Below are 57,369 nucleotides of genomic sequence, written 5' to 3'. Positions count from 1 at the left end.
CGCCACGGCGTCCACTTCGGGCCCTGACGGCAATCCGGGGCAGACAGTAGTATCGTTCCGGAGTCTTCCGAACCCCGGAAGGAATGCTGTCATCGCCTACCCACCGGGCTACAGGTATCCGTCGTTTCGCCGCGACGGCGGCTCGGTCATGTCCGGCAACGTGGAGACACGCGCGATCAGAGTGCTGATCGCTGAGGATCTGCACATGATCCGCGGCGCCTTGGTGGCATTGCTGTCGTCAGAGCCCGACATGGAGGTCGTGGCGGAGCTGGAACGGGTCGACCAGGTAGCGGGCGCCGCCCTGGAGACCCAACCCGACGTCGCCGTGCTCGACATCGATCTGCCCGGCCTGGAGGGCCTGGAAGCGACCGAATCCCTTGCGCACACGGTTCCGGCGTGCCGAGTTCTGATCCTCACTGGCCTCGGGCAACCGAACTACCTGCTCCGGGCGCTCCAGGCCGGGGCGCGAGGCTTCCTGCTCAAGGATGCGCCCGCCGATTCCCTCGCCGACGCCATCCGCCGTCTCAGTAGAGGCGAACACGTCCTCGCACCGAGCCTCATGACCGCTACCCTGGCAGCCGGCTCGAACCCGCTGACCTCTCGCGAGAGCGACGTGTTCAGACTCGCGAACCTGGGGTTGACCACGGAGGAGATCGGGTCGAAGCTCGTCTTGTCCCCGGCCACGGTGCGCAACTACATGTCGAGCGGTATCAGCAAGGTCGGGGGACGCAACCGTATCGACGCGATCCGAATCGCAAGCGAGGCCGGCTGGCTGTAGCCGCCCGACCCTCACGGCGATTTTCGTCACGTGACGGTAGTAGGCGGCTGTACCGGGACCTCAAGCACCGTGGGGTGATCCGCTCCCACGTGGACGACGCACCGTCCCGGTCTGCTCTTCTCGAAATACGAGGGAAACTGCCCGGTGAACGGGTTACGAGCGTAGAACCATCGGCCCTGGATCTGTAGCTGGAGCTCGTCACCGGCGCGGAACAGCGTCGCCGATGGCAGCAACTCGATGCGGACCGATACCACCTGCCCGGGGCTGAGCAGTTCCGTGACATCCTCCGGGTGCCGTCCCGATTCGTCGACGCGGCGATGCGATGCCCGTCGGATGCCATCGGTGATCAAGGAGCCGCGGAACCCGAACGCGTTCTCGAAGGCGACGGGCTTGCCGCGTCGCAGCTTGCGGACCCCCGCGAACACGCACACGTCATCGGTCCCCTCCACCTCGAGCGAGAGTCGCAGCGTCATCGGGCCGACGATCTCGGTGTCCTCCTGGAACCGATGCGTGAATCGCACACTGCCACGGCGGGTGTGGAAGGAAACCGTTGCCGGGGACATGGGAGCGTCGCCGAAGCCTCCGTCCGGTTGCAGATACCAGGCTTGCCACTGGGTGCGGGCCGGCGGCCACTGCTGTTCGCGGCGCACCGACGTGACGGTGTCCGCATCCTCGCGCACCTCGAGCCGGACCGGCGGCACGTCGCCCTGCCCGTTGTCCTGGCCCTTGAGGAAGTGGTCGAAGAACCGGGTCTGCTCCGCGAGCGCCTCGTCGCCGTAATAGACGGCCCACTTCGGGCCGCGGTGTGTGTACAGCCACTTCTGCCGGGAGGCGATCCGCCGGAAACCCTCGAAGGATCCACGCGTGTGCAGGTTGTGGTCGGAGAAGCTGGCACAGATCAGCGCCGGAACGTCGATCTTCTCGATCTCCCGGTCACGTGCGGCCCACCACTCGTCGTATACCGGCCGGGTGATCTGCTGCCGGCGCAGGTCGACGTCGCTGTCCTTACGGGTATGTGCGGTGCCTTTCGTCCACACGATGAGCAGCCCGTCCTCCCGAACGCCGCCTGGCATGGCCACGTCCCGGTAGAAGTCGGTGAAGCCCTCCCATGGACTGATCGCCGCCAGATGCGGCGGGTGGGTCGCCGCTGCCGCCCATTGAGACAGCGCCAGATAGGACACCCCGCTCAGGCCGACCATTCCCGTGGACCACGGCTGGACACCCGCCCATTCGATCAAGTCGTGATAGTCCTCGCCCTCCTGCGGTCCGAGCAGCACACCGGTGCCTTCGGACGTTCCCCACCCGCGCAGATCGGCGTTGACCACGACGTAACCACGCGGCACCCAGTAGGCCGGGTCCGGGGCTTCCCACCCGGTCCAGGCGGAGAACGAGAACGGCTGCGATTGCGGCAGGATCCGCAGGTTCGGAAAGGGGCGGTATCCCTTGCGGGTCGGCTTCGGCAGATAGTCCTTGCCGTACGGGTGAGCCGACATGATCACCGGATACGCGCCGTCGTCGGCAGGTCGGTACACGTTGGCACGTAGGACGGCCCCATCGCGGACCGTGACCGCGACGTCGCGATCGACCATGACGCCTTCGGGAGGCGGTGTGACGGTCACGTTCGGGCGGACGATGTTCTTCAGCCGGGTCTTCGCCCTGCCGAGCGGGCCCTTCGCCAACGCGGTCTGTCTGCTCATGGAGGCACGCTACCGACGCAGGTGCCCGCATCGACTCTGTCACGTGACTGGTCTTCCGCGGGTTCCCACACGTCTTGGATCCGTGAGCGACGCGGGCGCCGGGGGTGCACACGCCGGCGCCCGCGCCATTTGGGGGGCTAGAGCTGGACCTCGGTATCGGGGCCCAGCTCTCAGTGCGGCGTCGCCTTCTCGGCGCCCGCACCAGTCAGGGAACGCACCTCCATCTCGGCGTACTTGGGTGCGTTGAACTCCTTGGACAACCTGGTCCCCAGGTAACCGAAGAGGAAGCCGGCCGGAATGGAGACCAGCCCGGGGTTGTCCAGCGGGAACCAGTGGAAGTCCACGTTCTGCAGCATCGACGCGCTGGTGCCCGTCGCCGGATCCACCGGCTTACCGGAGACCACCGGTGAGAAGACGATCAACGTCACCGCGGTGGCGAGCCCGCCGTAGATACTCCACACGGCGCCGCTGGTGTTGAACCGCTTCCAGAACAGCGAGTACAGAATCACCGGCAGGTTCGCGCTCGCGGCCACCGCGAAGGCGAGCGCGACCAGGAAGGCGACGTTCTGGCCGTTGGCGAGGATGCCGCCGCCGATCGCCACGGCGCCGATCACCACCGCCGTGATCCGCGCGACGCGCACCTCGTCGTTCGCCTTCAACTCGCCCTTCTTGATCACGTTGGCGTAGATGTCATGCGCGAAGGACGCGGACGCCGTGATGGTCAAGCCGGCGACCACCGCCAGGATCGTCGCGAACGCGACCGCCGAGATGATGCCCAGCAGCAATGTGCCGCCGAGTTCGTAGGCGAGCAGCGGCGCCGCCGAATTCACGCCTCCGGGGGCGGCGGCGATCTCCTCGGGCCCGACCAGCGCACCGGCACCGTACCCCAGCACCAGCGTGAACAGGTAGAACAGCCCGATCAGGGCGATCGCCCAGGTGACGCTCTGCCGCGCGGCCTTGGCCGTCGGCACCGTGTAGAACCGCATGAGCACGTGCGGCAGCCCGGCCGTGCCGAGCACCAGAGCCAGCGCCAGCGAGATGAAGTCCAGCTTGGTCATCCCGCTCGCACCGTACCGGTTCATCGGTTCCAGCAGCCCGTCCGCGCCGCCGGCCCGCTCGACGGCCGATCCCAGCAGCGTGGAGAGGTTGAAGTTGTGCTTGGCCATCACCCATACGGTCATCACGCCGGCGCCCGCGATCAGCAGGATCGCCTTGATGATCTGCACCCACGTGGTGCCCTTCATCCCTCCGACCAGGACGTAGAAGACCATGATGGCGCCGACCACCGCGATGACGATGCCTTGGCCGCCCTCATCCTCCACCCCGAGCAGCAGCGCGACCAGTCCACCGGCCCCGGCCATCTGAGCCAGCAGGTAGAAGAACGAGACGGCGAGCGTGGACGCCGACGCGGCGGTGCGCACGGGGCGTTGGCGCATCCGGAACGACACCACGTCGGCCATGGTGAACCGGCCGGTATTGCGCAGCAGTTCGGCGACGAGTAGCAGGGCGACCAGCCAGGCCACCAGGAACCCGATCGAGTAGAGGAACCCGTCGTAGCCGTAGATCGCGATCGCACCGGCGATCCCGAGGAAGGACGCCGCGGACAGGTAATCCCCGGCGATCGCGGTCCCGTTCTGTTGCCCGGTGAACGAGCGCCCGCCCGCGTAATAGTCGGCCGCCGTCTGGTTCGTGCGGGCCACCCGCAAGACGATGAACAGCGTCGCGACGACGAAGATCGTGAAGATGGTGATGTTGACCGCGGGGCTGCCGATGTCCATCAGGCGTCGCCCCCTTCGAGCTCATCCCGGATCCGATCCGCGACCGGGTCGAGGTTGCGATTGGCGTGCCGGATGTACAGCCACGTGATGAGAAAGGTGGAGGCGAACTGCCCGAGTCCGAGGACGACGCCGATGTTGACGTTGCCGGCCACCTCGGTGGACATGAATTCGACGGCGTAGGTCGACAGCAGGACGTAGGTGAAATACTAGGCGATGAAGGCGACCGTCATCGGAAACGCGAACGCCCGGAAGCGGCGGCGCAGTTCGGCGAACTCCGGGCTCGCCTGCATCCGCTCGTACTCCGCTGCTGTCGGCGGCGCCTGTTGTTGCGGCGCCGGGCTGTCGAGACTAGTCACGCGACCTCCTCGTCCTGATGTGTGCCGGATCACACCACCGGCTGTGGTCCGCCACGCTAGAGGGCCGGGAACGTCACGCGGGAGTGTCTCGCCGGTGACGTGCGACGGACGGTCGGGTCGGTCGGCACACGGCAGGCCGCCGCGCGACGAGCGGTCGCCCCGCTGCGCCGAGCGGACCTGACAACAGCGTGTTCGAGGGCTACCCTCACCGGCATGCTCAGCGTTCTGGCGGTCGACGACGAACCCCCGGCGCTGGCCGAGCTCGCCTACCTGCTCGGCCAGGATCAGCGGGTCGGCCGGGTGCTGACCGCATCCGACGCCGCCGGTGCGCTGCGCACCCTGGAACGGGAGCAGATCGACACCGTCTTCCTCGACATCCGGATGCCCGGGCTGTCCGGACTGGACCTGGCCCGGGTGCTCGCCCAGTTCCGCACGCCGCCCGCCGTCGTCTTCGTCACCGCCTACGACGACCACGCCGTCGACGCCTTCGACCTGCACGCCGTCGACTATGTGATGAAGCCCATGCGGCCGGAGCGGCTGGCGGAGGCGGTGCGCCGGGCGGCCGACACCGTCGAAGGCCGGCATTCCGCCTCGCACGATCCGGACGACGAGACCATCCCGGTCGAGTTGGGCGGCGTCACCCGGTTCGTCCGACGCAGCGACGTCGGTTACGTGACGGCGCACGGCGACTACGCTCGGCTGCACACCAGGAACGGCAGCCATCTGCTGCGCATCCCGCTGTCCACGCTGGAGGAGCGGTGGGCGGAGGCCGGCTTCGTCCGCATCCACCGCAGTCACCTGGTGGCGTTGTCGCACGTCAGCGAGATTCGGATGGACGCCGGCCGGTACACCGTCGTCGTCGGAGACACCGTGCTGCCGGTCAGCCGGCGGCACACGCGGGACTTCCGCGACCTGCTCGTGCGTGAAGCAGGCGATCGGCGATGAACGAACGGGTCACCGTGACGGGTCCGCGGCGGCGACGGCCGCGCGTCCGGCGGCAAGCCGTCACGGCGGAGATCGACGCACAGACCCGCCTCGGTGAGATCTATATGCGTGCGCTGCTGCGAGCCCAACTACGGCTCGGGCTGACCGTGGCCGGTGTCGTCTTCGTGATGGTGGCCATGGTGCCGCTGGTGTTCGCCATCGCGCCGGGGCTGAAGAGCGTCGATCTGATGGGCATACCGCTGCCCTGGGTGTTGCTCGGCGGTGCCGTCTATCCGGTGCTGATCGTGGCCGCCTGGTTCTATCTCCGGCACGCCGAACGGATCGAGCGCGACTTCGCCGAGATGGTGAACCGGAGGTGACCGGCAGCCCCACCGCCGGGATCGCCGCGGTCGTCTTCACCGCCGTCGTCACGGTGCTGATCGGCATGTACGGGGTGCGAGCGGTACGTACCACCAGCGACTTTTACGTTGCGTCGCGGTCGGTGACGCCGTGGTGGAATGCGTCGGCCATCGGCGGCGAGTATCTCTCCGCGGCATCCTTCCTCGGGATCGCCGGGTTGGTGCTCGCGTACGGCACGGACATGCTCTGGTTTCCGGTCGGCTACACGGCCGGCTATCTCATGCTGCTGGTGCTGGTCGCTGCGCCGCTGCGCAGGTCCGGAGCGTACACCCTGCCCGACTTCGCCGAGGCACGCCTCGAGTCGACGGCGGTACGGCTCACCTCCAGCGTCTTGGTGGTGGCGATCGGATGGTTGTACCTGCTGCCGCAGTTCCAGGCGGCCGGGCTGACGCTGCGCACCGTCACCGGCGCGCCGGCCTGGGTGGGACCGGCCGCGGTCGCCGTGGTGGTCCTGGTCAGCGTCCTCGGCGGGGGCATGCGCAGCATCACGTTCGTGCAGGCGTTCCAGTACTGGCTCAAGCTCACCGCGCTGGCCGTTCCGGTGATCTTCGCGCTGCTGGTGTGGCAGTCCGAGGGCCGTCCCGAGCTGGCGCCGCCGGACGAGCCGACCTTCGCCGAGCGGACCACCGTCGAGATCGGCACCGACGTCACCATCGAGGTCCCTGACCCGGTCACCGTGCGGGCGGACGGGACGGTCGACGGCGAACCGATCGACCGGGATCTGACCCTCACCGCCGGGGAGCATCACGTCGAGGCAGGCTCGGTGCTGACGTTCCCGGCCGACGCTCGCATCCCGCATGCCGCACACCTGACCCCGATGAGCGGCGAACACTGGGCGCTGCCGCTGCGTTCGGGGGGCGACCACCCGCTGTACTCCACCTACTCGCTGATCCTGGCGCTGTTCTTCGGCACCATGGGGCTACCGCACGTGCTGGTGCGGTTCTACACCAACCCGGACGGCCGCGCGGCACGCCGGACGACCCTGGCCGTTCTCAGCCTGCTCAGCATCTTCTACCTGCTGCCACCGTTGTACGGAGCACTCGGCCGCCTGTACACGCCTGAGCTGTTGCTCACCGGGCGGACAGATGCCGTGGTGCTGATCCTGCCCGGCCGGTTGGTCGACGGCGTCGCCGGCGAGGCGTTGACCGCGCTGGTGGCCGCCGGGGCGTTCGCCGCGTTCCTGTCGACATCGTCGGGTTTGACCGTCTCCGTCGCCGGGGTGCTGTCGCAGGACCTGCTGGGCCGCCGGGCGCGGAACCCGGTCGCCGGATTCCGGCTCGGGGCCATCCTCGCGCTGATGATCCCGGTGGCGCTGGCGCTGTCCGGCCCCACACTCGCCATCGCCGACGTGGTGGGGCTGGCGTTCGCGGTGGCGGCGTCGTCGTTCTGCCCGTTGCTGGTACTGGGGATCTGGTGGCGGCGGCTGACCTGGCCGGGCGCCGTCGCCGGGTTGATCGTCGGCGGCGGGGCGGCGACCGCTGCCGTCGCCACCATCATCGTGATCGGGCCGCAGGACGGCTGGCTCGGTGCGCTGCTGGCGCAGCCGGCGGCCTGGTCGATGCCGATGACGTTCACCGTGATGATCATGGTCTCCCTGTTGACGCAACGGCACGTCGCACCGGGCGTCGACCGCACCATGGTCCGCCTGCACACCCCCGAGAACCTCGACCTCGACCGCGGTTCCTGGGACCCCGAAGCCCGCTGGCACCGCCCCTAAATGATCATGTGAAGTGGGTTTTCTCCAGCACTACCATGTCTGCAGACCTGGTACGGCACGAGAAAACCCACTTCACATGATCATTTAGGCGTGGGGGGTGCCGCGTGGACGCCGGGGCGGTACTTGGGGACGCGCATGCGGGCGCGAGTGCCGGCGCCGATGTTGGTCTCGATCACCAGCCCGTAGTCGTCGCCGAACACCGCGCGGAGCCGCTCGTCCACGTTGCCGATACCGACGCCGACGCGCTCACCGTCGGCGTCCCCGGCCAAGATCCTGTGGACCAGCTCCGGGTCCATCCCCACGCCGTCGTCGTCGATGCTGATCAGTGCCTCATTGCCGGCGTCTTCGGCGGTGATCGTGATGTGCCCGGCGCCGGAGCGGCCCTCCAGCCCGTGCCGGACGGCGTTCTCCACCAGCGGCTGCAGACACAGGAACGGCACCGCCACGGGCAACACCTCCGGCGCCACCCGGAGCGTGACGGAGAGCCGATCCCCGAATCGGGCCCGCTCCAGCATCAGGTAACGCTCGACGGAGCGTAGCTCCTCCGCCAGCGTGGTGAAGTCACCGTGCCGACGGAACGAGTAGCGGGTGAAATCGGCGAACTCGAGCAGCAGTTCCCGTGCGTGCTCCGGATCGGAACGCACGTATGACGCGATCGCCCCCAGCGCGTTGTAGACAAAATGCGGTGAGATCTGCGCTCGCAACGCCCGGATCTCCGCCTCGGCAAGCTTCGCCCGTTCCCGGTCGAACTCGGCCAGCTCGAGCTGGCCCGAGACGAACCTAGCCACTTCCTCTACAGCGCGAACCAGCCCCGCAGACGGACGCGTGGTGGTGTACGCCACGAGTGCTCCGACCACCCGGTTGTCCGTGGTCAGCGCCGTCGCCACCGCATGCCGCACGAGGCAGTCGACGCGCTCGCATTCGACGGTATCCGGGCCGAGCACCTCCGTCTTGCCCGAGTCGAGCGCCGTGACGGCATGCCGGTCCACGTCGGCAGCGTGCGTCCCACCGGCGCCGTCCCAGGCCAAGACGCCTTCCCCGTCGGTGAGTGCGAGTGCCGGCGTGGCGAGCAGGTCCCGCAGATGTTTCACCGCACGTTCGGCTCCGGCGCCCAAGCCTGCCCGCAGCTCGGGCGAAGCGAGACTCGTGGTGTGCAGAACTCGGTACGTGGTCTGGTCCTCCGTAGTGCCGAGCACCAGACGTGACCGCACCATCCGCACCAGCAACACGGCCGCCAGCGTGACCAGCACCGTGATCACGGCGATGACGACGACCGACGAACTCATGGCTGGACTTTACGCCGCGCACCGCACGCGCGTCGCGAGCGTGCGGCGGCACGCGACGGAAAAGCGACGGGAGCGGCCACCGTCCACCGGTGTGGAACGGCGGCCACCCGCCACGACACAAGCGGTCAGTCGTCGTCGGAGGAACTCGACGAAAGACCTTGGCTGATCAGGTTCATCACGGTTGGGTCCGCCAGCGTCTGCACGTCGCCGAGTTCCCGGTTCTCCGCCACGTCGCGCAGCAGGCGGCGCATGATCTTGCCGGACCGGGTCTTCGGCAGCTCGGCCACGACGAGAATCTGGCGCGGCTTGGCGATCGGGCCGATCTCCTTGGCGACGTGATCGCGCAGCTCCTTCACCACGTCGGCTCCGCCGTCGCCTGCCGCCGCACGCAGAATGACGAACGCGACGATCCCCTGTCCGGTGGTCGGGTCGGACGCACCCACAACGGCGGCCTCGGCCACCTTCTCGTGCGACACCAGGGCCGATTCGACCTCGGTGGTGGAGATGCGGTGCCCCGAGACGTTCATGACGTCGTCCACCCGGCCGAGCAGCCAGATGTCACCGTCCTCGTCCTTCTTCGCTCCGTCACCGGCGAAGTAACGGTTCTCGAACCTCGACCAATAGGTGTCGATGAATCGCTGGTCGTCGCCCCAGATGGTACGGAGCATCGACGGCCACGGCTCAGTCAACACCAGGTATCCGCCGTGCCCGTCCGGCACCACGTTGCCGCCGTCGTCGACCACGTCAGCGACGATCCCCGGCAGCGCCACCTGCGCCGATCCCGGCTTCGCCGACGTCACGCCGGGCAGCGGACTGATCATGATGGCGCCGGTCTCGGTCTGCCACCAGGTGTCCACCACGGGCGTCCGGTCACCGCCGATGACGCGCCGGTACCAGATCCACGCCTCCGGGTTGATCGGCTCGCCGACGCTTCCCAGCACCCGGAGCGACGACAGGTCCCGGCGTCCGGGGATCTCTTCGCCCTGCTTCATGAAGGTACGGATCGCCGTCGGCGCCGTGTACAGGATCGTCACGCCGTACTTCTCGACGACGTCCCACCACCGGCCGGGCTCCGGGTAGTCGGGCGTGCCCTCGTAGATCACCTGGGTGGCACCGTTGGCCAGCGGCCCGTACACGATATAGCTGTGACCTGTCACCCAGCCGACGTCAGCCGTGCACCAGTAGACATCGGTCTCCGGCTTGAGGTCGAAGACGTTGCGGTGGGTGTACGCGGTCTGTAGCAGGTATCCGCCGGAGGTGTGCTTGATTCCCTTGGGCTTACCGGTGGTGCCGGACGTATAGAGGATGTAGAGGGTGTCCTCGGAGTCATGCGGCTCCGGCGTGTGATGGGCGGGCTGCGCGCCGACGATGTCGTGCCACCACACGTCGCGCGTGTCGTCCCAATCGACGTCCTGCTCGGTCCGCCGGACCACCAGGACCTTGTCCACCGATGGACACTTCGCCACGGCTTCGTCCACGGCCGGCTTGAGCGACGACGGCTTGCCCCGCCGGTAGCCGCCGTCAGCCGTGATGACCAGCTTGGCTTCCGCGTCGTTGATCCGGCTGCGCAGGGCCTCCGCGGAGAATCCACCGAAGACCACCGAGTGGATGGCACCGATCCGTGCGCATGCCAGCATCGCGACGACGGTCTCCGGGATCATCGGCAGGTAGATGGCCACCCTGTCGCCGTGACCCACACCGAGCGCGGTGAGCGCGTTGGCCGCCTGGCTGACCTCGCGCTGCAGGTCGGCATAGGTCAGCGTGCGCGAATCGCCCGGCTCACCCTCCCAGTGGATGGCGACCCGATCACCGTTCCCGGCCTCGACATGCCGATCGACACAATTGTAGGCCACGTTGAGCCGCCCACCGACGAACCACTTGGCGAATGGCGGGTTGCTCCAATCGAGTACCTGATCCCACTCCCTTTCCCAGGACAGCAGCTCACGCGCCTGCCGGTCCCAGAAAGCGAGCCGGTCGGCACGAGCCTCGTCATAGAGTGCGGCGGTGGCGTTGGCCTGGGCTGCGAACTCGGGGGATGGCGGAAAGCGGCGGTCTTCGTGTAGCAGATTGGAGAGCGCGTCGCTGGTCACCTTGTCTGCTCCTCACGTCTCTTGCTCGGCTGGTCCCGTGGTTTCCTACCTCACCACGTGCCTTTCCTCCACGGCAATACCGCCCAGCGCACAGGCGCACGACGAGCGGTACGGATCCACCGAGTGTTGCTGTTCCCTCTGATCGTCTCAGACTCCGCCGACACCGCGTGACCCGGCTCACGTCTGCGCACGTCATCTCTCCCGTTCCGCCCTCGCCGACGCCTGACCCGGACGACGGTGTCCGCAGGGCTACCCAGAACGGCCTCCGAGGTGGACACTGAGAAGATGGGGGGCCGGAAGCGAGCCCACGACGCCGCCGCCCCCGGCAATGACGTATCCGGCAGCGGCGACGACGGCCTGCCTCGCTTACCGGCGCTGCAGCTCGGCATCATCGGCGATCATCCTCCCGATCCACCCCGACCGCACCGGCCGGTGCCCGGCGACGGCTCGTGGCGCCGATGGCTGGTGGTCGGTATGGCCCTCGCCGTCGGTGTCGCCGCCGGCGTGGTGGGGACGAACGCGCGCCACGACGCCACCGAGAGCGCGACCGTGGATCTCATCGGCGGCCAGACGGCGCTCTCCCGACCGGCGATTCCGGGCAGCCCGGCCGAGGGCTGGCAGGGTGAGTTCCTCATCTTCAACCCTGGCGAAACCGCTGTGGAACTCGTCGACGTCAGCGTCCCCGGATGGGGGCGCATCGGACCTACGGAACCCGTCACCGCCGATGCGGAGAGGTGGACGCTGTTCCGCACTACTCTGCTGCCGGACTGTGACGCCGAACTCTCCACCGCGGACACGGATGGGAGCACGTCACTGGCCGCCGAGATCGTGGTCCGCAGCCGCGGTACGGAAAGGACGCTCCCGGTGACGTTCGCGCCCGGCCAGTCGTGGCTCCGTTCAGCCTGGGCGTCCGTATGCCGGCCGGCTGACATCGGACCACCCGAACTCACCGTCGCAACGATCCAGATGCTCTCTCGGCGCGACGGCATCACCTCCGTCCGTGCCCGGCTGCGTTTGGCCACGACCGGCGGTCAGGGAACAGCGGCGATCAGCGGAATGTGGTCACACGTACCCGGATTCCGATTCGCCGTGACAGGACTGCCGGCGACGGTCGATGAGTCGGACGTCACCGAGATCGAGTTGGAGTGGGAAGTGGCGAACTGCGCCATCGTCGAGCGGCTGAACGAGGCCAGGTTGAGCTTCCACGTGGCAGACCAGGAAGACCCTACGGCGGCGCGCCTGCAGACCATGCCGGTTCCAGCCGCGATCCTGGTGGCGCTGGGCCGTCTATCTGCACAGATGTGTGGTCTGTAAAGATTTGACCGAGTGGCTTTGCGCGTCGGCGCCGGATGGACTATGAAAGAGGTAGAGGACCAGAAAGGTCCACCGCACGGCAGGTGGGTACCCACGCGGCGATCAGCCCATGTACGGGTAGTCGTCCCGGGCCAGCCGAGGCGACAGACGTGATGCACGCTCTGGTAGCCCACCCGCCCGTGTCAGCGGCGGCGCTCCGGATGGGGCGCCGCTCGCATGTGTCCGGGTGACCACGGATAGGAGTCCTCCGGCGGCTCCGGGAAGTCGAGCTGATCGATCATCTTACGTGCCGCCTGACTTCGACGGTTCTCCGGCGGCAACGCCACGCAGACCGACCAGGTCGCGTCCGTGCCGGCCAGTTCGACGACCGACAGGGTGGAAGCCTTCTGCTTGCGGGTGATGTGCGCCGGGACGACGGCGAGCCCCAACCCGTGATTGACCACGTCGAGCAGGCTGTGCACGTCGTTGACCTCAAGCATCACCCGACGGTCGAGGCCGGCGGCGGAGAACATCCGATCGGTGACCGTGCGGGCACCCCAATCCGGGCCGAAATCGACGAATGTCGCCTCCAGCAGCTCGACCGGTTCGACCTTGGCGAGCTCCGCCCACGGACTATCCGGGTGGCAGACGACCACCATCGGTTCGTCCATGATGTGGATGAGGTCGATGCCGTCGATCGCCCGGCTCTCGGTGGCCACGAACGCGAGATCGAGCTGGGCGCTCCGCACACCGTCCAGCAAGCGGCTGGAGCCGGCCTGGTTGAGCACGATCTCGATCCCCGGATAACTTGCACGGAACTCCGCGAGCAGGGCGGCCACGTCGACAGCCCCCAGACACTGCTCCGCGCCGATGGCGAGTGTGCCCCGGAACAGTCCCTGAACCGACGCCACGGCCTCGCGGGCGGCCGCCACACTGGCCACGGTTCGGTGCGACTCGACCAGTAGCGCTTTGCCGGCATCGGTCAGGCTGACATGACGAGTGTTGCGGTGAAACAGCGACGCTCCGAGCTCGCGCTCCAAGGAACGGATCGAGGCAGAGAGACCGGACTGGCTGATCATCAACCGTTCGGCGGCCCGCGTGAAGTGGCCTTCCTCTGCCACCGCGATGAAATGCTCCAGCTGTCTGATCTCCATCGTCCCAGGATAGGCACGCTCATCGATGAGCCTTCTCAATCGATGCGATTCTTCCTGTTGGACATGTCACCCGGGTAAGGCAAGGCTGGTACCCGTCTCACCTGTTCCTGCTGCGGAGGTTGACACACATGCACTACCGGAGGATCGGAGACGTCGAGGTCAGCGCCATCGGGCTCGGCGCGATGCCGATGTCGATCGAGGGCCGGCCCGACGAATCCCGCTCGCTGGCCGCGATCCATGCCGCCCTCGACGCCGGGATCACACTGATCGACACCGCCGACGCCTACCATGCGCACGCCGATGAGGTCGGCCACAACGAAACGCTCATCGCCAAGGCGCTCGCCGGCTACGGTGGCAACACCGACGACGTCCTGGTGGCCACCAAGGGCGGGCACCTCCGTCCCGGCGACGGCACATGGACCAAGAACGGCGCCCCCGCCTACCTGAAGCAGGCCTGCGAAGCATCGCTGCAGCGACTTGGCGTCGACGCCATCGGCCTCTACCAGTTCCACCGCCCAGATCCGAACGTCGAGTACGCCGATTCCATCGGTGCCCTACGAGAACTGCTCGACGAGGGCACGATCCGGATGGCGGGAATCTCGAATGCCAACCCGGACCAGATCCGTCAGGCCAAGGACATCCTGGGCGCAGGGCTGGTGTCGGTACAGAACCAGTTCTCGCCGGCGTTCCGCAGCAGCGAGCCCGAACTCGACCTCTGCGCGGATCTGGGCCTCGCTTTCTTGCCGTGGAGCCCGCTGGGCGGCATCTCCCGGGCGCCCGAACTGGGTTCGCTGTTCGCCGCCTTCACGCAGGTGGCGGATGCTCATGGCAGCAGCCCGCAGCGAGTCTGCCTGGCATGGATGCTGGCCAAGGGCGAACACGTCATCCCGATTCCCGGCGCCAGCCGACCGGAGAGCATACAGGACTCCGCAACCGCCGCCGACCTGACCCTGTCCAGGGAGGAGTTCGAGCAGTTGGACGCCGCGTAGTCCGAGCCGGCTCATCGCCTCGGCCGCTCCACCCCACCGGTCACGCTCGGCTCATCACTCACTCCGCGGCCCTCGCTCGTCCCTCACGAGACCACTCCGCTCGCTCATCGCCTCGGCCGCTCCACCCCACCGGTCACGCTCGGCTCATCACTCACTCCGCGGCCCTCGCTCGTCCCTCACGAGACCACTCCGCTCGCTCATCGCCTCGGCCGCTCCGTGGGCATAGGCTTCGGCGCAGTGTCGCACCCACGCGCCCACGCCCTCTGGGCCGCCGTCGGCGTACGCGTTCAGCAGTGGCTCGTAGGCGCGGACGAGCGCGAGGTGACCTGCCTCAGGAATGCTGACCGCCTTTGTGTCCACACCGCGGGCGACCAGGACGATCCGTTCGGCGGCCCGAGCCACCAGGCCATCACCTGTCCCGAACGGCCGGATCGAGAGCAGCTCGGCGTGAACGACGGCGGCCACAACGACACCCGGCGCGCCGGTCGGCGCGGTAGCCACCCGGAGTATCTGGTCAAGACGGGAACTGTCCGCACCCGCACGCGGGCGGCCCAGCGCCTCCGCATCATCGACCAAGTCACGAGCCGCCAGCACATGTAACCGGGCAAGCACCTGGCGCGGTGAGCGTTCCCAGAGCCTGGCCAGCTCCGGAACCTCGGCCACCGCTCGAAGTGCACCTTGGACGGAAGGGTCATTCACGTCGTCCGCGTCACCGCCGGCCATCGTCGCCGACGCCCGAGCTCCACGCACAGCAGACTCCGCGGCAATCGACGCCGCAGCGGTGCGCATGGCCGGCTGCCGCAGGAGCGCATCGATCGAGTCTCGGGCATAGGCAGCCGCCGCACCGACGCCGTTGAGCGCGGCGACATCCGCCAGCGGATCGTCCATCCAATGGAGCCTAGACGCTCCGGCCCCGATCACGCGTGGCGGTGCTGGTGCCGATGGCGGTGGTGCCGGTGCCGACGGGTATGGCCGAATCCGCCGCACATGAAGAACCACAGCGCGACGAACAAGAGCCACGGTGCTCCTCGCAGCACCGCGAACAACACCGCGCCGAACAACACGAGCATCAATGGCGCCGCGAGGAACATGGGCGCGCCCTGCATGAACCGCCGCCGGAACGAGTCCGAACCGCCCGGCGTAGCCACGCGTTCGGGGTCTTGACGCACCTCGACCGCGCCATGCGGACCAGGTAGATCGGAGAAGACCTCCCCGACATCCGCTTCATACTTGGCAGCCCACACCGCCTCTAGACGCTCGTCGTACTCCGCCTTGGTCAACCGACCCGACGCGTAGTGCTCGCTCAGCGCCGCCGCGGCCGAGTCACGTTCCGCGTCACCGATGCGCAGCGGTCCCGAGGTGGTCATGGCGCTCACCTCCGTTCACTCCTCGTCGAGATCATCGCCGTCGGCCAAGATGCCGTAGAGCCTGCGCCGCATCTCGATCAGCACCTCGCGAGCCCTGGCCTGTTGATCCGGGCTACCGGTCGCGATGATCTGCCAAAGCGCGGCCGCCGCCTGAGCGATCATCGGTTCGAGGCCCTTGTCGTCGTCCTCGTCGGCGCCGGCGAAGGCCTCCCACGGCGCGGCGATCTCCTCTGCGTGAGCGTCGACGTAGGAGCGTCCCTCATCCGTGAGTTCGAAGGCACGGCGTCCACCCTGTTCGGACGCACGCACGAGGCCCTCATCCTCGAGCTGTTGAAGGGTCGGGTAGATCGAACCCGGGCTGGGTTTCCACGCGCCACGGCTACGCTCGGCGATCTCCTGGATGATCTGGTAGCCGTTCATGGGCTGCTCGGCGAGCACGCTGAGGATGGCGGCTCTGATGTCCCCGCGTCGGGCCTTCGGTGCGCGTCGCGGGCCGGGAGGCCCACCGCGCCACGGCCCACCCCAGGGCCCACCGTGCCCGAACATCGCCCACGGGCCGAAGTTGCCGAATCCTGCGTGCCGCTTGCTTGCCATCGCAGCAAACCATCCCTCTGCCGGACCGCACTTCCCGAACTTGGCGCCGGCCCACGGCATCTGTGTCGAATGTCCTGTACCCGTCATGTCGCCTCCCTCAACAACCGCGAACGGTCGCGATAGGTTTACGATATATCGCGACCGTTCGCAGGGCAAGGGTCAGCCATCCGCGGATGTTCAAGGCCGCCACCCGTGCACGCCGCTCTCGTCGGCTTCGGTATCGACAGGGCACGCCGCCGGTGCGCCCTCGCAGGCACCAGAGGCGGCCGTCCGTGCGTTAGCGGCCGCGCCGGCGCACGGCGTACCAGGCGAGGCCCGCCGCGGCGGCGCCGGCCCCGAGCGCGGCAGCGGCGATGGCCGGCTTGGGGGCTTCCCGCAACGACGACGCACGCTGCCTCAGCGCGACGGGCTTCGAGAAGACCAGGACCGGCCAACCGCGATCCGCTGCTGTCTTGCGCAACGTCCGGTCCGGGTTCACCGCGTAAGGGTGCCCCACCACCTCGAGCATCGGCAGGTCCGTCGCCGAGTCGGAGTAGGCGTAGCTGCGCGTCAGGTCGTACCCTTCGTCGGCGGCGAGCTTCCTGATCGCCTCGGCTTTGTTGTCTCCGTACGCGTAGAACTCGATCTCGCCGTTGTACTTGCCGTCGTCGACCACCATCCGGGTCGCGATGATCTTGTCCGCGCCGAGCATCTCACCGATCGGCTCGACGACCTCCGCGCCACTCGAGGACACGACGACGACGTCCCGGCCGGCCAGGTGATGCTCCTCGATCAGCGTGATGGCCTCGTCGTAAACGATCGGATCGACGATGGTGTGCAGTGCTTCCGCAACGATGTCCTTGACCGACTGGACTTCCCATCCGGTGACCAGGCCGGAGAGGTACTCTCGCATCCGCTCCATCTGGTCGTGGTCGGCACCCCCGACCAGGTAGACGAACTGGGCGTACGCGCTGCGCAGCACCGCGCGGCGGTTGATCAGGCCGCCCTGGTAGAAACTGCGCGAGAACGCCAGCGTGCTCGACTTGGCGATCACCGTCTTGTCCAGGTCGAAGAACGCGGCGGTGCGCCGAGCTGGTTGGTCAGTACCGGTGTCATTCATATGCGTCATCTCTGTTGGCCGATCGGCTGGGTCGTCCCTACCCGAGAATATGAGGTCATCCGAGGATTCACGATCCCCGGATCGCCCCCAGGGTTCGAACCGATTTTGCGAAACATCAAGAATCTGGGCGGTCCTGTGTTTCGACCGATGCCATATGGGGCAGGATGGGGCCGGCGGCACCCCCTCGCCGCCATGACTCGGTCCACCCCCCTGACCGAGTCCGCGCGGTCCCCGTCCTCCCACCCGGCGGGGACCGCGCCCTCTCTCGCCTGCATTTACTCTCCACCACTGGCCGGGCCTCCGGGCACTCCGACGGCGCTCATCCACAGGCAGCACAGCAACACCAGCCGAATGTGCTTAGTTATCCACAAACTCACTCAGCCGGATGCGAACGTAGCCGTGCAGCCGCCATCGTGGGAACGGACGTCTTCCGTTCACGTTCCTTCCGGAGGTAATCGTGTTGCGCTCGCCGACAACCCGTTCGCACACCACCGATGCGTCCCCGTTCTCCCCTCCGCCGCCGCGGCCGCTGATCGTGACCGCTGACGACGCGCTGCTCGATGATCTGCTCCGCATCGCCGCCGCCGCAGGCGCGGACATCGACGTCGCCTCCGATGCCGATTCGGCACGGGCGGCTTGGGCTCCGGTTCCGATGGTCATCGTCGGCGAGGATCAGGCCGCTGGGCTAGCGCATCTCGCCCCACCTCGGCGCCGTGACGTTCACTTGGTGACACGGTCGCGCGACGATCCGGCTGTCTGGCGGCACGCCGTCGACCTGGGAGCGGAGCGGGTCGCCGTCCTGCCGGAGGACGAATCATGGCTTGCCGATCGCATCGCCGACGCCACCGAAGGGGACGGAAGCAGCGCTCTGGTGGTCGGCGTCATCGGCGGACGAGGCGGCGCGGGCTCGTCCGTACTGGCGACGGCGCTCGCCCTCACCGCATGTCGGCGCAGTCTCAGCACGATGCTCGTCGACTTCGATCCACTCGGCGGAGGGCTCGATCTTGCCCTCGGCGCGGAGGAAGCCGTCGGCTTGCGCTGGCCGGACCTGGCCGGCAGCCGTGGGCGGCTGAGCGCACGGGCGCTACGCGGAGAACTCCCCGGCAAACACGGCCTGACCGTGCTGTCCTGGGATCGGGGCGATCTGCTGGCCGTCACGCCCGAATCTGCACAGGCCGTCCTGGGCGCCGCTCAGCGCGCATGCGATCTGGTGGTCCTCGACCTGCCACGCAAGCTTGACCCGGCGGCGGAACAGGCCGCGGCCGTCTGTGCCACGGTTCTGCTGGTCGTGCCCGCGGAACTCCGAGCCGTGGCTGCCGCATCCCGGGTCGCCGCAGCACTCATCCCGCTCGTCAGAGACGTCCGAGTGGTATGCCGAGGCCCAGCGCGCGCGAGGATCGGGGGCCCGGAAGTCGCCGCGGCGCTCGAGCTGCCGCTGGCGGCACACATGGCGGCGGAGCGCCGCCTCACCGACCACCTCGACCGCGGAGACCCTCCCGGGCTGCACGACCGAGGTCCGCTGGCGAGTACGTCCGGCCGGCTGCTGGACGACCTGCTGTTCGAGCACCAGTTGAGCGCGCCATGACGGGCTCGGTACTCACGCGAAGTCCGATAGACGAGGAGCTGCTGGAGCGCGTCCGGAACACGCTCGCGTCCGCCGCACAGGACGTGACCCCAGCGCGGGTCGCGGCTGCGCTGCGGGGTGCCGGCGCCACGCTCGGGGACGCCGCCGTACTCGACATCACCGACGTGCTGCGCGCGGAGATCTCCGGCACCGGACCGCTGGACCCGCTCCTGCGCGAGCCCGGTGTCACTGATGTACTGGTCAACGGGCCCGGACATGTCTGGGTGGACAGAGGCACCGGGCTGGAGCAGACGGCCGTCCGATTCCGGGACGAGCATGCGGTGCGCCGGCTTGCGCAGCGACTGGCCGCCGCGGCCGGGCGACGCCTGGACGACGCCATGCCGTACGCAGACGTGCGGATGCCGGACGGCACCCGCATGCACGCGGTGCTCCCGCCGATCGCCCCGGACGGCCCGCTGATCTCCTTCCGGGTGGCCGCCGGCCGCCGGTTCGGCCTGGCCGAGCTCGTGGAATGCGCAAGCGTCCCGGAGGAGGCCGCGCCATGGCTGACCGCACTCGTGCGGGCGAGACTGGCGTTCCTGGTCAGCGGTGGCGCCGGCTCCGGGAAGACGACCGTGCTCGGCGCGTTGCTCGGACAGGCCGATCCGCGGGAACGCATCGTCTTGATCGAGGACTCCGGTGAGCTCAGGCCCGCACACCCGCACGTCGTCCGGCTGGAGAGCCGTGCGCCGAATGTGGAAGGAGCCGGCCGGGTCGGCCTCGACGAGTTGGTGCGCCAAGCGTTGCGGATGCGGCCGGATCGCGTCGTCGTCGGTGAGGTCCGCGGCGCGGAAGTGGTGGACCTCCTCGCCGCACTCAACACCGGACACGACGGCGGATGCGGAACGCTCCATGCCAACTCGGCCGATGACGTGCCCGCCCGACTCGAGGCACTAGGCGTCGCGGCCGGCATGGCACGTGATGCCGTACATGCGCAGGCCGCGGCGGCGCTGGACCTCATCATCCATCTGGTCCGCGAGGGTTCCGGTCGCCGGCGCCTCTCCGCCGTCGACATGGTGCGCCGGTCGAGCGCCGGGTGGATCGACACCGCTCGCGCGTTCGCGGTCCGTGATGGACGGCTATATCACGGACCCGGGCTGCCCATCCTGGCCGATCGGCTCGAGCAGCGGGGTTGGAGTCCCGCATGACGGCGCTCGCCATGGCCCTGGCAGCGGCCGCAGCAGCCCTGTCGGTCGGCGGCCGGCCGAACCCACTCGTTGCGCGGTTGGGTAGGTCGCCACGCGTCGCTCAGCGCCCAACCCGATTCCCGGCCGTCGGGCGCAGCCGGCCCTACTCGGTACTCGTCCAGAGCATCGCCGGGGCGATCCTCGGCTGTGTAGCTGGGGCCGTGCTGGCTCCACCCGGCGGCGCCGTCGTGGGTGCCCTGGTCGTACCACTGATCGCCGGGTATCGGGCTCGCAGCCGCGTGGGCGAACAGCGACGGTCCCGGGAGTCGGCCGTGGCCGAGGGATGCCTGACCCTCGCTACCGATCTACGCGCCGGACTTCCTGCCGAACGGGCGCTGGCTGCCGCCGCACTGGACTGGCCGGAGCTTTTCGGTCCGGCCGCCGGACGCCTCGCCGTCGGCGGAGACCCAGCCACGGCGCTACGTGCCACCGCGGCACAACCAGGCGCGGCGCCTCTGACGGCCGTGGCGGCGGCATGGGAGGTCTCCGCGCGGACGGGCGCCAGCCTCGCCACGACGCTCACCGCCGTCACTGATGCGTTGCGAGCGGAGGCCGCGGTGCGTCACGAGGCGGAGGCACAGCTAGCCGCAGTGCGTTCGACGGCACGACTGCTGGCCTTGCTGCCGCTCGGTACCTTGTTGCTGTTCTCTTCCGGCGACGCCGCTCCGGTGAACTTCTTGCTCCGCACCTCGACCGGCATGGCATGCCTGCTCGGTGCCGCGAGCTTCGTGGCCGTGGGCCTGTGGTGGGTGGAAAGGACGTCGCGGCTCGCCCTTCGAACACCATGGTCCCGATAACCGCGACCGGCGCTGAGGTCCTCGCCGTAGCCGCGGCCGCGGTAACGGCAGCGGTCTTCACCGGCCGCGGGCCGGCCAAGACCCGTCTGGCCCGGATGACGCGGATGACACGCCCCGGCGCCGGGACCGGTCTGGACTCGGGTCCGCGGCGTGACACCGGCCGCGGAGCGGATACCGCCTCCGACCCGATTGCCGGTCACGGCGCCGCGCTGGGTTCGCCACGTGGTCGTCTGGCCGCGGCACTGCTCGTCGCGCTCGCCTGTGCGCTGACGGCCGGGGGCATGGTCGGCCTACTACTCGGTCCCGGCGCGGGATGGGGTACGTGGCGCGCTCTCGGCCGGCTGGAGCCTGCACATCATCGCCGCGTACGCGAACATGTGCAGGCGCAGCTGCCCCTCGCCGCAGACCTGCTGGCCGCCGTCGTGGCCGCGGGATGCCCGCCCGATCGGGCCGTCGAACACGTCGGCCGCGCGCTCGGCGGCCCCATCGGCAGCATCTTCGTCACGGCCGCCGCCTCCGCACGCGTCGCATCAGATGCCACGCACGGTTGGGCCGTGTTCACCGAACATCCGGTACTCGCGCCACTGGGCCGGGCGTTGGGAGCGGCGGCCTCTCGGGGCACGTCACCGGTACCGGCCCTGGAGCGCAGCGCGCAGGACGCCAGGCACAGCGCACGATGGGCCGCCGAGTCGCGGAGCCGGGCGTTAGGCGCTCGGGCCGCCGCACCACTGGGTCTGTGTTTCCTGCCCGCGTTCGTCCTCGTCGGCATCGTGCCCATCGTCGCCGGTTCCGGTTTCCTGGCAGGTTGACGCTGCCTTCGCATGCTACCCGCCGGACATCGTCACAAGCTTATCCACACGGCATTACGCTAACAGGGTTAGTTATCCACAAACAATGTTGAACGCTTGGATATAGAAGCAAACGAGCCGATCATGGAGTCGGCGACGCAACAGCGGCGCTCCGCAACCGGCCGGCTGCCGGTGTACGGGAGGTAAGCACAATGCGCAATGTCATCGCTCGCATTCGCCGCAAGGGCGAGAACGGTATGACAACGGCCGAATACGCGGTCGGGACCGTCGCGGCCTGTGGCTTCGGTGGTGTCCTCTATCAGATCCTGAAGAGCGACACGGTTCGCGGCATGGTCGAGAAGGTCCTCGAGCAGGCGTTCTCGGTCTTCGGCGGATGACAGGCGGCGTTCGGCGCCGGCGGGCACAGTCCCGCCGGCGCCCGGCGGGAGCGCATCGGGACGGACGCACGGAACACGGCATGGTCACCGCTGAACTCGCGGCGGCGCTGCCCGCGCTGGCGCTGGTCATGATGGCGGCGATCTGGGTGATCGGCTTGACCTCCATCCAGCTGCAGTGCAGCGACGCGGCGCGCGAAGCCGCTCGTGCCGCGGCGCGCGGGGAGAGCATCCAGACCGTGCGGGACATCGCACGCACCGTCGCGCCCCGTCAGGCCGAGGTCGAGATCGAGTGGGGCGACAATATGGTGAAGATCGAGATACGAGCGTCGCTGCGGGCACCCGCCCCGCTCGGTGCCGCGCTCAGTCCCACGGTCAGTGGGCACGCGATCGCCCTGGAGGAACGGCCGTGAGACGCCTGCGCCCGGTTGACCACCCCACGCGGCACAGGCCGCGGCGCACAGAGCGGGGCGCCGGTTCTGTGCTCATCCTGACCGTCATCGGGGCCCTGTTGATGGCCACGACGGTCACCGCGATCATCGCGGGTGGCCAGGCGGCTCGTCGGCAGGCGGCCACCGCGGCCGATCTGGCCGCGATCGCGGGCGCGACACGGGCCGGCCAGGATCCGTCCGCCGCCTGCGCCGCCGCCGCGGCGATCGCTGAGGCCAACGGTGCCGAGCTGAGCAGCTGCACGCTCCACGGCCTCGAAGTCGAGGTGCAGGTCCGTGTACCGGTCCGGGGCGTTGCGTCGTCGTGGTTACCTCCGCAGGCCCGCCGTGCACGCGCGGGCCCGCGCTGAACCGGCTACGCCTCCGGCGCCTGTGAGCCGGTGCGCGTGGCGCCGACGCATGCGGCGACGACACAGCCTATGGCGATCCATTCGCGAGGGTGCAGCACCTCGTGCAGCAGAACCAACCCGACCAGAGCCGCCGCGACCGGCTCGACGCTCATCAGGATGCCGAAGACCTTGGGTGGCATCCGGCGCAGTGCTTCCAGCTCCAGCGTGTATGGAACGACCGAGGAGAGCAGCCCGATCACCACCGCGATCAGCACCAGGTCCGGTTCCAACAGCTGCTCACCACCGGAGCCGATCCCGATCGGAGCCATCACCACCGTGCCGACGACACTGGCCACGGCGAGCCCGGAGGACCCCTCGAAGCGGCGACCGGTCTCTACGCTGAGCAGGATGTACGCGGCCCAGCCGGCAGCGGCGACCAGGGCGAAACCGACACCCGCGGCGTCGAGATCGTCGGTGTCGCCGCGCGTGAGCAACAGCACTCCGAGCGCCGCGAACGCCACCCAGAGCAGGTCGAGCCTGCGACGTGAGAACGCCACCGAGACACCGAGTGGCCCCAAGAACTCGATCGTGACCGCGATACCCAAGGGAATCCGGGCGAACGATTGGTAGATGGCGAAGTTCATCGTCGCCAGCGCAAGCCCGAACCCCACCAGCACCAGCAGATCTGTCCGCGTGGACCTACGCAGCGATCTGGAGAGCAGTCTCCAGCCCAAAGCGGTCACCACCACCGCGGACGTCAGTAGCCGCATGAACACGACCGCACTGGGCGGAAGGCTGTCGAAGATACCCTTGGCAATCCCGGCACCGAGCTGGACCGAGACGATGCCGCCCAGGACCAGGCCCGGCGCCGGCACCGAGCGCAGCAGGTGCGTCATCCGAGCACCACGTCCAGCAGCCGGATCGCGCCCGCCTTGTCGAGCGGCTCGTTCCCGTTGCCACACTTCGGAGATTGCACGCACGACGGACATCCGCGTTCACATGGACACTCGGCGACGGTCCGTCGGGTCATGCGCAGCCATTCGGCGGCCGCGTGATAACCACGCTCCGCGAACCCTGCCCCGCCTGGGTGACCGTCGTGGACGAACACGGTCAGCATGCCCGTCTCGGGATGCCGAACCGTGGACAGTCCGCCCACGTCCCAGCGGTCGCAACTGGCGATCAGGGGCAGCATGCCGATCGACGCGTGTTCCGCCGCGTGTGCGGCACCGGGAGCGTCCGCCTCGGCGACACCCGCGGCCGCGACCGCCTCATCCGGGAGGGTCCACCACACCGCGCGGGTGCGCAGGTGGCGCTCCGGGAGATCGAGCGGCTCGCTGCCGATGATCTCACCGGTGCCCAGCAACCGCTTGGTGTAGCCGACCACCTGGCTGGTGACCTCGACGTCGCCCAATGTCAGCCGCGCGTGCCGCCAGCTGGTCCGATCCGACTCGGCCACGATCCGCAGCGCGCTGATCTCCTGCGCGGACGTGGTGTAGTCCGGCGCGCCGCGCTCCACCAGGGCGATCCCGGCGTCTAGATCCAGCGACTGCACGATGTAGGTCTCGCCCTGATGCACGTAGACCGCGCCGGGGTGGGCACCGAAGTGTGCTCGTACCTCGTCCACCGTCCCCAGCACCCGACCTGTCTCCGGCTCGACCAGCGTGACCAGTCCGCCGGAACCGCGCAGATCCGCAAGGTCGGCCGGCCGGTCACGACTGGTCCAGTGCCAGCGTGGATGCCGTTCTCCCCGGCGGCGCAGCAATCCGTCGGCCTCCAGGGTGGCCAACACCTGCGACGTCGCCGGCCCGAATAGCTCCAGGTCACTGTCCGCCAGCGACCTCTCCGCGGCGGCGGCACAGAGATGCGGTGCCAGTACGTACGGATTGTCGGGATCCAGGACCGTGGCTTCGATCGGCCGGCCGAATACCGCCTCCGGGTGATGGACGACATAGGAGTCGAGCGGGTCGTCACTGGCGATCAGCACCGCAAGGGCGTCCCGCCCGGCACGGCCCGCGCGACCCGCCTGTTGCCACAAGGACGCCAGCGTCCCCGGCCATCCGGCGATCAGCACCGCATCCAGCCCGCTGACGTCGACCCCCAGCTCCAGCGCGGTGGTCGCCGCTACTCCGACCAGCCGCCCCTCCTGCAGCGCGGCCTCCAGCGCCCGTCGCTCGTGCGCGAGGTATCCGGCACGGTAAGAGGCGACACGGTCGGCGAGGGCGGGTTCCACCGTGCGTAACGCCGAGCGGGCAAGCCCGGCTACCGTCTCCGCAGCTCGGCGAGACCGTACGAAGGCCACCGTCCTCGCATCGGCGACGACCAGATCCGCCAATAGGTCCGCGGTCTCGGCGAAGACACTCCGACGGCTGCCCTGTTCACCGTCCTGGTCCGTACCGCCGCCGCCCGGACCGCCGGCGCCGCCCGGTTGGAACGGGGGCTCCCACAGCAGGAAGGACGTGGCGCCGCGTGGCGAGGCGTCCTCGGTCACCGCCTCGGCGGTGGCACCGGTGAGGCGCTCCGCCGTCGCCGCGGGGTCTGCCGTCGTCGCCGAGGCGAGGACGAACGTCGGCGTCGATCCGTAGCCCGCACAGATCCTGCGCAACCGCCGTAGCACCTGGGCGACGTGCGAGCCGAAGACACCGCGGTACTCGTGGCACTCGTCGACGACCACGAACCGCAGCGCACGCAGAAAGCCGGCCCATCGGTGGTGGCCCGGAAGCATCGAACGGTGCAACATATCCGGGTTCGTCAGCAGGTAGGTCGCGTAGTTGCGGGCCATCGTCCGCAGCTCGGTGGGCGTGTCGCCGTCGTATGTCGTAGCCACCACGTCCGGCACGGCGAGCTCGTCGATCGCGCGGAGCTGGTCGGCGGCCAAGGCCTTCGTGGGTGAGATGTACAACGTGGTCCCGCCTCGCCGACGGCCTGCCCGTGCCGCCGTCAACGACGGCAGCAGATACGCGAGTGACTTGCCGGACGCGGTGCCGGTGGCGATCACCACTGATCGACCGTTCCAGGCCAGCGTCGCCGCCTCCGCCTGGTGCCGCCAAGGGGCGGTGATACCACGCGCCTCGTACCGCTCGCGGACCACCGGGTCCACCCATCCGGGCCATTCGGCCGGCGTGCCGGGCCGGGCTGCGATCGACTCGACATGGGTGATTCGCCGGGCGCGCCGCGGGTCGGCGAGCAGCATGTCGATCAGATCGGTGGAACAACGCACGTTCGAGAGTGTCGCATTCCGGTGCTGGCCACGGCACGAGCACATCCCGATGTGATGCGGCAAACGCCGGTGCCGGCACGGGCGACACGTGGTTCAATTGCTATGGAGGCCGGAACAGCTCGACATCAGTGGAACCGGACGGGGGCCTCGGACGTCCAAAGGGTCACGTGAGTGTTTGTACGCATGATCGTGAGGGGGATCACCCGTCGTGATCGATCTGGAGGCTCTTGGTGGACCTGTCGTTGTCGTCTCGTGTTGACAGTGGCCCGCTGGGCGACCGCACCGTAATCGAGGTTGCCGGCGAGATCGATGTCTACACCGCGCCCAAATTGCGGGAGCAGTTGGTCGAAATCGTGGACGCCGGTCAGTACCACATCGTCGTTGACATGCAGCGCGTCGAATTTCTAGACTCAACCGGTTTGGGCGTACTTGTCGGCGGACTGAAGCGAGTTCGCCAATACGAGGGGTCGCTACGGCTGGTGTGCACGCAGGAACGGATCCTGAAGATCTTCCGGATCACCGGCCTGACCAAGGTATTTCCGATTCATGGCTCGGTTGAGGAGGCGTTGCGCGAGGGGTGAGCACACCCCGTCGGCGCCCATGCCCCGCACCGCCCGGGACACCGCGCATGACGCCGCCCCATCGCCCGACAAACCGGGTGTAAACGGTCACACAGATCTTTCTCGCCGTCACCCGATGTGAAAGTTGACGTGGCGGGGATCTAGACTCCCGGACCAGATGGGGCCGGGAGTCGCACCGATGCGCTGCCCGGCCTGTAATGGTTGTCCATGATCTCGCGGCTGATACGTGGGATCTTCCCGATCACAGCCTTGGCGCACTCCGCCGGGGCTCCGTCAAGGAGGACGAATGACCGGGCCTGTATACGCCGTTGACGGGCAGGCAATCTCATTGTCCGGAGGGAACCTGTCATATGTCATCGTCGTCGCGCTGATCGCTATCGCGGCGCTGGTGATGGCAGCACTGTTCCGACGAGAGGTGCTCGCCGCCGGCGAAGGCACCGAGAACATGCAGAGGATCGCGCACGCCGTGCAGGAAGGCGCATCCGCCTACCTGAACCGGCAGTTCAAGACTCTCAGCGTCTTCGCTGCGCTGGCGTTCGCGCTGCTGTTCCTGCTCCCAGGAGACGCTGGGGTGCGGATCGGCCGTTCGATCTTCTTTCTGGTAGGTGCCGCATTCTCAGCAGCCGTCGGCTATCTCGGTATGTGGCTGGCCACCCGTGCGAACGTGCGGGTCGCCGCGGCTTCCCGTGACAACGGCCGCGAACCGGCGATGCGGATCGCCTTCCGCACCGGCGGCGTGGTGGGTATGGCCACCGTCGGCCTAGGCCTGCTCGGCGCGGCCAGCGTGGTGCTCCTCTATGAGGGTGATGCGCCATCAGTCTTGGAAGGCTTCGGCTTCGGTGCGGCGCTGCTGGCGATGTTCATGCGTGTCGGCGGTGGCATCTTCACCAAGGCCGCCGACGTGGGCGCGGACCTGGTGGGCAAGGTCGAGCAGGGCATCCCCGAGGATGATCCGCGCAACGCCGCCACCATCGCGGACAACGTCGGCGACAACGTGGGCGACTGCGCCGGCATGGCCGCCGACCTCTTCGAGTCGTACGCCGTCACGCTGGTGGCGGCGCTCATTCTGGGTTCCGCCGCGTTCGGCGCCGAGGGGTTGGTCTTCCCGCTGATCGTCCCCGCGATCGGCGCCCTCACCGCGGTGCTCGGCATCTTCCTCACCCGGGCTCGGGAAGGGGAGAGCGGCCTGAAGACGATCAACCGGGCGTTCTTCCTCTCCGCCGCCATCGCGGCGGTACTCTCCACCATCGCGGCGTTCGCTTACCTACCCGGCACGTTCGAGGAGCTCGAAGGCGGAATCGGGAGCGAGCACGACGGCGACCCGCGCTTGCTCGCCACCGGCGCCGTGATCATCGGCATCGTTCTGGCCAGCGTCATCCTCTGGCTCACCGGCTACTTCACCGGCACTGACAAGAAACCGACCCAGGATGTGGGGCGCACCTCGCTCACCGGCCCGGCCACGGTGATCCTGTCCGGGTTCGCGCTGGGGCTGGAGTCCGCGGTCTACACGGCACTCGTCGTCGGTGCAGCCGTCTACGGCGCGTTCCTGCTGGGCGGCGGCTCGCTTCTGGTCTCGCTGTTCCTCATCGCCCTGGCCGGTACCGGGCTGCTGACGACGGTCGGCGTGATCGTCGCCATGGACACCTTCGGGCCGGTCGCGGACAACGCCCAGGGCATCGCCGAGATGTCCGGTGACGTCGAGGGCGAAGGAGCCCAGCTGCTGACCGAGCTCGACGCCGTCGGCAACACCACCAAGGCGGTCACCAAGGGCATCGCCATCGCCACCGCCGTGCTGGCGGCCACCGCACTGTTCGGGTCCTATATGGACGTCATCGGTCGCGAGCTGACCGCTGTCGGAGAGACCCTGGACTCGTTGCGCGACGACACGTCGTTCGCACTGACCATCGTCACGCCGAGCGTCCTGGTCGGCGTGATCATCGGCGCCAGCGTCGTCTTCCTGTTCTCCGGGCTGGCGATCAGCGCCGTGGGCCGCGCGGCCGGGGCCGTGGTGTTCGAGGTTCGCCGGCAGTTCCGCGAGGACCCGGGGATCATGGCCGGGACCTCCCGGCCCGAGTACGGTCGCGTCGTCGACATCGTCACCAAGGACTCGCTGCGTGAGCTCGCCACGCCGGGCCTGATGGCGGTGATGGCGCCGATCGCGGTCGGGTTCGGCCTGGGCGTCGGCGCACTCGCCGGCTACCTCGGCGGAGCGATCGCGTCCGGCGTGCTGATGGCGGTCTTCCTGGCCAACTCCGGCGGAGCGTGGGACAACTCGAAGAAGATCGTCGAGGACGGCCACCACGGCGGCAAGGGCTCCGAGGCACACGATGCGACCGTGATCGGCGACACCGTCGGTGACCCGTTCAAGGACACCGCCGGTCCGGCCATCAACCCGCTGTTGAAGGTGATGAACCTGGTCTCCGTGCTGATCGCACCGGCGATCGTCACGATGACCATCGGCCCGGACGCCAACGATGGCCTCCGGTACACGATCGCCGCGGTCGCCGCGCTGATCGTCGTCGCCGCCATCTGGATCTCCAAGCGTCGCTCTGCGGTGATCGGCGACCAGGAACTCGCCAGGGAGAGCGCCTCCGTCTAACACCCACCCCACCTAAATGATCATGTGAAGTAGGTTTTCTCGCGCCGTACCATGTCTGCAGACCTGTTGCGGCACGAGAAAACCTACCAAACATGATCATTTAGGCGTGGGCGGGTGGTGAGTGAAGGCGGCGACGGAGATCAGGGCTCCTGGATGGCGGTCGTCGTCGACGGCGACCGCGGGCACGCCGATTCTCGCCATCTCCGAGACGAGGATTTCCGGCTCGGGGGTTCGCACGAACGCATGGACGCCGCCCGGACCCGGGGTGAGCCGGCCGTGCGCCCGCACATGCTCGGCCAGCCGCTCCAGCCGTCGAGCGTATTCGGCCCGCGCCCGACGAAGATGCCGATCCAGCCCTCCCGACTCGATCAGTTCCGCGACAGCCAATTGAACGACGACGGACACGCCGAGGTCAGAGCGCTCACGCAGTTCACGCAGCCGCTCCACAACGGGCGGCGGCGCCACGATCCAGCCCAGCCGCAAACCCGGGGCCAGCGACTTGGACAAGGATCCCATCAGCACCACCGTGTCCGGCGCCAACGCCTGCATGGCCGCCGGGATACCTGCCGAGGCCAGATGTGAGTCCCAATCGTCCTCGATGACCCAACGGCCGGCCGCCCCGCTCGCGTCCACCAGAGCACGGCGCCGATCGGCGGGCATCAGGACCCCGGTCGGGTATTGGTGCGTCGGTGTCACCAGCACCGCCCCGGCTTCGGCTGGGATGGCCGCAGGCACCATGCCGTGGTTGTCGATCGGCACCTGGATGACGTTCACCAACTGCTGCATCATGTGCGTCGTCCCTGGCGAACCCGGGCGCTCTAATGTCCAGGTGCCGGCACCGAGCACGTCGGCGAGCAACGCCATCGCATGGGCGATCCCCGCGGTGACGTGAATGTCGTCGGGTCTCGTCGATACCCCGCGGGTCCGGCGCAGCCAGTCGGACAGCACGGTGCGCAGCCGAGGATGGCCGGCCGGGTCCGGATATCCGAGATCCTCCCCGGCCATCTTCGCCAGCGACGCCCGGGTGGCCGCCGCCCAGGCCCGATGCGGAAACAGCGACGGGTCCGGCACGCCCGGCGACGGCGGTGGCGCGGCCGACGTCAGCCTCTCCGGGACCGATGGCCCGGAACCCGGCACGCGCGCCACCACCGGTCTGCGCCGTGGCTCCTGGCGTACGAATCCCTCCGCCACGAGCTGGGTGTACACGGCATCCATGGTTCCGCGCGACACACCCAGGGCGGCAGCCAGGTCACGCGCCCCGGGGAGCACATCGCCGGTCTTCAACCAACCGTCGTGGATCGCGTCGATCAGTTGCGACCGCAACCAGTCGGCTTTGCCCCTCGCCGGCGCAGCGCCGCACCGGGCGGCGAGACGGTCGGCGCTCTCCGATGGCACTGGCCCAGTGAAGCACTCCAATACTGGCCCTGTCTATAGGCCAGATAACCCGGCAGAGTTCAAGCCGTGAAGTCTGCACAGGTATCCGGCCAGCACCGGACAGCCACCGCCGTGGGGGCCACCACCTGCGCGATCGGCATGACCATCGTCGGCACATCGATCGCCATCGCCCCCACCCTGGAGGATTACCCCGTCCTCGCCGGCCAGGCATGGCGTTACCTTCTCGCCGGACTGATCCTGCTGGCGATTCTCATCATCCGGTCGCCCGCCGCGGTGGTCGGCGTGCTTCGGGTGACACCGGCCAATGCCTTACGTCTGATCGCGATCGCGGCCACCGGCCTGGCCGCGTTCAACTGGCTGCTCATCGAGGGGACCCGGCACGCGGACCCGGCGTTCATGGCCGCGGTGGTGGGCGCCGCGCCACTCATCCTCGCCTTGCTCGGCCCGGCCACCAGGGGTGACTCGATCCGCCGGCACACCGTGGCGGGCAGCGCCTGCGTGGTGACCGGTATCGTGCTGGTTCACGGCGCCACCGGTGCTCCTCTGTTCGCCTGGCCGTACGCGCTGGCGTTCTTGGCCTGCGAGGTCGGGTTCACGCTGCTAGCCGTGCCGGTACTGAAGGAACTCACGCCGCTGCAGTTGTCCACCGGGACCTGCCTGATCGCCGCCCCGATGCTCGCAGCGGTGAGCCTGGTCACCGGCGAGCGGATCGTCCAGGCGCCCACCTCCAGCGAGACCCTGGCTCTGCTGTACATGGCGGTCGGCACCACGGCGATCGCGTTTCTGCTCTGGTACAGCGGGGTCGCGCGGCTCGGCGCCGACCGGGCCGGCTTGTTCATCGGCATCATGCCGATCTCCGGTTACCTTGCCGGCTTGATGCTCGGCAATTCGGCCTGGGCGATACCGGCGATGACAGGGGTACTCCTGTGCGGCGCCGGCATCGCCCTCGGCCTCGGGCGATCCAGGTCAGCGGCTGAGCCGCTGGAAGCGCCGGACGGCGAGCGGCAGGAAGACCGCCGTGATGACGATCGGCCAGACGATCGCCATCAGCAAGGCGTTCTGCTCGACCCAGGTGTCGCCGAGAGCGACCGGGTTACCGAACAGATCCCGGGCGGCGGTCACGGTTGACGAGACCGGGTTCCACAACGCGATCGCGGCCAGCCAGTCCGGCATCTGGGCCGGAGCCACGAACACGCTGGAGATCATCGCGAACGGAAACGCGACCGCGAACAGACTGCCGGCCGCCTCCTCATTCGGCACTAACATACCCAGCCAGATGCCGACCCAGATCAACGCGAACCTGAGCAGCAGGAACAGCGCGAAGGCGGCCAGCGTCGCCGGCAGACCACCGTCCGAGCGCCAGCCGACCACCAACGCCGTCATCGCCAGCACCAGCAGGTCCATGGCGGCCCCGATCAGATCGCTGCCTCCGCGGCCGGTCACCACCGCCGACGGCGCCATCGGCATGGAACGGAAGCGATCCGTGACGCCGCGCGCAGTGTCGTAGACGACGACGTAGGCGGTGTTCATGAACCCCATCGCCATGGTCATGCCGAACATGCCGGGCATCAGGAACTCCCGGTAGTCCCCACCGCCCGGGACGGACATCGCACTGCCGAAGACGTACCCGAACAACAGCACGGACACGATCGGGAACCCCAGCTGCCAGGCGATGTTGCTCGGCTGCCGGACGTAGTGGGTCAAGCCGCGGCGGACGATCGTCCACGAATCGGCGACGGCCCAGTGCAGCCGCTGCCCCAGTCCGTCGACGTCCATCTCAGGCCGGCCGCCGGCGTCGGCGCCCGGCCGAACGATACTCGGCGTACTCATGCCACAACCCCTTCCTCTTCCTCCGCGTGGTGGCCGGTCAGGGTCAGGAACACCTCGTCCAGAGTCGGCCGCCGCAGGCCGATGTCCTCGATCGCCAGCCCTTGGTCCTGCAGGCTGCGAGCCACCTCCGTCAGCGCGGCCACCCGGTCTCGCACCTCGGCGTGCACCTTACGGCCCTCGTCGTCGATCTCCGGCTCCGCCGACGCCGCGCGGCTCACCGCCTTGGCCACGGCCGGAAGGTCCGCCGTCTGATAGGCGACCACCTCGATCCGATCGCCTCCGATCCGGTTCTTCAACCCAGCCGGGCTGTCGTCGGCGATCACACGACCGCGGTCGATCACCGCGATCCGCTCGGCGAGTTGGTCCGCCTCATCCAGGTACTGAGTGGTCAACAGCACCGTCGTCCCCTGCGAGACCAGGGATCGGATCGATTCCCACACCTCGTTCCGGCTGCGCGGGTCCAGCCCGGTGGTCGGCTCATCCAGGAACAGCACCTGCGGCGCCAGGATCATGCTGGCCGCGAGATCAAGCCGGCGACGCATGCCGCCGCTGTACTCCTTGACGCCCTTGTTCGCCGCGTCTATCAGGTCGAACTGCTCCAGCAACTCATCGGCACGGCGAACCGCGTCCTTCGCACCAAGATGGAACAGCCGCCCGAACATGCGCAGGTTCTGCCGGCCCGTCAGCACCTCGTCCACGGCGGCGAATTGACCGGTGAAGCCGATCCGCCGACGGACCTGCCGGGGCTTGGCGGCGACGTCGAAGCCGGCCACCTCCGCCCGCCCGCCGTCCAGCTTGACGAGCGTGGCCAAGATTCGAACGGCGGTGGTCTTGCCCGCTCCATTCGGGCCGAGCAGGCCGTAAACCATGCCTGGCGGGACGGTGAGGTCGAACCCGTCCAGGGCCCGCTTCTCTTTGTACTGCTTACGGAGCCCTTCGGCCACGATCGCGGGTTCGGTGAGTGTCACTGCGCCTCCTTTCCTCTCGCGCACAGCACACAACTGCGTACACTATACCCGTCAACGCGTACAGTGCACGCATTTATTTCGCCGTCCCGGGCGGCGTGCAGCGTGCCGCACCCACCGTGGCTAAGCTGTGGGAACCATGACGACCGAGTACAGCGGCAGCGGCGACGTCAACCGCAGCCTGGAGCTGCTCTGGAACCTGCGTGAGCGTCCCACCCGCGGCCCCAAGCCGGGGCTGACGCTGGACCGGATCGTCACCGCCGCGATCGAGATCGCCGACGCCGAGGGCCTGGAAGCCCTCTCCATGCGCAAGGTGGCCACCAAGCTGGATGTCGGCACCATGTCGCTGTACCGCTACATCCCGGGCAAGAACGAGCTTCTCGACCTCATGCTCGACCGGGTCTCCGAAGCACCGCCCGAGATCGCGGAATCACCTTCGCTCGGCTGGCGCGAGCTGCTCGAGATGGCAGCACGCGAGCACTGGCAGCTCTGCCTGGAGCATCCGTGGTATCCGTTCGTCGACCAGAGCCGACCGCTACTCGGCCCGAACGGCCTGGCGGGACTGGAGTACGTCCTCACCCATCTGCGGTCAGGTACCCGGCTGAGCGATCCGGAGATGCTCATGGTGCTCAGCCTGGTGTTCAACTTCGTGGAGAGCGCCGCCCGTGCGCATCTCGGCGAGAAGCGGGCGGAGGAACACTCCGGCGTCAGCACCGAGGAGTTCTGGGCCACCCAGGAGCCGATACTGACCAAAGCCATGGAGAGCGGCCGGTACCCGACGATGGCCGGCCTATCCGAGGACACGTTCTCCTGGACTCACGAGCAGTACTTCGAGTTCGGTCTGGCCCGCCTCCTGGACGGCCTACAGGCGTATATCGAGGGCCTCGATGAAGGGGCCTCGCCGTCATAACGTTGACGTGGGGGCGGCGGGAAAAGGCGCTGGTAGATGCGCATTCCTGCGAGCGAAGGCCATCGTCTCCGCCGCGGACTCAGGCATGCGACCCGTGTTTCAACGGCGTGGCAGGATGATCGGCGTCGACGCCCGCGGGTGATCGAGCACCTCCACCTCGTGCATGTACACCTCACTCAGCAACCCGCTGGTGAACACCTGTTGCGGAGAGCCGACCGCGGCAACCGAACCATCGGATAAGACCACGATCCGATCCGCGTACCCGGCCGCCACATTCAGGTCGTGCAGCACCACGACGACGGCGTCCCCCGCCGCCGCACGACGCCTCGCCACGCCGAGCACCATCTCCTGATGGTGCAGATCGAGCGCGGCGGTAGGTTCGTCGAGCAGGACCAGCTGCGCACGCTGGGCGAGCACTCGGGCCAGCGCCACCCGTGCTCGTTCACCTCCGGATAACGTGTTGAAACGGCGCTCGGCGAAGGCGGCCACATCCGCCGTGGCCATCGCCTCGGCGACGGCCTGCTCGTCCTCGTCCTCCCGCTCGGTACCCGCCCACGGCGATCGGCCCATGCGCACGACCTCAGCAACGGTGAACGGGAACGACAGACTGACCTGCTGAAGCAGGACGGCTCGGCGCATCGCCGCCTCGGCCGCGGACCACCGTCGCGGCGGCCGTCCGATCAGTTCGGCATACCCGGACACGGGGGCGAGGTCGCCGGCCAGCACCGACAACAGGGTCGACTTCCCGGCCCCGTTCGGCCCGACCAACGCCAAAACCTCTCCGGTGCGGACATCGACCGTGACGTCGTCGAGCACGCGGGCACCGCCGAGGACCACCCCGGCACCGTGCGCCGCCGCGATCACCTCACCCGGATCCAGCCGCACCGGTATCCGCCGACGTCGCGACACGGACCGCCCGATCACGCCCAACCACCTGCCCGGCTACGGGTGCGGCGCAACAGCCAGAAGAAGAACGGCCCTCCCACCAGCGCGGTGAGCATGCCGAGCGGAAGATCCGCGTAGGCGATCGCGGTCCGCGCCACCAGGTCGGCGCCCACCAGCAACACGGCACCCCCGAGCGCGCTGGCCGGCAAGAGCACCCGATGGCCGGGACCGGCCACCATCCTGATCAGATGTGGAACAACCAGTCCCACAAAGCCGATCACCCCGGCAAAAGCGACGCCCGAGCCGACGAGCATCGCCACGACGACGATGGCCACGATCCGCAACCGCTCCACATTGACCCCGAGGTGTCGCGCCGCCCGGTCCCCGAGGGCGAGCAGGTCGAGGGATCGAGCCAGCAGCACCGCGGCGACCAGCCCGACGACGACGAACGGCAGCACCGCGGTCACCGCCGGCCATCGTGCGCCGTTGAGGCTGCCGAGCTGCCAGAACACGATCTGCTCGCGCGCCTCCGGGTTCGCCACGAACGTGTTGAAGGCGACCAGCGCGGACGCGACCGCGGTGACAGCCACGCCGGTCAGGATCAGGGTGACCACCTCGGTCCGGCCGCCGGAACGAGACAGCAGGTAGACCAGCAGCGTCGCACACAGACCGGTACTGAACGCCGCCACCGGAACGGTCCACTCATCGAGGAAGCTGGCCCCGGTGACGAACACCAGGCTCGCGCCGACCGCCGCTCCCGGTGAGACGCCGACCAGCGCGGGTTCGGCCAGGGGATTGCCGAAGATGCCCTGCATCAGCGCGCCTGCGGTCGCCAGCGCGGCGCCCACCAGCATCGCGAGCACCACACGCGGGAACCGCACCAGCCACAGCGTGTTCTCCCCCTGCGCGTGCGACGGCAACGGCCCCACGTCCAGCGGCAGATCAGCGACGACGCCGAACCGCGCCAGCAACGACTCCAGCCCGCCGTCCACCCGGTGAAGCACCGAACCGGCGACCTCACCGGGCGGGATCGCCAGCTGGCCACTCCCGGCTGACACCACCGCCACCATCGCCAGCGCAGCGGCCAGCCCGCCGATCAGCACCGCTGCCCGCACACGCCTGGACGGCGCGCGCCGACCACCGTGCGGAGGCCGGTCCCGCCGCACCTCCGCATCTGCGGGCGGCGTCTGGCTGTCCGTCCTGGAGACGTCGGTGCTCACGGCACGTAGACGGCTTCAGCCAGCGCGGCGATGGTCTGGCCGGTCCGCGGCCCGAAGCTGAGCAGCTGGGTGTCATCCATGTCGACGACGCGCTGGTTCTGACCCGCCGGTGTCTGACCGACTCCGGGCACCTTCTCCAACCCGTCGACACCACCGATGGAGTTCAGACCTTCCGTCATCATGATGATGACGTCCGGGGCCGCCTCGATCAGCGCCTCCGACGTGATCTGCGTGAAGGAACGTTCGAGCCCGATGTCCGTGCCCACGTCGACCGCCCCGATCGCGCAGATCATCGCGTCCGCCCCCGAACCGGGACCGGCCAGCAGCTGCACCATCCCTCCGCGCATGTAGAGGAACGCGATCCGGAGCGGGGCGCCGTCGTCCGGTGCCATCGCCATCGCCGCGGAGATCTCGGCCTGGGTTCGCTCGATGAGCGCTTCGCCGGCCTCGGGCACGCCGAGCGCACCCGCCACTGCCCGGATCTGTCCGGGAACACCGTCGATGGTGCGCGCGTCGTCGAAGAAGATGACAGGTATGCCGGCGTCACGAAGCTGCTGCTGAACCTCCGGCGGCCCGATGCTGGCATCGGTGAGCACCACCGTCGGATCGATTGCCAGGATGGCCTCAGCGTTCAGGTCGTGCGCGCTGGGCGTGACCAGCGGCAGGTGCTCGGCCTGCGGGAACCCCGTAGAGGTATCCCGCCCGACCACACGGTCGCCGAGGCCGATGCTGAACACCATCTCGGCAAGCGTGCCGTACAGGTCCACGGCGAGAATCCGGCTCGCGTCGGCGACCTGGACGGTCTCGCCGTCGCACGACTCGACGACGACGGGCAGCTCCGGCCGCGGGTCGTCGACGACCGGGTGGATGTCCTCGTCGGCGATCTGGGCCGTCGACGGGCCGGTGAGCGTGTGCGGGTCCGGCAGGTCACCGCCACGCTTGACACCGGCGTCGCTGTCCGCGGTCTCGATCGGTTCGCCGTCGGCGTCAACCGAGACGGCGAATCCCTCGACCGGCTCTGGACACGCATCGACCATCGCCGGATCGCCCCCGCCGCTCGCCCCGCCGCTCCCTGCGCCTTCCCCCGCGCCGCCCGTGGCCGCAGCGCGGTGGACGCCCTCGCCCCTGTTCCCGTCGTCGGAGGTGTCCATGCAGCCGCCGGCCAGCAGCCCGAGGGCAACCGGAAGAGTGAGCAGCGTCAGCACTCGGCGCGGACGTCGCAACCGGTTCTGGCCGACGGCGCCACGGCCGGTTGTCTGGTTCGCCGCCATCAGCGCGGAGCGCCCATACCGAGCTCCCGCGCCAGATCGGCGAACACCTCGGTGTTGAGCCGGTAGGCGTTGAGCACCTCGTCGATGATGCGCTCCTGCTCATCCGGCTCCCAGGCCGTGCTGTCCAGCCGGTGCCGGTACTCGTCCTTGAAGACCTTCGGCTTGTCGATCCGATCGAACCGATAGAAGCTGACCCCGGGGCCGTCGAGGCCGTAAACCCGGGCCACTACCCGGCCGATGGCCAGCCCGCCGGACAGGTCGCCCAGATACCGCGTGTAGTGATGTGCCACGAAACCCCCTGGCCAGGCGGCCATCTCCCGGATCCGGGCCGCGTAGGTCCGGGTGGCCGGCAGCGGTTCCGCCCGCTCGGCCCAGTCCGTGCCCAGCAGAGCGTCCAGGTCGGCGCGGAGGCTGGGGACCCGATGCAGCCGTTCGGTGATGAACGGACCGGCGACCTCATTGTCGCGAAGATCACACTCCGTGGTCTCCAGCGCGTCGTAGATGAACAGGTGCTGGCTGACCATCAGGGCGTATCCAGCGCGCTCGATCTCCCCGTTCATCAGCGCTTTCATGAAACCGGCACCCTCGGCTCGCTGATGCAGCGTCCAGCTGCGCTCCCGTAGCCGCTGAGAGAACGACGGTCGGTCCACCGTGGTCATCGTAGTCACGGGCCCCTCCTCAGTCGGATCAATTAAGGCTAGCCTATCCGAATACAGGCAAGGCTAACCTTTGCCATCCTTGCCGACATCCATACCGAAACCAACCCGAGGTGGAGGATGCCCACACCAACGATGCGGACACCGCGTGCCCTCGCTCTGCGCCGGCACATGCATCGCCGCCCATCACGCCGAACCGTGCTGACCTCGACGGCCGCGATCTCACTGGCCGCCGCCGGCGCGTTGTCACTACCGGCCGTGGCGACAGCGACGACGACGGCCACCGGCCCGGACGGGCAGACCGTCACCGTCTCCAAGTCCGACGGCCTCGATCCGGACGGGGAGACCATCACCGTCAACGGATCGGGATTCGACCTGAACAAGGGCGTATACGTCGTGCTCTGCGTTGACAACGGCGCGGGCCAGCAGCCCACGCCATGCCTGGGTGGAGCGGATATGGAGGGCGGAGGCGGCACGTCGGCCTGGATCTCGTCGAACCCGCCGTCCTACGGCGAAGGCCTGGCGCAGCCGTTCGAGGAGGTGAACGGCACCGGCTCGTTCAGCGTCGAGCTCCATGTGGCCGCGCGGGACGAGTTCACCGACTGCCTCGATCCATCGGCCGCGCCCGACGGCTGCGTCGTCGGGACACGGGCCGACCACACCCGCACAGCCGACCGCAGCGCCGATGTGCTCGTCCCGGTGACCTTCGCCGGATCCGGTGCGAGCGACGACGAGTCCGGCGGGACCGACACAGGTGACGACGGTTCCGACGCCCAGGGTGCGCAGGGTGCGGGCGGCGGAGCAGGCGACAACGCCGGATCCGACGACGGCCCGGCCTCGGCGAACGGTACCGGCACCACCGGTGACGACGGCGCCACCGGTGACAACGCCACCACGGAGAAGGCCGCCGACGCGGCCGACGATCTCGCCGCCACCGGGAAGCCGGTCACCACCGGTGTAGCGCTCGCGACGGTGCTGCTCGCCGCCGGTACCGGGGCGTTCGTCGCCGGTCGGCACCGCACGGCACCTTCCGCACCTACCAGGGAGAACTGACGTGAGTACACACGAGAGGGGGCGCCGGGCGCTACGACGCTCGGCAGTAGCCGGCTTGGCCGCCGTGTTGAGTTTCGGAGGCATGAGCGCGACGATCGGCGCAGGCGCGCTGACGGCCGGCGAGGACGGCACTGACAGCGCTGCCCGCCCGGTGTCGGGCGGTAGCCTCGAATGGGGCTTACGGACGTCATATCGCAACTACATCGCCGGGCCTATCGCCGGCGGGGAGATCGTCACCAGCGACGGCGCGGAGTGGCAGGACGGCTCCGGCAACGCACGAGGTCCCTTCACCTTTCCGAATGCCGCCGGAGCGATCGATTCAGGAACCGGCCGCGCAGAGCTGGCATTCGACGGTCAGGTCTATACCTGGGGCCACGACTACGGCAACGGCCCCGTGCTGGAGCTGACCGTACGCAACGTCCGCCTGCAGCTGGACGGGGACGAGGGAACGCTCGTCGTCGACGCCGACTACCGGCCGTTCGTCGGCGCCAACCCGAACGTGGACCCACCGGCGCTGGAGACGAGCGAGGACCTCGAGTTCGCCACGGTCGACCTCGACGACGCAGACCTGACCCCGGACGACGACGGCGTCGTGACCGTGACCGACGCTGAAGCCACCGGCTTGCCGGACGCCATGGAGGCGATCGGCTGGGACGTCTTCTACGCCGGTGAGATGCCGGACGTCGCGCTCGATCCCGTGAGCTTCTCGGTCACGCTCGAGCCGCAGCCGGAAGAACCGGAGGAGCCCGAAGAGCCCGAGGAACCTGAAGAACCCGGGGAACCGGAAGAGCCCGAAGAACCCGAGCAGCCCGAAGAACCCGAGGAACCCGAGGAGCCAGTCTGGGAGCCGACGGTCGAGGTCTTCGCGGCTGATGGAGAGACGCCGCTCGGTGACACCGAGGTCGATGCCGGAGACGAGATCGTCGTCCGCGGCACCGGGTTCGACCCGGAAGCCAACACCGCGACCCGGCCGCCCGTTCCGGCCGGCCTGCCGGCCGGTGTCTACGTGGTCTTCGGCGAGTTCGCCGACACCTGGCAACCTTCCGTGGGCGCACCGTCCGGTGCCCGCACCGTGATCGACCAGCGCTGGGCGATGCCGCAGACCACGCTCGACCAGGTACCCGACCAGTATCGCGGCGCGATTCTCGGGCAGTATGCGGAGCTGACTGCCGAGGGAACGTTCTCCACGACGCTTACCGTCGGCGATGACGCGGACGTCGACGGCAACCACGGCGTTTACACCTACGCCGCGGGTGGGGCGGCCGCCAACCCCGACCACGAGATCGCCGTTCCGGTCTCCGTGGCCGACGACGGCGACCCAGGTGAGGAGCCGGACGCGGAACCGGAGCTGACCGTCGAGCCGACCGAAGAGCTCAAGGTCGGCGACGAGATCTCGGTGACCGGCACCGGCTTCGCACCGAACCGGAAGATCTCCATCGCGATCACCGCTGACACGGCGAAGCACGAGACCTACGGCTGGCCGACCGGCTGGCTCGGTCACGGGGTGATCGAGACCGACGACGACGGCAGCCTCAGCCGCACGTTCACCGTCCCGGGCACCGTGACCGGTTCCGGCGAGGACTGCCGCGAGGTGCAGTGCTACGTCGCCGGCTTCAACTCGGCGCAGGCACAGGACGCCATCGAGGAGGATCACCGTGCGGACCGCAGCCAGGACGTCTTCGTCCCGATCACGTTCGCCGACGATCAGCCAGACCCGGATCCTGACCCGGATCCTGACCCAGACCCGGATCCCGACCCAGATCCCGACCCAGATCCCGACCCCGATCCCGACCCAGACCCAGATCCCGATCCTGACCCCGAGCCGGACGAGCCGGCCTTCACCGTCTCTCCGTCCACGGTGAAGCAAGGCGAGTCGATCACGTTCCGTGGTGAGCATCTGACGCCGGGGGCCGAGGCGACGGTCGTCGTCCGTACCGATGACGGCGCGACCGCGGGCGACGGCACGCTCGATTGGGGGGTGCGCGAGTCGTTCCGGAACTACATCGAGGGCAATATCGCCCACGGCTCCATCGACGTCCGCGAACCGGCGACGCGTAACGACGACGGCACCTTCCGGTTCGCCAAGGGACATGGGACTGTCGGCGAGACCACGGCGGAGCTGAGCTTCGCCGGCGAGGTGCGTTTCGCCGGGCACGACTACGGCGACGGCCCGCTGTTGCAGCTCACGCTCACCGACCCGCAGATCGTCGTGGATGGTGACACCGGTGTGCTCACCGCCGATGTCGCGAGCAAGAGCCTGGACAGCGGCGAGCTGGTCGAATACCCGGACGTGGAGTTCGCCGCCCTCGACCTCTCCGACGCACCGCTGACGATCGACGACGGTGTCGCGTCGGCGACGGCCGTACCGGCGACCCTGACCGAGGACGGTGCACCCGCCTTCGCCGACTTCTACGAGCCGGGAACCGAGCTCGACCCGCTGAGCTTCACCATCACGTTGGCGGGCGGGATGGAGGCCGAGGTCGGGGCCACCACCGTCGGCGACGACGGGACCGGCGAATTGAGCTGGACCGTCCCGGCCGACTATCCGGTGGGCACGTCCACCGCGACGCTGACCGCGGCCGACGTCGAGCTGTCCGAGGAGTTCATCGTCGAGGCGGCGCGGGACGTTCCCGGTGACGAGGGTGGTGACGACGACGGCGCCGACAACGGTGACGGAGGCGACACCGGCGACGATAACGGCGCCGGGGGCGACGAAGGCTCCGACAGCGGTACCGACGACGGCACGGGGGACTCGTCCGGGCGCGACGACGGAAACGGTGCGGACACCGGCGGCGGCTCGGATACCGAAACCGGCCCGGACGGCGGCTCGGATACCGGAACCGGCGCGGACACGGGCAAGGACGGCGACCTGCCGGACACCGGCTCGGCGCTGTCTGGATGGCTGATCACCGTAGGCGGCGTGCTTCTCGCCGGCGGCGCGGCGGTCGCGCTGCTGACCCGCCGCCGCGTTCACCTCGGATAATCCGCGTGGGCGGTCGATGCCCTCGCCGTATGTGCTGCGGCGAGGGCATCGGCGTATCACGAGCCGTGCGGATGAGCGGCGTAATGGCCGGCCAGAATGTCCTCGCCCCAGTCATTCCGCAGATCCCGCCACACGGTGTGAATGTGGTTGGCGTCGTTCTGCGTGTTGTCGTACTCGAGCAGGAAGGTGGGGCCGAGAACGGCGTAGTAGTGCCCGTGGCCGGGTCCCGGTTCCAGAGCACCGGCCCAGCGGAACGACACCCGGTCCAGCCCTGCGTCGTCGATCTCCCGCCATGCCGCGTCGCCGATCTCCGGGACAACCCGTTCCAGGTAGTTGCGGACGAGCCGGACGAGCCGCTGCTGGGCGTCGGCGTGCATATCACCGGCGAGCAGCCCGGATGGGATCTCGCCCACGTCGGCCACCGGGTCGTGCCTGGTCAGGATATCCTTTGGCGCCACCGGGCCGGTCACGGCCAGCTCTCGCTGTTCCGCAGTCAACTCCGCGAGCAGGGCACGAGCGAGGTCTTCCTCATCCGGAAGCGTACGTCGGCCGCCGTCGTCGTGGCCGTGCGGAATCGTCGCCGGGTTGGCGCCGAAGAACTGTGGCGTGCCGGCGACGGCCTCTCCGACGACGGTCATCTCGACGCAGAGATGGTGGCCGCCGACCTTCCACATCCACGGTTGGACGCCGCCGGGTTCACCCAGTACCCGGAACCAGTAATACTCCGGATGCCTCCGCTCCCACCCCGGCTTTCCGATGGACTGTTCGATCTCCGCCAGGATCGCTTCCAGTTGCATGATCGCCTGGGCCGTCGCGAATCCGTGCTCAGACAGCCCCGTCGCCAGCAAGTCCATCGCGAGCGCCTGCTGTTCCGCGGTCATCTGATCGAGAGCGAGTCCGGGACGCGGCCCCGGCAGATAGGTGAATTCGCGGCGATCGGGCGAGTCGAACGGCGCGCATGCGCTCGCTCGCTGCTCGGGTTCCAGGGACTCGATGAAGGCACGTGCGGCACCGGCCATTCTGCCGGCGACGCTCACGGCCGAGACTGGGTTCGCCATGCTCGCCAGTCTGCCACCCCACCCACGGCCCGTTCCCATGATCATGAACACTAACCGTTCACATGGCACGGTAAGTGTTCATGATCATGGGCCGATGGGTACAGGCCTGGCGTACATTGAATCGCGAAGCATGGACGTCTCGTGGCTCGCCTGCGCTGAACAGGAGGGATGAACCTTGGCACTGAACATCAAGGATCTGAAGGTCTCCAGTTCCGATATCGGCACCGACGGGCGCCTCGGCGACCGTCATGCCAAGGATCGGGACAACGTCGCTCCGACCCTGACCGTCAGCGGCACACCGCAGGGCACGGTCGAGCTCGCGCTGATCTGCCACGACCCGGACGCGCCGATGCCGCGCGGTTTCACGCACTGGACGCTCTACGGCATATCGGCCGACACCACCGAGCTCGGCCCGGATTCGGACGGGCGGTTCCGGCCCGGTCCGAACGACTTCGGCGCGCAGGGTTACGGCGGCCCGCGTCCGCCGGCCGGCCACGGCCCACACCACTACTACTTCTGGGTCTACGCGCTCGATCGCTCGGTCGACGGCACACCGACGCGTCAGGAGTTCCTCGACCAGTACGCGGACGCCATCATCGAACAGAACCGCGTCGTCGGTATCTACGAGCGCTGACGCCCGGCCTTTCAACCGCGCACGCACGCCGCCGATGTACAGTCCTGCAAACGCTCCGGCCGACGCTGCCCATGCAGGACGGTGGTCGCGTGCCGGAATCGGCGTACACACATAGGATCGTGTTTCGGCGAAGCACGATCCTATGTGTGCGCCATGCTGGCATAGAGGGCGTCCAGACCCACGGTCTGCACCCGCCACGAACCGGACCAGCCTGCCAGGTCCGGTTCGAAGCCAGACCCGCTTTAGCAGATAAGAAGCGTATATCGGCGACCGCCGCGAGCATCGAATGGTACGACGCCGCCTCGCGCACCTCCACCTCCTCTTCGATCAGGCAACGCGCCTCTCGAAACAGCGGACTGGCCGGATCGAGAATGGTGCGGAGCACCAGGGCGTGAAATCGTCGATGCTTTTCAGGTGCATCCTCGTTGACGAAATCGGCGGTACGCCGGAGTACCGCGGGGGGGGGTCGGCTCGAACGGCTCGATGGCGGGATGGCACGGTTCGAGCGTACGGGTGGCGGACGCTCGCAGTAGGTTGCCGCACCGGGAGCAGCTTGGTGGCTGCTCCCGGTGACCTTCTACCAGGCGAGCGGGCCGTGGGCGGAGACGAACGTCCCGGTCGGGCCGTCGGCGCCGAGCTGGGCCATGCGGACGATGATCTCGGCGCCCTCTTCCACGGTCTGGGTGCCGGTGCCGCCGTTGAGGTCGGTGTTCGTGTAGCCCGGCTCGACGGCGTTGACGCGGAGCTGCGGGAAGGCCTTGGCGTACTGGATCGTGATCGCGTTGACCGCGGCCTTGGAGGCCGGATAGCTCACGCCCGGGTAGAAGTGCGTGGAGCTGTCCGGGTTGCTCAGGGCGGACAACGAGGCCAGCCCGCTGCTCAGATTGACGATCACCGGTGCGGTCGACTTCTGCAGTAGCGGCAGGAACGCGTGCGTGACCCGGACCAGCCCGAAGACGTTGGTCTCGAAGATCGTGCGGATCTGCGCGGCGGTGGTGTCGGCCGCAGCAACGATCCCGTTGTCGGGCAGTCGTCCTTCGATGCCGGCGTTGTTGATGAGCACGTCGAGTCCGCCTCCGGCCTCGACGGTGGCCACGGCGGCGGCGACCGAGTCGTCGTCGGTGACGTCGAGGTGGACGTAGCGGGCGCCGAGCCGGTCGGCGGCGGCGCGTCCGCGGCCCTCGTCGCGAGCGCCGATGTAGACGGTGTGCCCGGCGGCGATGAGCTGCCGGGCGGTTTCGAACCCCAGGCCCTTGTTCGCCCCGGTGATGAGTGTGGTGGTCATGCCTCCAGCGTCGGACGCTCCCGTTGGGTCGGGCAGTCGTCCAGTTGTCGTAGGAATGCCAGGGCCAGGACAACGCCCGGGCCGGCGCGCACACTGGAATCGTGGATGTCTGGGACTTCGGGCGGACGGTGCGCGCCTGGCGTGACCGCGTCGCGCCCGAGACCGCCGGAGTGCCGGTGGGTCGCCGCCGCCGGGCGAGCGGACTGCGCCGCGAAGAGCTCGCGACGCTGGCCGGGATCTCGGTGGACTACCTGACCCGGCTGGAACAGGGGCGGGCCACCTCGCCGTCGAGTCAGGTCGTGGAGGCGCTGTCCCGCGCGCTGCGGCTGTCGGACGGCGAGCGAGAGCATCTGTTCCGTCTCGCCGGTCAGGTCCCGCCCGGCATCGGGCTGGTCTCCTCGCGGGTGACGCCGAGCGTGCAACGCCTGCTCGACCGGCTGGCGCACACACCGGTCGCCGTCTACGACGCGGCCTGGAGCCTGATCGTGGCCAACGTGCCGTACGACGCCCTGATGGGCGAGACGACCTCGTGGCGCGGCGTCGAGCGCAACGGCGTCTGGCGCAACCTCGTGGGCTCCGGCAGCCGCGTCGTCCTCAGCGAGCAGGAACGGGCGGAGTTCGAGGCCGGCCTCGTCGCCGACCTGCGCCTCACCGTCGCCCGCTACCCCGCGGATCGCAGGCTCGAGAACCTCGTCCGCGAGCTGAGCGCACACAGCCCGCGCTTCGTCGAGCTGTGGGAGACCGCCGAGATCCGCCCGGATCGCGACCGGGCGCGGCACAAGGTCATCGATCACCCCGAGGCCGGCCTCATCACCCTCGACTGCGACACCCTCATCGTCGACGGCGACGACCTGCGCATCATGGTGTACACGGCCGAACCCGGCACGGACGACGCCGAGCGCCTGGCGCTGGCCGTCGTCCTCGGCACTCAGGCGCTCTCCGATTCGATGTAGTCAGCGCGAGCGCTGACGGTGGCCGCGGACCTTGGCGAGGTTGCCGCAGCGCTGCATCGAGCACCACCGCCGCTTCCCCGGGCGAGATGTGTCGACGAGGAATTGTCCGACGGAGAACCCCTTCCCACCCGAGGCCACGACGGTGTCCAGCCCGTCCGGCAGCGCCTCGAGCACGTCCGCCGCCGACGCGACGTCCAGCGCGGCCAGCAGCGGGCCGCGTCATTCAGCGTCGTTGCCGGCGGTCTCAGGCCGTTGGGCGGGTTGGTCGCCTTGAAGGGTTTCGGGGTCGGGCTGTGGAAAGTCGACCACGTCGAGGTCCTCGTGGGCTGCGTCCATGATGTCCTTCCAGATCGGCCCGGGAATGCATCCGCCACAGACTCCGGACGAGCCGAGCCGGTCGCCGTGGAACTCGTGGTTCACCAGTGAGGTGATCCGTCCGTCGACGTCGGCGACCGCCACCCCCGTTGCCAGCTGTGGGGTGAAGCCGGCGAACCACACGGCGATGGAGTCGTTCGTGGTGCCGGTCTTGCCGGCGGCCGGACGTCCGTCGTTGAGCTGCATGCGGGTGCCGGTGGCACCGGGGGTACTGATCACTCCCGCGAGCACATCGGCCACGGTGTCGGCGACATCGGCGTCGAGTACTCGCTCGCAGTCCGGGTCGGTGTGGTCGACGAGGACTTCGCCGTTGGTGTCGGTGATCGTCGCGATGGAGGTCGACGGGCAGTACATGCCGCGGTTGGCGAACATGCCGTAGCCGCCGGCCATGGCCAGCGGCGAGACTTCGTTCGATCCGAGCGCGAACGACGGCACCTGGCGCAGTTCGGCGCCGTCGGCCCGGTACACGCCGGCGCCCTGGGCGATCGTGGCCGGGTCACACAGGCCGGTGCGCTGGGAGAGTTCGATGAAGTACGTGTTGACCGACCGCTCGGTTGCCTGGCGCATGGTAAACGTGCCGGACCCTGTGGAGTTGGCTGGTGTGTAGTCCGGGTCGCGCGTGACGGTCTGACCGTTCTGGCAGATGCGGAACGGCTCGTCGCTCATGTCGATCGTCTGGGGGGAGTTGATCGCGGTGTCGACGCCGCGGCCTTGCCGGATCGCAGCCGCCAGGACCCATGTCTTGAACGTCGACCCAGACTGGATGCCGGCCCCGCCACCCATCGACGCGTCGACGGCGTAATTGATGAACGACGACCCCGCGCCCTCGTCGCCGTAGGTGCGCGAGTTCGACAGGGCTCGGATGAACCCGCTGCTCGGCTCCACCGTGGCCGCCGCCCCGATCGGCTCGTCGGTGGCGCCGACCCGGTCGGCGATCGCCGCGTCGGCCGCCTCCTGGATGTCTCGGTCGATGGTCGCCTGGATGGTCAGGCCGCCGGTGAGGAGCCGATCCTCGCGTTCCTCCGGAGTGTCGCCGAGCTCGGAGAGCGTGCGGACCTCGTGCAGCAGGTAGTCGCAGAAGAACCCGGCATAGGACGACACACATCCGTTCGGCGACGCCGACAGGTTCAAGCCCAGGTCGGTCTCCCGCGCCTGGGCGGCCTCCGCTTCGGTGATCCGGCCCGTCTCCGCCATCCGGTCCAACACCACGTTGCGGCGGTTCAGCGCCGGCTCAGGATTGCGGGTCGGATCGGTGGCCGACGGCGACTGGACCAGCCCGGCGATAGTGGCCGCCTGCGGCAACGTCAGGTCGGCCGCCGTCGTGGAGAAGAACGCCCGCGCTGCCGCCTCCACCCCGTACGCGCCCGCGCCGAAGTAGGCGATGTTCAGATACCGCTCGAAGATCTCGTCCTTGGTGTACTGCTCCTCCACACCGATGGCCATGCGAAGCTCCTCCAGCTTGCGCCTATAGCCGTCGATGCCGCTGCTCTCCAGCACCTCGGCTCGCTCGGCATCGGTCTCGGCCTGGGCCAGCCGGACCAGCTTCACGTACTGCTGAGTGAGCGTCGAGCCCCCACCGGTAGTCTCACCGGCCTCGACATTACGGATGAGCGCCCGCGCCGTGCCTTGGAAGTCGATCGGCCCACGGTCGTAGAACCGGTCGTCCTCGATCGCCAGCATCGCGTCCCGCATCGCCGGGGCGATGTTGTCCAGGCCCACATAGATGCGGTTCTCGGAATAGAACGTGGCCAGCACGTTGCCGTCGGCATCCAGCACTGTCGATCGTTCCGGCAGCGGCAGATGCGCCAGCTCCGAGGGCATCTCCTGAAACGTCTGAGCCGTCTCGCGCGCCATGAGCCCCACACCGGCCACCACCGGCAACGCCAGACCGGCCAGCAACACGCCGCTCAGGCTGGCGACACCGACCACGATCAAGGAACGACGAAGATTGACGACGATGGCAGCAAGACGAGACGCCATAGATTCTTGAGGGCTCGATGCTCATGCGAGTCCGCGCCCCCATCCCCTTTCACATGCGCACGTGCAGTTCGACACCGGCTGCGAACGATCGGGCTTCTCACCCCATCGGCCACGCCGCCTCCGGCTGCCCGACGGTGATGCCGAGCGGGATCCAGCCTCACGCGCGGATCTCAGGCGAAACTCAGAGCGCTGTGCCACGACCGAGGCCGGCGCTGCGCGACTGCACCGTCGAGTGACACTCGATCGGCTGATGAGGCGCGCGCTTGTGCGTACGAGCGATCCGCCTTGAGGTGGTGGGCGTGAAGGGCTGAGCTGAGCCAGGCTCGGCCAATGGCCGCCATCGTCGCTCGAGGACGCAGGGGCCGACCAGCGCCGGTGACTTCCACGACGTCGTCCCACGGTCGGGTGTCGGTCGTCATGGATCTGTCTTCGTCGAGCCACCAGGTCACTGTCCGTTCGACATGGCACCACGCGGCCCACTCGACGACTCGGTCATTCACCATGTCGCCACGGCGGACGTCCTTCGCGCATGTCGGGCCTATCACCGCATCCTCCCTGGCGTCTGCGGCCCAGTATCGCGACCACCTCCGACAGATGATGGGCGGGCGTCCAGGGTTTGTCGGGCTGGGCGCCGGCGAACGAGAGCGATGACCTCGCCGTCGAGGAACACCCGGTGACCGGCCAGAGCGGCACCCAGACGCGTGAGTTCCGGGTAGCTGGTGGTGACGTCGCGCAGCGTGCGGCCGTTCAGCCGGACTGCGCCGCCATCGATCCGAGCTAGCGTTCGCACGCCATCCCATTTGATCTCGAAGCCCCGCCCGGTGTCGTCGACGGGCAGGGCCGCGAGGGTGGCAAGCATCGGCTTCACCGTCGTGGGCATCAGGTCCCCGGCTTCGGTGGTCATGAGCCAGTCTTACGCCACGGTCGCGGCGAGTACACGCGAGTCGCTGTGACCCCGCTGGCCGGCCACTCCGCTCGAAATTGGCCGCCTTCGCGCCCAGCGACCTTGCGGGCGATACTGGAACGCCGATTCCGCCGAATGAGAGTCGGAACGACCAGTAGAGGCCGGACGCGCCGTGGGAGAAATAGCGCGGGGGCCTGCACTCGACCAGGCGGCCGGCGCTGTCGTCGAGTCGCCAGTGTCGTCGACAGCGCCACGACGTCGATCCCTCAAAGGCCTCGCCGGCGCCACTGGACCGCAGTAGCGCGAGTGTCTGCCGTCCAACGACGACCCCGGAATGGTCGGCATGCCGCCGGTTCAGCCGGCCGGTTCACTTCACGCACGTCGTGTGGGCGTCGACCGAAACCACGGTGCCACCGTCCGCGGCCGGGTCCATGTCCACGATGAGACTCATGGTGTAGCCGTCGCGGATGATCTCCCGCATCTCGAAGAACGACGTCCCGTCCTGCACGTGATCGGTCAGCGCCTCTCCCGCCAGATTCATCCCTTCGCGGACGTCCAAGTCCGGGTGGGCGGCGATGAAGTCGACATAGACCCGCCGCGTGTTCTCCACCGTGACATCGCTGCCGCCTGGATAAGTGAAGACGACCTGATGCTGAGCTCGGCGGCCGCCGTCTGCGCACCCGAGCTCCGTCACACCGTCCCGGCGCACGTCGCGCGTAGTCTCACCGAGGCTCTCGTACTCGTCGAGCAGGGGCGCCACGGCCGCGACCACGTCGCCCTGCACGGTCTCCACGTCCGCGGTGGAGTCGTCCCCGGTACATGCCGACGTCAGCGCGACCGCGGCGAGAACCGCCGCTCCGATCTGCGCCTGGTTCGATCGCACCAGGCGACGACGAGCGCTCACCTCGTCGCTCCGATGTACGTGTCGACGCCGTGTGCGCCGTCGTTCCAGCCGCTCTGCGCGTCGTCGGACGGACCGTTGAGCTCTGGGTTCTCGTTGACCCAGTCGTAGAAGTCCTGGCGCAGCTGCTCATCGGCGAAGATCTCGTCCATCGGCTTGAGCTCGCCGTCCTCGAACAGCCCGGCAGGCGCGTTCGGGACGGCGTCCTCGCCCACCCCGTTCTCGATCATCGCCTGGACCGTCATGTACCAACGCATGGCTTCCGCGTTCGCGTTCTCGGACACCACCTGGTCTTCCATTCCCGGGCCCCCGCTCACCCAGTCGCTGAGCTTGTCGTTGGCCACCACCTGGAAGCCCCAGTAGAGATAATGCCCGGCACCCGGAACCGGGATGATCGCCATGCCACTGCTGTAGAACTGTGCGACTCCCGCCCGCCGTTGCTCCTCCTGTGCGTCGAAGTCCGCGGCGTACTCGCGGCGGGCGAGGTAATGCAGCTGCGACGCGCCGCCGAAGAGCTCCATCACCTGCTGGGTGCGGTTACCGTCACCCTCACCGGCCTGATCCGCCTGGATCGCGGCATCCAGCTGTTCGCTGAGCAGCAGGCCCATCGCGTTGTCGTACGGCTCGGAGAGGTAGAGCTCGTCCTGGAAGCTGCCGAGGAATTGGTAGGTGATCTCCGGGCTGAGGTAGAACGACGGCTCCAGCCCGACGCCCTCCGGGAAGTCGTTCGGCGCATCGGTCATGGAGGAGTTCCGGTCGCCGGGCAGCTCACCGTCGTCGACGTACGAACCCGCGACCATCTCGTGGACGTACGACGCGCCGATGCGGCCGAGGGAATCCTTGATCTGGTACGGAACCTCGTCGTGTCCGGCGGAGGCGTTGATGAACTCGAACGCGAACGCCGCCTCTTCCTCGGTGTGCTCGGTCCGCGGCGGATCGCCTTCGGCACCTACGCCCGACTCGATCGCCAGGCCGAACGCATCGGCCAGCTCGTAGCGGTCGTGCGGATAGTCGGCCGCCTCGTAGACGCGATCGACGAAACTGGAGAGCGGGAAGTCCTCATACCCGCTCAAGGCCTGCCGGGAGGCTTCGGGGTGCTTGCCGAGCGTGAGGAAGGCCATCTCGGCGATGTTGGCCGGTAGATCCACATTCATGTGGTGCTCGTGCGGGTACAGGTTCTGCGCCGAGATGTTGCTGTACGGGTCCGCCCAATCGTCCTGGGTGAACGCGTCGAGCGCGGTGCGTTCCACGGTCATCTGGACGAAGAACTGCGAGTCCGAGAAGTCGCCGTACTGCAACAGTGCCAGCCGCCCCCACGCGGCGACGGGATTGTCGGTTTCCTGGAAGAACTCGTTCATGTCGTACCAGTCGCCCGGCCGGGTCTCGTCCATCAAGGCCGTTCCGAGGCCGATGCTCATCAGCTCGAGGTAGCGCTGCGAGTCATCCCCCGCGTTGTTCCCCGGGTAGCCGAGGGTGCCCGCGAACATCGCCGCCAGCTCCGGGCCCAGCTCGGCGTAGAACCCCGCCATGGCATCCGGGTCATAGGCGAGTTCTTCGAAGTCTTCCATGAGGTCGCCGAACCCTTCGTTGACACCTCCGAGCTCGTTGAACGCCTCGGCCAGCTCACGTCCGCGCTGTTCGGCCTCCTCCGAGCTCATGGCGTCGACGAGCGCTTCGTCGAGGGTGAGCATGGTCGCGTTCGGCGACTTCTGCTGCAGGCCCCGGGCCAGATTCAGCCGGCGACGCAGGGATGGCAGCTCGTCGTCGTGTATCCAATCCTGGATGAGCCGCAACGTCCGCATCGCCTCGGACGTCACACCCAGGTCGTCCATGTCGTTCTTGATGCTGCTGTAGCCGAGCTGACCCGTGAACGAATCGATGGTCATCATGGCGGTCTGCATCTTCGAGACCAGGTCCTCGAGACCTTCGACCGAGACCGAGGAATATGTCACGCGCTAACTCCAGCCGTCTTCGATGTGCAACTCATGCCGCACGATCCCCTCACTCGTCCTCAGGAAGAGTCTCAGGCTCGGCCTGCACGGCGCTGTCGATGTCATCACTGAGTGTGGTCGCGGCACCTTGCAGATCCGTGCGCCGGTAACCCAGGTCCTCACCGAAGATGTCCGCGCGTGACCCGGTCCACGCGTCGCCGTCCTCCATGATCGTGCGCGGCCCGTCGAGCGCCTCTTTCAGATCGTCGATCCGGTTGGATACGCGCTGTTGAAGCTGTTCGAGATCTCGCCGCCGTGGGTTCTCGGTCATCTCGCCTCACCTGTCGTCATCAAAGATCTCAGTATGGCGGACGCGATGACCGAGAAGGAACGCACTCCTGGTTGTTGACAGGTCCGGGCACGCCCGGTCAGTGGCCTGAGTAGGCGCCTCCGTTGACGTGTATGACTTGCGAGGTCACGTGCCCTGCCTCCGTCGAGGCCAGAAAGCCGATGGCGGCGACGATATCGTCCGGACTCCCGGGGCGACCGGTCCGCGTCGCCGCGACGAGGCGCTCATACCGCTCGTCCGATAGCTTGCCCTGGAAGAACTCGGTGTCCATCGTCAGCCCCGGCGACACCACGTTGGCGGTGATGCCGCGCGGCCCGAGACTCGTCGCCAGGCTGACGTTCCAGCCTTCCAGCGCCGCCTTGGCCGCTCCGTAGGACGTGGCGCCGGTCTTCGCCGCGATCGAGCCGATGGTGATCACCCGCGCCCCATCGTTCAGCCGGCTGTCCAGCGCCGTGGTCATGAGCACCGCGGTCAGGACGTTCGCGTCGAAGTTGGCTCGCCAGCGCTGGGCCACGTGGCTCAACTGCGAGCCGTCTCCGCCGCCACCGGCGGGGACGCTCAGGTCAGTGTTGCCGCCTGCGTTGTTCACCAGCACGTCGACCCGGTCGGGAAAATGCGGCAGAGCCGACTCGATCTCGTCCGGAGAGGTGAGATCGCAAACCACGGCGGTGGCGCCGGTACCGGCCGCCGCCTGATCGAGGACGTCCTTTCGCCGCCCCACGATGGTCACGGCATCACCGCGGGCAGCGAACCACGCGGCCGCCGCCCGTCCGATGCCGGTTCCGCCGCCGGTGACCACAACCTGCCGCATCCGAAAACTCCTTTAGCACTAAACGATATACGTGAGGCCTAAACTATCACCCATGGACCATCTCCACGATGACGTCGACGACATTCAGGACGCATGGCTGCGCGAGCGACCCGACACCCCGGTCGGTTCGATCGGGGTCATCACCCGCATCTGGCGGATCGCCAAACTGCTCGACGACGATCGTCGTCGCACCATGGCCAGGCTCGGCATGGACACCGCCACCCGGGACCTGCTGGCCACATTGCGACGGGCAGGCGCACCGTACGCCCTGCCCGTACAGGAGATCGCGCGGCGCTGCGCGGTCACATCCGGCGCCATCTCACAACGGGTGCGCCGCGCGGAGGGCCAGGATTTGGTCACGCGCCGGAAGAGCGACGACGACGGGCGCGGCGTGGTCGTCGGGCTGACGCCGCGCGGTCATGACCTGATCGAACGCACCGTCGACGACCTGCTGCACCACGAGGAGACACTGCTCAGTGCCCTCGGCACGGAACAGCGCGAAGAGCTCAGCAAGCTGCTGCGACTGCTCCACACCGATCTTCAGCGCCGGGTGCCGCCGGCCGGCGGGTAGCGGCCGCGATCGTGCCCCCGTACCTCATCCGACCCATTCTGCGAGAATCGGTCCGTGCCCGTCTCGCCCTACATCCGGCATCTGCGTCAGTCCATCGGCCATGACCTGCTCCTGCTGCCGTCCGTGGCCGTTCTTCCGCACGCCGACGACGGCCGCATCCTCCTGGTGAAGCAGGCGGACACCGGAAAGTGGGCCACGATCGGCGGTTCCGTCGAAGTCGATGAGGCGCCAGAGACCGCGGCGATACGCGAAGCTGAGGAAGAGGCCGGCGTGACGGTCGAACTCATCCGGATCATGGGCGCGGTCGGTGGGCCGCAGTTCCGGATCACCTACCCCAACGGCGATCAGACCGCCTACGTCAGCCTGGTGTACGAGGCGCGCATCGTCGGCGGCTCACCCCGCCCGGACCACGACGAGACCGTCGACGTCGGCTGGTTTCACCCCGATGAGTTCGCCACGCTCGATCTCGGTGACTTCGCGCGCAACAGCTTCACCGCCCTGGGCATCCTGAACGGCGGCCACTCCTAGGCGCAGCATCCCGCCTCGCTCATCGCCGCCGGATGCGGACGATCCGTCGCGCGTCGCGAGGACCGCTTCTACGTCATCCGTCGCGGTCGCCATGGGACCGATGACTGCACGCGAGTAGTCATTCGCATGACGTGACGATCATCGTCGGCTGCCTACCCTGGCTGCACCCCGTCACCAGAGAGTCTGACACCGAAGAAGATGTCTGAAGCTCAGCTCCGCCAGCGCGCCGGTATCCGAATCTCCGTGCGCAGCATGCTCGACCGAACTGCTCCCGCCGTGGGCATCGCGACAGCCGTCGTGCTGTTCGAGGTCGTCCCCCGGTCCGGCCTCGTCGACGCCCGGTTCTTACCGCCGGCCTCGGCTATGTTGAGGTCGCTCGCCGGGCAGGTCGCGGACGGCAGCATCTGGTCACCCATCGGACAGACCCTGCAAGGATGGGCGCTCGGTCTCGGTCTGGCCATGGCTATCGCACTGCCTTGCGGAATCCTCATCGGTTCGCTGTACCTGCTGTTCATGGCCACCCGCTCGATCGTGGAGTTCCTCCGGCCGGTGCCCTCGGTGGCGCTCATCCCGTTGGCCGTGCTGTTGTTCGGCGCAGGCCTGGAGAGCAAGATCTTCCTGGCCACGTTCGCGGCGACGTGGCCGATCCTGCTGCAAACGGTCTACGGCGTCAGAGACGTGGACCCGGTGGCGATGGAGACGGCTCGCTCGTTCGGCGTCAGCGCCCCGCGGCGGCTGCTCCGGGTGACGTTGCCCAGTGCCCTGCCCTACATCGCCACCGGTGTACGGATCTCCTCTGCGGTGGCGCTGATCCTCGCCGTGACCGCGGAGCTCGTCCTCGGAAACCCCGGGCTGGGCCAACAGATCAACATCGCCCGGCAGAGCGGCGCCGTGGAACTCATGTACGGCCTGATCATCGCGACCGGCTTGATCGGATGGGGGCTCAACATCCTCATGACGATGCTGGAACGTCGGCTGTTGCACTGGCACCCCTCACAACGGACGGGTACGCGATGAGGGCGCCACGTCGACCTCTCCGGATCCTCGGCGTGGGATTGGAGATCGCCGTCCCCATCGCCGTCCTGGTGCTCTGGGCGGTGCTGTCGAGGGACGGCTCATCGTTCTACTTCCCGCCCTTGCTCGACATCTTCCGCACCTTTCAGGAGACATGGCTGTTCACCCGGGTCGGTTCCGACGTCGTGCCCAGCCTCGCTCGGCTACTCACCGGGTATGCCATCGCCGTCGTCGCCGCCGTCGTCATCGGCGTCGCACTCGGCTCTTCGCACCTGCTCCGCCGGATGGTCGACCCGGTGGTTCAGTTCCTGCGCGCCATCCCGCCGCCCGTACTCATCCCCGCCGGGATTCTCGTTCTCGGCGTGAACTCGACGATGAAGGTCGCGCTGATCGCGTTCGTCTGTTTCTGGCCGGTTCTGTTGAACACCATCGACGGTGTGGACGGTGTGGACCCCACGCTGCGGGAGACGGCCCGCAGCTTCCACATCCGGCGGCGCGATCGGTTGTTCCGGGTGGTCCTGCCATCGGCCGCGCCGCAGATCTTCGCCGGCGCACGAGTGAGCCTGGCGCTGGCCGTGATCATGATGGTCGTCTCGGAGATGGTCGCGAGCACCAACGGGATCGGCTACTTCGTCCTGCAGTCGCAGCGCACCTACGCGATCACGGAGATGTGGTCGGGCATCCTGCTGCTCGCGATCCTCGGCTACGCCCTCAACGGTCTCTTCCTGCTGGTCGAACGTCAGGTACTCAAGTGGCACCGCGGCGTCCGCGCCGGCTCCGTCTAACCCTGGAGGGTCATCAGCATGTTGCGCGTGGAACACCTCAGGAAGGTCTACGGTGAGGGCACCAGGCGGCCCTTCGAGGCCGTCGCCGACCTGAGCGTCACCGTCGCTGAACACGAGTTCGTATCCATCGTCGGGCCGTCCGGTGCCGGAAAGACGACGCTGCTCAAGTGCGTGGCCGGATTGTTGCCGCAGACCTCCGGCGCGGTCTATCTCGACGATGAGGAAGTGATCGGTCCGCCGGAGAAGATGGCGCTGGTCTTCCAGGACTATTCCCGCTCGCTCTATCCCTGGATGACGGTCCAGGACAACATCGCGTTCCCGTTGCGGCGTCGCAAGCTGGGCAAGGCCGCCACCCGGGAACTGATCCAGGACACGCTGCGCTCGGTCGGCCTCGGGGAGGCGGGGGCGAAGTATCCGTGGCAGCTCTCCGGGGGCATGCAGCAGCGCGTGGCGATCGCCCGCGCGCTCGCCTACCAGCCGGAGATCCTGCTCATGGACGAACCGTTCGCCTCCGTAGACGCCCAGACTCGCGCCGATCTCGAAGACCTCGTTCTGGACCTGCGCGATCGCTACGGCATCACCATCCTGTTCGTCACGCACGACATCGACGAGGC

The 57,369-nt window shown here is 68.4% G+C and carries 51 protein-coding genes and 3 pseudogenes (1 of these 54 running past the window's edge); 26 read left to right on the top strand and 28 right to left on the bottom strand.

Annotation, left to right across the window (positions count from 1 at the left end):
• Positions 1-148: 148 nt before the first annotated feature.
• Positions 149-778, top strand: a complete 630-nt coding sequence (locus G1H10_RS03110) for a response regulator transcription factor (protein ID WP_163732549.1) — start codon at positions 149-151, stop codon at positions 776-778.
• Between the two features lie 26 nt (positions 779-804).
• Here the strand turns inward: G1H10_RS03110 and G1H10_RS03105 are convergent, their stop codons facing one another.
• The 3 genes and pseudogenes from G1H10_RS03105 to G1H10_RS32255 form a co-directional block, all read right to left on the bottom strand.
• Positions 805-2,475 (bottom strand): CocE/NonD family hydrolase, encoded by a 1,671-nt coding sequence (locus G1H10_RS03105; RefSeq protein ID WP_163732544.1) that lies wholly within the window; start codon positions 2,473-2,475, stop codon positions 805-807.
• Between the two features lie 170 nt (positions 2,476-2,645).
• Positions 2,646-4,253 (bottom strand): monocarboxylic acid transporter, encoded by a 1,608-nt coding sequence (locus G1H10_RS03100; RefSeq protein WP_163732541.1) that lies wholly within the window; start codon positions 4,251-4,253, stop codon positions 2,646-2,648.
• Positions 4,253-4,543: pseudogene (locus G1H10_RS32255) on the bottom strand (DUF485 domain-containing protein). Before G1H10_RS32255 ends, G1H10_RS03100 begins: the two are co-directional and overlap by 1 nt.
• Before the next feature lie 279 nt (positions 4,544-4,822).
• Here G1H10_RS32255 and G1H10_RS03090 point away from each other — a divergent pair.
• The 3 genes from G1H10_RS03090 (at position 4,823) to G1H10_RS03080 (ending at position 7,670) form a co-directional block, all read left to right on the top strand.
• Positions 4,823-5,554, top strand: a complete 732-nt coding sequence (locus G1H10_RS03090; RefSeq protein ID WP_163732538.1) for a LytR/AlgR family response regulator transcription factor — start codon at positions 4,823-4,825, stop codon at positions 5,552-5,554.
• Positions 5,551-5,913: a DUF485 domain-containing protein gene (locus G1H10_RS03085; protein WP_163732535.1), complete on the top strand. Its 363-nt coding sequence runs from the start codon at positions 5,551-5,553 to the stop codon at positions 5,911-5,913. Before G1H10_RS03090 ends, G1H10_RS03085 begins: the two co-directional genes overlap by 4 nt.
• A 65-nt stretch (positions 5,914-5,978) precedes the next feature.
• Entirely contained in the window at positions 5,979-7,670 is a 1,692-nt protein-coding gene (locus G1H10_RS03080; RefSeq protein ID WP_163733289.1) for a sodium/solute symporter, read from the top strand.
• Between the two features lie 80 nt (positions 7,671-7,750).
• Here G1H10_RS03080 and G1H10_RS03075 read toward each other — a convergent pair whose 3' ends face one another.
• Entirely contained in the window at positions 7,751-8,956 is a 1,206-nt protein-coding gene (locus G1H10_RS03075; RefSeq protein ID WP_163732532.1) for a sensor histidine kinase, read from the bottom strand.
• Between the two features lie 125 nt (positions 8,957-9,081).
• Positions 9,082-11,046, bottom strand: a complete 1,965-nt coding sequence (gene acs / locus G1H10_RS03070) for an acetate--CoA ligase (protein WP_163732529.1) — start codon at positions 11,044-11,046, stop codon at positions 9,082-9,084.
• 285 nt (positions 11,047-11,331) lie between these two features.
• Between acs and G1H10_RS03065 the strand changes: the two genes are divergently transcribed.
• Entirely contained in the window at positions 11,332-12,360 is a 1,029-nt protein-coding gene (locus G1H10_RS03065) for a hypothetical protein (RefSeq protein WP_163732526.1), read from the top strand.
• 182 nt (positions 12,361-12,542) lie between these two features.
• Here G1H10_RS03065 and G1H10_RS03060 read toward each other — a convergent pair whose 3' ends face one another.
• Positions 12,543-13,493 carry a LysR family transcriptional regulator gene (locus G1H10_RS03060; protein ID WP_163732523.1) on the bottom strand — a complete coding sequence of 317 codons (951 nt, stop codon included), beginning with the start codon at positions 13,491-13,493 and terminating at the stop codon, positions 12,543-12,545.
• A gap of 128 nt (positions 13,494-13,621) precedes the next feature.
• Here G1H10_RS03060 and G1H10_RS03055 point away from each other — a divergent pair, with 128 nt between their 5' ends.
• Positions 13,622-14,482: an aldo/keto reductase gene (locus tag G1H10_RS03055; RefSeq protein ID WP_163732521.1), complete on the top strand. Its 861-nt coding sequence runs from the start codon at positions 13,622-13,624 to the stop codon at positions 14,480-14,482.
• Between the two features lie 147 nt (positions 14,483-14,629).
• Here the strand turns inward: G1H10_RS03055 and G1H10_RS03050 are convergent, their stop codons facing one another.
• The 4 genes from G1H10_RS03050 to G1H10_RS03035 form a co-directional block, all read right to left on the bottom strand.
• The gene (locus tag G1H10_RS03050) at positions 14,630-15,370 is read right to left on the bottom strand and encodes a Fic family protein (RefSeq protein WP_163732518.1); all 741 of its coding nucleotides are present in this window, start codon (positions 15,368-15,370) and stop codon (positions 14,630-14,632) included.
• 29 nt (positions 15,371-15,399) lie between these two features.
• Positions 15,400-15,849, bottom strand: a complete 450-nt coding sequence (locus tag G1H10_RS03045) for a DUF1707 SHOCT-like domain-containing protein (protein ID WP_163732515.1) — start codon at positions 15,847-15,849, stop codon at positions 15,400-15,402.
• 15 nt (positions 15,850-15,864) lie between these two features.
• On the bottom strand, positions 15,865-16,443 hold the full coding sequence (locus G1H10_RS03040) for a PadR family transcriptional regulator (protein WP_216852847.1): 579 nt from the start codon (positions 16,441-16,443) through the stop codon (positions 15,865-15,867).
• A 277-nt stretch (positions 16,444-16,720) separates the two neighbouring features.
• Positions 16,721-17,542, bottom strand: coding sequence for an HAD family hydrolase (locus tag G1H10_RS03035; RefSeq protein ID WP_163732509.1), 822 nt, complete (start codon positions 17,540-17,542; stop codon positions 16,721-16,723).
• A gap of 460 nt (positions 17,543-18,002) precedes the next feature.
• Between G1H10_RS03035 and ssd the strand changes: the two genes are divergently transcribed.
• The 7 genes from ssd (at position 18,003) to G1H10_RS03000 (ending at position 23,132) form a co-directional block, all read left to right on the top strand.
• Positions 18,003-19,127, top strand: a complete 1,125-nt coding sequence (gene ssd / locus G1H10_RS03030) for a septum site-determining protein Ssd (protein ID WP_163732506.1) — start codon at positions 18,003-18,005, stop codon at positions 19,125-19,127.
• Positions 19,124-20,314, top strand: a complete 1,191-nt coding sequence (locus tag G1H10_RS03025) for a TadA family conjugal transfer-associated ATPase (RefSeq protein ID WP_163732503.1) — start codon at positions 19,124-19,126, stop codon at positions 20,312-20,314. The genes ssd and G1H10_RS03025 overlap by 4 nt, the downstream gene beginning before the upstream one ends.
• Complete coding sequence (locus tag G1H10_RS03020) at positions 20,311-21,150, top strand: type II secretion system F family protein (RefSeq protein WP_163732500.1); 840 nt, start codon at positions 20,311-20,313, stop codon at positions 21,148-21,150. Before G1H10_RS03025 ends, G1H10_RS03020 begins: the two co-directional genes overlap by 4 nt.
• Positions 21,138-21,959 (top strand): type II secretion system F family protein, encoded by an 822-nt coding sequence (locus G1H10_RS03015; RefSeq protein ID WP_163732497.1) that lies wholly within the window; start codon positions 21,138-21,140, stop codon positions 21,957-21,959. The genes G1H10_RS03020 and G1H10_RS03015 overlap by 13 nt, the downstream gene beginning before the upstream one ends.
• Before the next feature lie 191 nt (positions 21,960-22,150).
• Positions 22,151-22,336, top strand: a complete 186-nt coding sequence (locus G1H10_RS03010; RefSeq protein ID WP_163732494.1) for a DUF4244 domain-containing protein — start codon at positions 22,151-22,153, stop codon at positions 22,334-22,336.
• Between the two features lie 80 nt (positions 22,337-22,416).
• Complete coding sequence (locus G1H10_RS03005) at positions 22,417-22,746, top strand: TadE family type IV pilus minor pilin (RefSeq protein WP_163732490.1); 330 nt, start codon at positions 22,417-22,419, stop codon at positions 22,744-22,746.
• Positions 22,743-23,132 carry an Rv3654c family TadE-like protein gene (locus G1H10_RS03000; protein WP_163732487.1) on the top strand — a complete coding sequence of 130 codons (390 nt, stop codon included), beginning with the start codon at positions 22,743-22,745 and terminating at the stop codon, positions 23,130-23,132. The genes G1H10_RS03005 and G1H10_RS03000 overlap by 4 nt, the downstream gene beginning before the upstream one ends.
• A 5-nt stretch (positions 23,133-23,137) precedes the next feature.
• Here G1H10_RS03000 and G1H10_RS02995 read toward each other — a convergent pair whose 3' ends face one another.
• Positions 23,138-24,007, bottom strand: a complete 870-nt coding sequence (locus G1H10_RS02995) for an EamA family transporter (protein WP_163732485.1) — start codon at positions 24,005-24,007, stop codon at positions 23,138-23,140.
• Positions 24,004-26,301: a DNA 3'-5' helicase SftH gene (locus G1H10_RS02990; protein ID WP_246219130.1), complete on the bottom strand. Its 2,298-nt coding sequence runs from the start codon at positions 26,299-26,301 to the stop codon at positions 24,004-24,006. The genes G1H10_RS02995 and G1H10_RS02990 overlap by 4 nt, the downstream gene beginning before the upstream one ends.
• Before the next feature lie 257 nt (positions 26,302-26,558).
• Between G1H10_RS02990 and G1H10_RS02985 the strand changes: the two genes are divergently transcribed.
• Entirely contained in the window at positions 26,559-26,909 is a 351-nt protein-coding gene (locus tag G1H10_RS02985; RefSeq protein ID WP_163732479.1) for an STAS domain-containing protein, read from the top strand.
• A 286-nt stretch (positions 26,910-27,195) separates the two neighbouring features.
• Positions 27,196-29,508 (top strand): sodium-translocating pyrophosphatase, encoded by a 2,313-nt coding sequence (locus G1H10_RS02980; RefSeq protein WP_163732476.1) that lies wholly within the window; start codon positions 27,196-27,198, stop codon positions 29,506-29,508.
• A 96-nt stretch (positions 29,509-29,604) separates the two neighbouring features.
• Here the strand turns inward: G1H10_RS02980 and G1H10_RS02975 are convergent, their stop codons facing one another.
• Positions 29,605-30,903 carry an aminotransferase-like domain-containing protein gene (locus G1H10_RS02975; RefSeq protein ID WP_163732473.1) on the bottom strand — a complete coding sequence of 433 codons (1,299 nt, stop codon included), beginning with the start codon at positions 30,901-30,903 and terminating at the stop codon, positions 29,605-29,607.
• A 66-nt stretch (positions 30,904-30,969) separates the two neighbouring features.
• Between G1H10_RS02975 and G1H10_RS02970 the strand changes: the two are divergent.
• Positions 30,970-31,839, top strand: a pseudogene (locus G1H10_RS02970) (DMT family transporter); the annotation flags it as partial.
• A gap of 30 nt (positions 31,840-31,869) precedes the next feature.
• On the opposite strand, the gene G1H10_RS32715 reads toward G1H10_RS02970, so the two are convergent.
• Positions 31,870-32,679 carry an ABC transporter permease gene (locus tag G1H10_RS32715; RefSeq protein ID WP_376778570.1) on the bottom strand — a complete coding sequence of 270 codons (810 nt, stop codon included), beginning with the start codon at positions 32,677-32,679 and terminating at the stop codon, positions 31,870-31,872.
• A 50-nt stretch (positions 32,680-32,729) separates the two neighbouring features.
• Positions 32,730-33,701, bottom strand: coding sequence for an ATP-binding cassette domain-containing protein (locus tag G1H10_RS02960; protein WP_163732464.1), 972 nt, complete (start codon positions 33,699-33,701; stop codon positions 32,730-32,732).
• Between the two features lie 136 nt (positions 33,702-33,837).
• Between G1H10_RS02960 and G1H10_RS02955 the strand changes: the two genes are divergently transcribed.
• The gene (locus G1H10_RS02955) at positions 33,838-34,608 is read left to right on the top strand and encodes a TetR/AcrR family transcriptional regulator (protein ID WP_163732461.1); all 771 of its coding nucleotides are present in this window, start codon (positions 33,838-33,840) and stop codon (positions 34,606-34,608) included.
• 99 nt (positions 34,609-34,707) lie between these two features.
• Here G1H10_RS02955 and G1H10_RS02950 read toward each other — a convergent pair whose 3' ends face one another.
• The 4 genes from G1H10_RS02950 to G1H10_RS02935 form a co-directional block, all read right to left on the bottom strand.
• Entirely contained in the window at positions 34,708-35,532 is an 825-nt protein-coding gene (locus G1H10_RS02950) for a heme ABC transporter ATP-binding protein (protein WP_216852845.1), read from the bottom strand.
• Positions 35,529-36,563 carry a FecCD family ABC transporter permease gene (locus tag G1H10_RS02945; protein WP_163733287.1) on the bottom strand — a complete coding sequence of 345 codons (1,035 nt, stop codon included), beginning with the start codon at positions 36,561-36,563 and terminating at the stop codon, positions 35,529-35,531. Before G1H10_RS02945 ends, G1H10_RS02950 begins: the two co-directional genes overlap by 4 nt.
• 146 nt (positions 36,564-36,709) lie before the next feature.
• Positions 36,710-37,984, bottom strand: a complete 1,275-nt coding sequence (locus tag G1H10_RS02940) for a heme/hemin ABC transporter substrate-binding protein (protein WP_216852843.1) — start codon at positions 37,982-37,984, stop codon at positions 36,710-36,712.
• Positions 37,984-38,643, bottom strand: a complete 660-nt coding sequence (locus G1H10_RS02935; RefSeq protein WP_163733281.1) for a biliverdin-producing heme oxygenase — start codon at positions 38,641-38,643, stop codon at positions 37,984-37,986. Before G1H10_RS02935 ends, G1H10_RS02940 begins: the two co-directional genes overlap by 1 nt.
• Before the next feature lie 117 nt (positions 38,644-38,760).
• Here G1H10_RS02935 and G1H10_RS02930 point away from each other — a divergent pair, with 117 nt between their 5' ends.
• Both G1H10_RS02930 and G1H10_RS02925 read left to right on the top strand, forming a co-directional pair.
• Entirely contained in the window at positions 38,761-39,693 is a 933-nt protein-coding gene (locus G1H10_RS02930) for a hypothetical protein (RefSeq protein WP_163732456.1), read from the top strand.
• 82 nt (positions 39,694-39,775) lie between these two features.
• Positions 39,776-42,676 carry an HtaA domain-containing protein gene (locus G1H10_RS02925; RefSeq protein WP_163732453.1) on the top strand — a complete coding sequence of 967 codons (2,901 nt, stop codon included), beginning with the start codon at positions 39,776-39,778 and terminating at the stop codon, positions 42,674-42,676.
• Between the two features lie 56 nt (positions 42,677-42,732).
• On the opposite strand, the gene G1H10_RS02920 is transcribed toward G1H10_RS02925, so the two are convergent.
• On the bottom strand, positions 42,733-43,734 hold the full coding sequence (locus G1H10_RS02920) for a DUF3500 domain-containing protein (RefSeq protein WP_163732450.1): 1,002 nt from the start codon (positions 43,732-43,734) through the stop codon (positions 42,733-42,735).
• A gap of 175 nt (positions 43,735-43,909) precedes the next feature.
• On the opposite strand from G1H10_RS02920, the gene G1H10_RS02915 reads away from it, so the two are divergent.
• Positions 43,910-44,368 (top strand): YbhB/YbcL family Raf kinase inhibitor-like protein, encoded by a 459-nt coding sequence (locus G1H10_RS02915; RefSeq protein WP_163732447.1) that lies wholly within the window; start codon positions 43,910-43,912, stop codon positions 44,366-44,368.
• A gap of 577 nt (positions 44,369-44,945) precedes the next feature.
• On the opposite strand, the gene G1H10_RS02910 is transcribed toward G1H10_RS02915, so the two are convergent.
• Entirely contained in the window at positions 44,946-45,653 is a 708-nt protein-coding gene (locus G1H10_RS02910; protein ID WP_163732444.1) for an SDR family NAD(P)-dependent oxidoreductase, read from the bottom strand.
• Positions 45,654-45,754: 101 nt separating this feature from the next.
• Between G1H10_RS02910 and G1H10_RS32705 the strand changes: the two genes are divergently transcribed.
• On the top strand, positions 45,755-46,606 hold the full coding sequence (locus G1H10_RS32705) for a helix-turn-helix transcriptional regulator (protein ID WP_163732441.1): 852 nt from the start codon (positions 45,755-45,757) through the stop codon (positions 46,604-46,606).
• On the opposite strand, the pseudogene G1H10_RS32245 reads toward G1H10_RS32705, so the two are convergent.
• The 7 genes and pseudogenes from G1H10_RS32245 to G1H10_RS02870 form a co-directional block, all read right to left on the bottom strand.
• Positions 46,607-46,702: pseudogene (locus tag G1H10_RS32245) on the bottom strand (CGNR zinc finger domain-containing protein); the annotation flags it as partial.
• Positions 46,703-46,825: 123 nt separating this feature from the next.
• Positions 46,826-48,961: a transglycosylase domain-containing protein gene (locus G1H10_RS02895; protein ID WP_163732437.1), complete on the bottom strand. Its 2,136-nt coding sequence runs from the start codon at positions 48,959-48,961 to the stop codon at positions 46,826-46,828.
• 541 nt (positions 48,962-49,502) lie between these two features.
• Positions 49,503-49,865, bottom strand: coding sequence for an ATP-dependent DNA ligase (locus G1H10_RS02890; RefSeq protein WP_163732433.1), 363 nt, complete (start codon positions 49,863-49,865; stop codon positions 49,503-49,505).
• Positions 49,866-50,232: 367 nt separating this feature from the next.
• A complete protein-coding gene (locus G1H10_RS02885; RefSeq protein WP_163732430.1) occupies positions 50,233-50,769 on the bottom strand; it encodes a hypothetical protein in 537 nt (178 codons plus the stop codon).
• Complete coding sequence (locus G1H10_RS02880; RefSeq protein ID WP_163732427.1) at positions 50,766-52,718, bottom strand: hypothetical protein; 1,953 nt, start codon at positions 52,716-52,718, stop codon at positions 50,766-50,768. The genes G1H10_RS02885 and G1H10_RS02880 overlap by 4 nt, the downstream gene beginning before the upstream one ends.
• Before the next feature lie 49 nt (positions 52,719-52,767).
• Complete coding sequence (locus tag G1H10_RS02875) at positions 52,768-53,028, bottom strand: hypothetical protein (RefSeq protein WP_163732424.1); 261 nt, start codon at positions 53,026-53,028, stop codon at positions 52,768-52,770.
• 97 nt (positions 53,029-53,125) lie between these two features.
• The gene (locus G1H10_RS02870) at positions 53,126-53,857 is read right to left on the bottom strand and encodes an SDR family NAD(P)-dependent oxidoreductase (protein ID WP_163732421.1); all 732 of its coding nucleotides are present in this window, start codon (positions 53,855-53,857) and stop codon (positions 53,126-53,128) included.
• Between the two features lie 52 nt (positions 53,858-53,909).
• Between G1H10_RS02870 and G1H10_RS02865 the strand changes: the two genes are divergently transcribed.
• The 5 genes from G1H10_RS02865 to G1H10_RS02845 form a co-directional block, all read left to right on the top strand.
• Positions 53,910-54,428 (top strand): MarR family winged helix-turn-helix transcriptional regulator, encoded by a 519-nt coding sequence (locus G1H10_RS02865; protein ID WP_163732418.1) that lies wholly within the window; start codon positions 53,910-53,912, stop codon positions 54,426-54,428.
• Between the two features lie 54 nt (positions 54,429-54,482).
• On the top strand, positions 54,483-54,956 hold the full coding sequence (locus G1H10_RS02860; protein WP_163732416.1) for an NUDIX domain-containing protein: 474 nt from the start codon (positions 54,483-54,485) through the stop codon (positions 54,954-54,956).
• A gap of 198 nt (positions 54,957-55,154) precedes the next feature.
• On the top strand, positions 55,155-55,973 hold the full coding sequence (locus tag G1H10_RS02855; RefSeq protein WP_216852841.1) for an ABC transporter permease: 819 nt from the start codon (positions 55,155-55,157) through the stop codon (positions 55,971-55,973).
• Positions 55,970-56,755, top strand: a complete 786-nt coding sequence (locus G1H10_RS02850; protein ID WP_163732413.1) for an ABC transporter permease — start codon at positions 55,970-55,972, stop codon at positions 56,753-56,755. Before G1H10_RS02855 ends, G1H10_RS02850 begins: the two co-directional genes overlap by 4 nt.
• An 18-nt stretch (positions 56,756-56,773) precedes the next feature.
• Positions 56,774-57,369, top strand: partial view of an ABC transporter ATP-binding protein gene (locus G1H10_RS02845; protein WP_163732411.1) — the 5' portion only. The gene runs 190 nt beyond the window's last position; 596 of the gene's 786 nt are visible here — the first part of the coding sequence; it begins with the start codon at positions 56,774-56,776; its stop codon lies off the right edge, out of view.

Source organism: Phytoactinopolyspora halotolerans, from assembly GCF_010550675.1.
In the GTDB taxonomy this organism is placed as follows: domain Bacteria; phylum Actinomycetota; class Actinomycetes; order Jiangellales; family Jiangellaceae; genus Phytoactinopolyspora; species Phytoactinopolyspora halotolerans.
The sequence above is the reverse complement of the archived record's forward strand: the minus strand, read 5'-3'. Positions and strand labels throughout refer to the sequence as shown.

Bases quoted from the DNA above. Each gene is read 5' to 3' on its own strand.
- G1H10_RS03110 (WP_163732549.1), top strand. From the start codon at position 149: ATGTCCGGCAACGTGGAGACACGCGCGATCAGAGTGCTGATCGCTGAG.
- G1H10_RS03105 (WP_163732544.1), bottom strand. From the start codon at position 2,475: ATGAGCAGACAGACCGCGTTGGCGAAGGGCCCGCTCGGCAGGGCGAAG.
- G1H10_RS03100 (WP_163732541.1), bottom strand. From the start codon at position 4,253: ATGGACATCGGCAGCCCCGCGGTCAACATCACCATCTTCACGATCTTC.
- G1H10_RS03090 (WP_163732538.1), top strand. From the start codon at position 4,823: ATGCTCAGCGTTCTGGCGGTCGACGACGAACCCCCGGCGCTGGCCGAG.
- G1H10_RS03085 (WP_163732535.1), top strand. From the start codon at position 5,551: ATGAACGAACGGGTCACCGTGACGGGTCCGCGGCGGCGACGGCCGCGC.
- G1H10_RS03080 (WP_163733289.1), top strand. From the start codon at position 5,979: ATGTACGGGGTGCGAGCGGTACGTACCACCAGCGACTTTTACGTTGCG.
- G1H10_RS03075 (WP_163732532.1), bottom strand. From the start codon at position 8,956: ATGAGTTCGTCGGTCGTCGTCATCGCCGTGATCACGGTGCTGGTCACG.
- G1H10_RS03065 (WP_163732526.1), top strand. From the start codon at position 11,332: ATGGGGGGCCGGAAGCGAGCCCACGACGCCGCCGCCCCCGGCAATGAC.
- G1H10_RS03060 (WP_163732523.1), bottom strand. From the start codon at position 13,493: ATGGAGATCAGACAGCTGGAGCATTTCATCGCGGTGGCAGAGGAAGGC.
- G1H10_RS03055 (WP_163732521.1), top strand. From the start codon at position 13,622: ATGCACTACCGGAGGATCGGAGACGTCGAGGTCAGCGCCATCGGGCTC.
- G1H10_RS03050 (WP_163732518.1), bottom strand. From the start codon at position 15,370: ATGGACGATCCGCTGGCGGATGTCGCCGCGCTCAACGGCGTCGGTGCG.
- G1H10_RS03045 (WP_163732515.1), bottom strand. From the start codon at position 15,849: ATGACCACCTCGGGACCGCTGCGCATCGGTGACGCGGAACGTGACTCG.
- G1H10_RS03040 (WP_216852847.1), bottom strand. From the start codon at position 16,443: ATGGCAAGCAAGCGGCACGCAGGATTCGGCAACTTCGGCCCGTGGGCG.
- G1H10_RS03035 (WP_163732509.1), bottom strand. From the start codon at position 17,542: ATGAATGACACCGGTACTGACCAACCAGCTCGGCGCACCGCCGCGTTC.
- G1H10_RS03025 (WP_163732503.1), top strand. From the start codon at position 19,124: ATGACGGGCTCGGTACTCACGCGAAGTCCGATAGACGAGGAGCTGCTG.
- G1H10_RS03020 (WP_163732500.1), top strand. From the start codon at position 20,311: ATGACGGCGCTCGCCATGGCCCTGGCAGCGGCCGCAGCAGCCCTGTCG.
- G1H10_RS03015 (WP_163732497.1), top strand. From the start codon at position 21,138: ATGGTCCCGATAACCGCGACCGGCGCTGAGGTCCTCGCCGTAGCCGCG.
- G1H10_RS03010 (WP_163732494.1), top strand. From the start codon at position 22,151: ATGCGCAATGTCATCGCTCGCATTCGCCGCAAGGGCGAGAACGGTATG.
- G1H10_RS03005 (WP_163732490.1), top strand. From the start codon at position 22,417: ATGGTCACCGCTGAACTCGCGGCGGCGCTGCCCGCGCTGGCGCTGGTC.
- G1H10_RS02995 (WP_163732485.1), bottom strand. From the start codon at position 24,007: ATGACGCACCTGCTGCGCTCGGTGCCGGCGCCGGGCCTGGTCCTGGGC.
- G1H10_RS02990 (WP_246219130.1), bottom strand. From the start codon at position 26,301: ATGCTGCTCGCCGACCCGCGGCGCGCCCGGCGAATCACCCATGTCGAG.
- G1H10_RS02980 (WP_163732476.1), top strand. From the start codon at position 27,196: ATGACCGGGCCTGTATACGCCGTTGACGGGCAGGCAATCTCATTGTCC.
- G1H10_RS32715 (WP_376778570.1), bottom strand. From the start codon at position 32,679: ATGGACGTCGACGGACTGGGGCAGCGGCTGCACTGGGCCGTCGCCGAT.
- G1H10_RS02955 (WP_163732461.1), top strand. From the start codon at position 33,838: ATGACGACCGAGTACAGCGGCAGCGGCGACGTCAACCGCAGCCTGGAG.
- G1H10_RS02945 (WP_163733287.1), bottom strand. From the start codon at position 36,563: ATGGTGGCGGTGGTGTCAGCCGGGAGTGGCCAGCTGGCGATCCCGCCC.
- G1H10_RS02940 (WP_216852843.1), bottom strand. From the start codon at position 37,984: ATGGCGGCGAACCAGACAACCGGCCGTGGCGCCGTCGGCCAGAACCGG.
- G1H10_RS02935 (WP_163733281.1), bottom strand. From the start codon at position 38,643: ATGACCACGGTGGACCGACCGTCGTTCTCTCAGCGGCTACGGGAGCGC.
- G1H10_RS02930 (WP_163732456.1), top strand. From the start codon at position 38,761: ATGCCCACACCAACGATGCGGACACCGCGTGCCCTCGCTCTGCGCCGG.
- G1H10_RS02925 (WP_163732453.1), top strand. From the start codon at position 39,776: ATGAGCGCGACGATCGGCGCAGGCGCGCTGACGGCCGGCGAGGACGGC.
- G1H10_RS02920 (WP_163732450.1), bottom strand. From the start codon at position 43,734: ATGGCGAACCCAGTCTCGGCCGTGAGCGTCGCCGGCAGAATGGCCGGT.
- G1H10_RS02910 (WP_163732444.1), bottom strand. From the start codon at position 45,653: ATGACCACCACACTCATCACCGGGGCGAACAAGGGCCTGGGGTTCGAA.
- G1H10_RS02895 (WP_163732437.1), bottom strand. From the start codon at position 48,961: ATGGCGTCTCGTCTTGCTGCCATCGTCGTCAATCTTCGTCGTTCCTTG.
- G1H10_RS02890 (WP_163732433.1), bottom strand. From the start codon at position 49,865: ATGACCACCGAAGCCGGGGACCTGATGCCCACGACGGTGAAGCCGATG.
- G1H10_RS02875 (WP_163732424.1), bottom strand. From the start codon at position 53,028: ATGACCGAGAACCCACGGCGGCGAGATCTCGAACAGCTTCAACAGCGC.
- G1H10_RS02870 (WP_163732421.1), bottom strand. From the start codon at position 53,857: ATGCGGCAGGTTGTGGTCACCGGCGGCGGAACCGGCATCGGACGGGCG.
- G1H10_RS02865 (WP_163732418.1), top strand. From the start codon at position 53,910: ATGGACCATCTCCACGATGACGTCGACGACATTCAGGACGCATGGCTG.
- G1H10_RS02855 (WP_216852841.1), top strand. From the start codon at position 55,155: ATGTCTGAAGCTCAGCTCCGCCAGCGCGCCGGTATCCGAATCTCCGTG.
- G1H10_RS02850 (WP_163732413.1), top strand. From the start codon at position 55,970: ATGAGGGCGCCACGTCGACCTCTCCGGATCCTCGGCGTGGGATTGGAG.